This is a genomic window from Rhizobium sp. TRM96647, from assembly GCF_025780115.1.
GTDB lineage: Bacteria > Pseudomonadota > Alphaproteobacteria > Rhizobiales > Rhizobiaceae > Mycoplana.
Map to the genome: position 1 here is coordinate 279,864 of NZ_JAOXHF010000001.1, position 57,671 is coordinate 337,534.

At 66.5% G+C, this 57,671-nt stretch carries 46 protein-coding genes and 1 riboswitch (2 of these 47 cut by a window edge); of the genes, 16 read left to right on the forward strand and 30 right to left on the reverse strand.

Annotation, left to right across the window (positions count from 1 at the left end; genetic code table 11):
- A protein-coding gene (locus OCK02_RS01335; protein ID WP_263811466.1) for an aldo/keto reductase crosses the window boundary here: on the forward strand, window positions 1-379 show its end. 452 nt of this gene lie to the left of the window's left edge; only the last 379 of its 831 coding nucleotides appear in the window; its start codon lies off the left edge, out of view; its stop codon occupies window positions 377-379.
- Between the two features lie 60 nt (window positions 380-439).
- Here the strand turns inward: OCK02_RS01335 and OCK02_RS01340 are convergent, their stop codons facing one another.
- The 5 genes from OCK02_RS01340 to rplS all read right to left on the reverse strand — a co-directional run bounded on the left by OCK02_RS01340 (window position 440) and on the right by rplS (window position 5,203).
- Window positions 440-958, reverse strand: a complete 519-nt coding sequence (locus OCK02_RS01340) for a SixA phosphatase family protein (protein WP_230806124.1) — start codon at window positions 956-958, stop codon at window positions 440-442.
- 167 nt (window positions 959-1,125) lie between these two features.
- Complete coding sequence (leuC, locus tag OCK02_RS01345) at window positions 1,126-2,535, reverse strand: 3-isopropylmalate dehydratase large subunit (RefSeq protein ID WP_263811467.1); 1,410 nt, start codon at window positions 2,533-2,535, stop codon at window positions 1,126-1,128.
- A gap of 240 nt (window positions 2,536-2,775) precedes the next feature.
- Window positions 2,776-3,597, reverse strand: coding sequence for an amino acid ABC transporter permease (locus tag OCK02_RS01350; protein ID WP_263811468.1), 822 nt, complete (start codon window positions 3,595-3,597; stop codon window positions 2,776-2,778).
- A 7-nt stretch (window positions 3,598-3,604) separates the two neighbouring features.
- On the reverse strand, window positions 3,605-4,402 hold the full coding sequence (locus OCK02_RS01355; protein ID WP_263811469.1) for a basic amino acid ABC transporter substrate-binding protein: 798 nt from the start codon (window positions 4,400-4,402) through the stop codon (window positions 3,605-3,607).
- Window positions 4,403-4,666: 264 nt separating this feature from the next.
- Complete coding sequence (rplS, locus tag OCK02_RS01360) at window positions 4,667-5,203, reverse strand: 50S ribosomal protein L19 (RefSeq protein ID WP_263811470.1); 537 nt, start codon at window positions 5,201-5,203, stop codon at window positions 4,667-4,669.
- 311 nt (window positions 5,204-5,514) lie between these two features.
- Between rplS and OCK02_RS01365 the strand changes: the two genes are divergently transcribed.
- Window positions 5,515-6,261: a sulfite exporter TauE/SafE family protein gene (locus OCK02_RS01365; RefSeq protein ID WP_263811471.1), complete on the forward strand. Its 747-nt coding sequence runs from the start codon at window positions 5,515-5,517 to the stop codon at window positions 6,259-6,261.
- On the opposite strand, the gene trmD is transcribed toward OCK02_RS01365, so the two are convergent.
- The 5 genes from trmD to ffh all read right to left on the reverse strand — a co-directional run bounded on the left by trmD (window position 6,243) and on the right by ffh (window position 9,935).
- Window positions 6,243-6,941: a tRNA (guanosine(37)-N1)-methyltransferase TrmD gene (trmD, locus tag OCK02_RS01370; RefSeq protein WP_263811472.1), complete on the reverse strand. Its 699-nt coding sequence runs from the start codon at window positions 6,939-6,941 to the stop codon at window positions 6,243-6,245. The two genes, OCK02_RS01365 and trmD, sit on opposite strands and share 19 nt — an antisense overlap.
- 1 nt (window position 6,942) lies before the next feature.
- A complete protein-coding gene (gene rimM / locus OCK02_RS01375; RefSeq protein WP_263811473.1) occupies window positions 6,943-7,515 on the reverse strand; it encodes a ribosome maturation factor RimM in 573 nt (190 codons plus the stop codon).
- Window positions 7,516-7,614: 99 nt separating this feature from the next.
- A complete protein-coding gene (gene rpsP / locus OCK02_RS01380; RefSeq protein ID WP_263811474.1) occupies window positions 7,615-7,980 on the reverse strand; it encodes a 30S ribosomal protein S16 in 366 nt (121 codons plus the stop codon).
- Between the two features lie 37 nt (window positions 7,981-8,017).
- Entirely contained in the window at window positions 8,018-8,341 is a 324-nt protein-coding gene (locus tag OCK02_RS01385) for a chorismate mutase (RefSeq protein WP_263811475.1), read from the reverse strand.
- Window positions 8,342-8,348: 7 nt separating this feature from the next.
- Entirely contained in the window at window positions 8,349-9,935 is a 1,587-nt protein-coding gene (gene ffh / locus OCK02_RS01390) for a signal recognition particle protein (RefSeq protein ID WP_263811476.1), read from the reverse strand.
- Between the two features lie 334 nt (window positions 9,936-10,269).
- On the opposite strand from ffh, the gene OCK02_RS01395 reads away from it, so the two are divergent.
- The 5 genes from OCK02_RS01395 to OCK02_RS01415 all read left to right on the forward strand — a co-directional run bounded on the left by OCK02_RS01395 (window position 10,270) and on the right by OCK02_RS01415 (window position 15,463).
- The gene (locus tag OCK02_RS01395; protein WP_263811477.1) at window positions 10,270-10,860 is read left to right on the forward strand and encodes a biliverdin-producing heme oxygenase; all 591 of its coding nucleotides are present in this window, start codon (window positions 10,270-10,272) and stop codon (window positions 10,858-10,860) included.
- 93 nt (window positions 10,861-10,953) lie between these two features.
- Window positions 10,954-11,862: a diaminopimelate epimerase gene (dapF, locus tag OCK02_RS01400; RefSeq protein ID WP_263811478.1), complete on the forward strand. Its 909-nt coding sequence runs from the start codon at window positions 10,954-10,956 to the stop codon at window positions 11,860-11,862.
- A complete protein-coding gene (gene mtaB / locus OCK02_RS01405) occupies window positions 11,859-13,136 on the forward strand; it encodes a tRNA (N(6)-L-threonylcarbamoyladenosine(37)-C(2))-methylthiotransferase MtaB (RefSeq protein ID WP_263811479.1) in 1,278 nt (425 codons plus the stop codon). Before dapF ends, mtaB begins: the two co-directional genes overlap by 4 nt.
- Before the next feature lie 12 nt (window positions 13,137-13,148).
- A complete protein-coding gene (ftsY, locus tag OCK02_RS01410; RefSeq protein WP_263811480.1) occupies window positions 13,149-14,813 on the forward strand; it encodes a signal recognition particle-docking protein FtsY in 1,665 nt (554 codons plus the stop codon).
- Window positions 14,810-15,463 (forward strand): septation protein A, encoded by a 654-nt coding sequence (locus tag OCK02_RS01415; protein ID WP_412178739.1) that lies wholly within the window; start codon window positions 14,810-14,812, stop codon window positions 15,461-15,463. The genes ftsY and OCK02_RS01415 overlap by 4 nt, the downstream gene beginning before the upstream one ends.
- Window positions 15,464-15,509: 46 nt before the next feature.
- Here OCK02_RS01415 and OCK02_RS01420 read toward each other — a convergent pair whose 3' ends face one another.
- The 5 genes from OCK02_RS01420 to ccmA all read right to left on the reverse strand — a co-directional run bounded on the left by OCK02_RS01420 (window position 15,510) and on the right by ccmA (window position 18,634).
- Entirely contained in the window at window positions 15,510-16,136 is a 627-nt protein-coding gene (locus OCK02_RS01420; protein WP_230806154.1) for a DsbE family thiol:disulfide interchange protein, read from the reverse strand.
- Window positions 16,133-16,294 (reverse strand): heme exporter protein CcmD, encoded by a 162-nt coding sequence (gene ccmD, locus OCK02_RS01425; RefSeq protein ID WP_230806156.1) that lies wholly within the window; start codon window positions 16,292-16,294, stop codon window positions 16,133-16,135. Before ccmD ends, OCK02_RS01420 begins: the two co-directional genes overlap by 4 nt.
- Window positions 16,291-17,076 carry a heme ABC transporter permease gene (locus OCK02_RS01430; protein WP_263811481.1) on the reverse strand — a complete coding sequence of 262 codons (786 nt, stop codon included), beginning with the start codon at window positions 17,074-17,076 and terminating at the stop codon, window positions 16,291-16,293. Before OCK02_RS01430 ends, ccmD begins: the two co-directional genes overlap by 4 nt.
- A 60-nt stretch (window positions 17,077-17,136) precedes the next feature.
- On the reverse strand, window positions 17,137-17,796 hold the full coding sequence (gene ccmB / locus OCK02_RS01435) for a heme exporter protein CcmB (protein ID WP_230806160.1): 660 nt from the start codon (window positions 17,794-17,796) through the stop codon (window positions 17,137-17,139).
- A 190-nt stretch (window positions 17,797-17,986) separates the two neighbouring features.
- Window positions 17,987-18,634 carry a heme ABC exporter ATP-binding protein CcmA gene (ccmA, locus tag OCK02_RS01440; protein WP_263811482.1) on the reverse strand — a complete coding sequence of 216 codons (648 nt, stop codon included), beginning with the start codon at window positions 18,632-18,634 and terminating at the stop codon, window positions 17,987-17,989.
- Window positions 18,635-18,898: 264 nt separating this feature from the next.
- Between ccmA and acnA the strand changes: the two genes are divergently transcribed.
- The 3 genes from acnA (at window position 18,899) to OCK02_RS01455 (ending at window position 23,538) form a co-directional block, all read left to right on the forward strand.
- A complete protein-coding gene (gene acnA / locus OCK02_RS01445; RefSeq protein ID WP_263811483.1) occupies window positions 18,899-21,592 on the forward strand; it encodes an aconitate hydratase AcnA in 2,694 nt (897 codons plus the stop codon).
- Window positions 21,593-21,747: 155 nt separating this feature from the next.
- A complete protein-coding gene (locus OCK02_RS01450; RefSeq protein WP_412178746.1) occupies window positions 21,748-22,542 on the forward strand; it encodes a DUF1223 domain-containing protein in 795 nt (264 codons plus the stop codon).
- A gap of 600 nt (window positions 22,543-23,142) precedes the next feature.
- Window positions 23,143-23,538, forward strand: coding sequence for a DUF2794 domain-containing protein (locus tag OCK02_RS01455; RefSeq protein ID WP_263811485.1), 396 nt, complete (start codon window positions 23,143-23,145; stop codon window positions 23,536-23,538).
- Between the two features lie 9 nt (window positions 23,539-23,547).
- Here OCK02_RS01455 and OCK02_RS01460 read toward each other — a convergent pair whose 3' ends face one another.
- The 3 genes from OCK02_RS01460 to OCK02_RS01470 form a co-directional block, all read right to left on the reverse strand.
- Window positions 23,548-24,102: a GNAT family N-acetyltransferase gene (locus OCK02_RS01460; RefSeq protein WP_263811486.1), complete on the reverse strand. Its 555-nt coding sequence runs from the start codon at window positions 24,100-24,102 to the stop codon at window positions 23,548-23,550.
- A 190-nt stretch (window positions 24,103-24,292) separates the two neighbouring features.
- On the reverse strand, window positions 24,293-27,748 hold the full coding sequence (pyc, locus tag OCK02_RS01465; RefSeq protein ID WP_263811487.1) for a pyruvate carboxylase: 3,456 nt from the start codon (window positions 27,746-27,748) through the stop codon (window positions 24,293-24,295).
- A gap of 115 nt (window positions 27,749-27,863) precedes the next feature.
- On the reverse strand, window positions 27,864-28,604 hold the full coding sequence (locus OCK02_RS01470; protein WP_263811488.1) for a LuxR family transcriptional regulator: 741 nt from the start codon (window positions 28,602-28,604) through the stop codon (window positions 27,864-27,866).
- A gap of 297 nt (window positions 28,605-28,901) precedes the next feature.
- Between OCK02_RS01470 and OCK02_RS01475 the strand changes: the two genes are divergently transcribed.
- Window positions 28,902-30,659, forward strand: a complete 1,758-nt coding sequence (locus OCK02_RS01475; RefSeq protein ID WP_230806175.1) for a glucan ABC transporter ATP-binding protein/ permease — start codon at window positions 28,902-28,904, stop codon at window positions 30,657-30,659.
- A 140-nt stretch (window positions 30,660-30,799) separates the two neighbouring features.
- Here the strand turns inward: OCK02_RS01475 and OCK02_RS01480 are convergent, their stop codons facing one another.
- Complete coding sequence (locus OCK02_RS01480; RefSeq protein WP_263811489.1) at window positions 30,800-31,939, reverse strand: OpgC family protein; 1,140 nt, start codon at window positions 31,937-31,939, stop codon at window positions 30,800-30,802.
- A gap of 115 nt (window positions 31,940-32,054) precedes the next feature.
- Window positions 32,055-40,544, reverse strand: coding sequence for a GH36-type glycosyl hydrolase domain-containing protein (locus tag OCK02_RS01485; protein WP_263811490.1), 8,490 nt, complete (start codon window positions 40,542-40,544; stop codon window positions 32,055-32,057).
- Between the two features lie 443 nt (window positions 40,545-40,987).
- A riboswitch (cobalamin riboswitch) is annotated at window positions 40,988-41,203 on the forward strand.
- A 100-nt stretch (window positions 41,204-41,303) separates the two neighbouring features.
- Here OCK02_RS01485 and OCK02_RS01490 point away from each other — a divergent pair.
- Both OCK02_RS01490 and metH read left to right on the forward strand, forming a co-directional pair.
- Window positions 41,304-41,519 (forward strand): hypothetical protein, encoded by a 216-nt coding sequence (locus OCK02_RS01490; protein WP_263811491.1) that lies wholly within the window; start codon window positions 41,304-41,306, stop codon window positions 41,517-41,519.
- An 80-nt stretch (window positions 41,520-41,599) separates the two neighbouring features.
- Window positions 41,600-45,388 (forward strand): methionine synthase, encoded by a 3,789-nt coding sequence (gene metH, locus OCK02_RS01495; protein ID WP_263811492.1) that lies wholly within the window; start codon window positions 41,600-41,602, stop codon window positions 45,386-45,388.
- A gap of 5 nt (window positions 45,389-45,393) precedes the next feature.
- Here the strand turns inward: metH and OCK02_RS01500 are convergent, their stop codons facing one another.
- Window positions 45,394-46,419 carry a YeiH family protein gene (locus OCK02_RS01500; RefSeq protein ID WP_263811493.1) on the reverse strand — a complete coding sequence of 342 codons (1,026 nt, stop codon included), beginning with the start codon at window positions 46,417-46,419 and terminating at the stop codon, window positions 45,394-45,396.
- A 71-nt stretch (window positions 46,420-46,490) separates the two neighbouring features.
- Between OCK02_RS01500 and OCK02_RS01505 the strand changes: the two genes are divergently transcribed.
- Window positions 46,491-47,378 carry a LysR substrate-binding domain-containing protein gene (locus tag OCK02_RS01505; protein WP_318530304.1) on the forward strand — a complete coding sequence of 296 codons (888 nt, stop codon included), beginning with the start codon at window positions 46,491-46,493 and terminating at the stop codon, window positions 47,376-47,378.
- A 19-nt stretch (window positions 47,379-47,397) separates the two neighbouring features.
- Here the strand turns inward: OCK02_RS01505 and cobM are convergent, their stop codons facing one another.
- Window positions 47,398-48,159, reverse strand: coding sequence for a precorrin-4 C(11)-methyltransferase (gene cobM, locus OCK02_RS01510; protein WP_263811494.1), 762 nt, complete (start codon window positions 48,157-48,159; stop codon window positions 47,398-47,400).
- Between the two features lie 78 nt (window positions 48,160-48,237).
- A complete protein-coding gene (gene cbiE, locus OCK02_RS01515; protein WP_263811495.1) occupies window positions 48,238-49,497 on the reverse strand; it encodes a precorrin-6y C5,15-methyltransferase (decarboxylating) subunit CbiE in 1,260 nt (419 codons plus the stop codon).
- On the opposite strand from cbiE, the gene OCK02_RS01520 reads away from it, so the two are divergent.
- On the forward strand, window positions 49,481-50,251 hold the full coding sequence (locus OCK02_RS01520) for a cobalt-precorrin-6A reductase (protein WP_263811496.1): 771 nt from the start codon (window positions 49,481-49,483) through the stop codon (window positions 50,249-50,251). The genes cbiE and OCK02_RS01520 overlap by 17 nt on opposite strands.
- Here OCK02_RS01520 and OCK02_RS01525 read toward each other — a convergent pair.
- The 6 genes from OCK02_RS01525 to OCK02_RS01550 all read right to left on the reverse strand — a co-directional run bounded on the left by OCK02_RS01525 (window position 50,215) and on the right by OCK02_RS01550 (window position 55,464).
- Complete coding sequence (locus tag OCK02_RS01525) at window positions 50,215-50,979, reverse strand: precorrin-3B C(17)-methyltransferase (RefSeq protein WP_263811497.1); 765 nt, start codon at window positions 50,977-50,979, stop codon at window positions 50,215-50,217. The genes OCK02_RS01520 and OCK02_RS01525 overlap by 37 nt on opposite strands.
- Entirely contained in the window at window positions 50,976-51,713 is a 738-nt protein-coding gene (locus OCK02_RS01530; protein ID WP_263811498.1) for a precorrin-2 C(20)-methyltransferase, read from the reverse strand. The genes OCK02_RS01525 and OCK02_RS01530 overlap by 4 nt, the downstream gene beginning before the upstream one ends.
- The gene (locus tag OCK02_RS01535; protein ID WP_263811499.1) at window positions 51,710-52,342 is read right to left on the reverse strand and encodes a precorrin-8X methylmutase; all 633 of its coding nucleotides are present in this window, start codon (window positions 52,340-52,342) and stop codon (window positions 51,710-51,712) included. The genes OCK02_RS01530 and OCK02_RS01535 overlap by 4 nt, the downstream gene beginning before the upstream one ends.
- Window positions 52,339-53,727, reverse strand: coding sequence for a precorrin-3B synthase (gene cobG / locus OCK02_RS01540; RefSeq protein ID WP_263811500.1), 1,389 nt, complete (start codon window positions 53,725-53,727; stop codon window positions 52,339-52,341). Before cobG ends, OCK02_RS01535 begins: the two co-directional genes overlap by 4 nt.
- A complete protein-coding gene (cobF, locus tag OCK02_RS01545) occupies window positions 53,724-54,506 on the reverse strand; it encodes a precorrin-6A synthase (deacetylating) (protein WP_263811501.1) in 783 nt (260 codons plus the stop codon). Before cobF ends, cobG begins: the two co-directional genes overlap by 4 nt.
- Before the next feature lie 133 nt (window positions 54,507-54,639).
- A complete protein-coding gene (locus OCK02_RS01550) occupies window positions 54,640-55,464 on the reverse strand; it encodes an AraC family transcriptional regulator (protein ID WP_263811502.1) in 825 nt (274 codons plus the stop codon).
- Between the two features lie 121 nt (window positions 55,465-55,585).
- Here OCK02_RS01550 and OCK02_RS01555 point away from each other — a divergent pair, with 121 nt between their 5' ends.
- On the forward strand, window positions 55,586-56,782 hold the full coding sequence (locus OCK02_RS01555) for an MFS transporter (RefSeq protein ID WP_263811503.1): 1,197 nt from the start codon (window positions 55,586-55,588) through the stop codon (window positions 56,780-56,782).
- Between the two features lie 78 nt (window positions 56,783-56,860).
- Here OCK02_RS01555 and OCK02_RS01560 read toward each other — a convergent pair whose 3' ends face one another.
- Window positions 56,861-57,671, reverse strand: partial view of an NAD(P)/FAD-dependent oxidoreductase gene (locus OCK02_RS01560; RefSeq protein WP_263811504.1) — the 3' portion only. The gene runs 473 nt beyond the window's last position; 811 of the gene's 1,284 nt are visible here — the last part of the coding sequence; its start codon lies beyond the right edge, outside the window; its stop codon occupies window positions 56,861-56,863.

The following is a 57,671-nucleotide window of genomic DNA, read 5'->3' on the forward strand; positions in this document are numbered from 1 at the left end:
CGCCGAGACCGGCGAGGAGCCGGTGATCAACCAGATCGAGCTTCATCCCGACTTCCAGCAGAAGGCGGCGCGTCAGGCCCATGCCCCGCGGCGCATCGTGACCGAAAGCTGGAGCCCGCTCGGCCAGGGCCAGTTGCTGGACGACCCCACGATCGGCGCGGTCGCACGCAAGCACGGCCGCACCCCGGCGCAGACGATCATCCGCTGGCATATCGACAACGGCCTGGTCGTGATCCCGAAATCGGTGACCCCGTCGCGGATCGAGGAGAACTTCCAGGTGTTCGACTTCAAGCTGGACGACGACGACCTGGCCGCGATTGCCGCGCTGGACCGCGCGGACGCCCGCATCGGACCCGATCCGAAGACGGCCGACTTCTGAGCGCGGCGACACGACCTCTTGCCACCGGCGGCCGGGAACCCTTCCGGCCGCCTTCGCCTGTCATTCCAGCGAGCGCGGCGTCACGAAGCGCTCGAGCGTGCCCGTCCCTGCATGCAGGTCGGACCAGAGCGCAAGCGGCAGGTCGATCACCGCCAGTCCCGCCGTCGGAAACTTTTCCTCGAGCCTCCTCAGCGCCCTGCCCTCCCCGGCTCCGATGAGCGCGGCGGCGAAATGCTGCAGGCCAGGATTGTGCCCGATCAGCATGAGGGTGCGAACCGACGCATCGGTCGCGCGAACGATCTCCAGCAGCCGGTTGGCCGGCGCCTCGTAGAGGACGTCGATCTCGCGCCCTTCCGTGCCCTTCGGCAGACGGGGCGCGACCAGTGCCCATGTCTCCACGGTCCTGCGGGCGCTGGAGACGAGGACGAGATCGGGGATGAGCTTCTCGGCCTGAAGATATTCGCCGATGCGCGGGGCCGCCTTCTGCCCCCGCGGCGCGAGCGGCCGCTCGCGGTCGGCAACCCCGTCCGGCCAGGCGGACTTGGCATGGCGCAACAGCAAGAGGCGGCGATCGGTCATGTCCGTTCCTTATCAGTGCGTGGCGCAAGAGCGTGCCGCCGATCTTGCGACAAACGCGTGCATCCACAAAGCCCCGAAGCGTGAAATGCGGCCGTTTCGGCTGTCAAAATGCATGAGGGCCGCCCCGGACGGGACGGCCCTCGCCATCGGATGGCACCGCCAGGCGGTCAATTGAATTCGCGGATGTCCACGAAGTGGCCGGCAACGGCGGCTGCCGCCGCCATGGCCGGCGAGACGAGGTGCGTGCGGCCCTTGAAGCCCTGGCGGCCCTCGAAGTTGCGGTTCGAGGTCGAGGCGCAACGCTCGCCAGGCTTCAGCCGGTCGTCGTTCATCGCCAGGCACATCGAACAGCCGGGCTCGCGCCAGTCGAAACCGGCCTCCTTGAAGATCCTGTCGAGGCCTTCGGCCTCCGCCTGTTCCTTCACCAGACCGGAGCCCGGAACGATCATGGCGGACACGGTCGAAGCGACCTTCTTGCCCTCGACCACCTTGGCGACCGCCCGCAGGTCCTCGATGCGGCCGTTGGTGCAGGAGCCGATGAAGACGCGGTCAACCGCGATGTCGGTGATCTTCGTGCCGGGCTTCAGGCCCATATAGTCGAGCGCGCGCCACTTGGAGGCCCGCTTGGTCTCGTCGGCGATCTCGTCCGGATCGGGAACGCTGCCCTGGACGGAAATGACGTCTTCCGGCGAGGAGCCCCAGGAGACGATCGGCGGCAGGTTGGCCGCATCGAGCACCACGACGCGGTCGTAGTGCGCGCCCTCGTCGGTGTGCAGCGTCTTCCAGTAGTCGAGCGCCATGTCCCAGGCCTTGCCCTTCGGCGCGCGCGGCTTGTCCTTGACGTAGGCGAAGGTCGTCTCGTCCGGCGCGATCAGGCCGGCGCGGGCGCCGCCTTCGATCGTCATGTTGCAGATCGTCATGCGGCCTTCCATCGACAGCGAGCGGATCGCCTCGCCGGCGAACTCGATGACGTAGCCAGTGCCGCCGGCGGTGCCGATCTCGCCGATGATGGCGAGGATGATGTCCTTGGCGGTGACGCCGGGCGGCAGCTGGTTGTCGACGCGCACCAGCATGTTCTTCGCCTTCTTCTGGATCAGCGTCTGCGTGGCGAGCACGTGCTCGACCTCGGACGTGCCGATGCCGTGCGCCAGCGCGCCGAAGGCGCCGTGCGTGGAGGTGTGGCTATCGCCGCAGACGATCGTCATGCCCGGCAGCGTGAAGCCCTGCTCGGGACCGACGATGTGCACGATACCTTGGCGGATATCGTTCTCCGAATAGTACTCGACGCCGAAGTCGGCGGCGTTCTTGGCCAACGCCTCGACCTGGATGCGGCTTTCCTCGTTCTTGATGCCGTTCTTGCGATCCGGCGAAGTCGGCACGTTGTGGTCGACGACGGCGAGCGTCTTTTCCGGATGGCGAACCTTGCGACCGGCCATGCGCAGGCCCTCGAAGGCCTGCGGCGAGGTCACCTCGTGAACGAGGTGCCGGTCGATGTAGAGAAGACAGGTGCCGTCTTCCTGCGTGTTGACGACATGGTCGTCCCAGATCTTGTCATAGAGGGTACGAGGTGCGCTCATGGCTCTTCATCCGAGTGATGCGATGGAAATTGGAATGCAAATGCGGCCGGGCCGCGGATCCGGCGAGGATCAGGCCAGGCGGCTCGTAAGCGCCCCGCATACCCGCGCGAAGAACCGTACCGGCAGGCGCTTGTGGTCCTGCAGTACGAAAATACGCGCGCCAATGCATGCGAATTTGGATTCCATGGCCGGCCTATACCAGTTTTACCGGCAGGCAGCAATATTGCACGGGCAGACGCCTCAGTTCCCGGCGCCCCTGCGCAGCCGCCTTTCCACGCCCCGCAGCGCCAGAGACAGTCCGATCGTCAGGATCAGGTACACATAGGCGACGATCGAATAGGTCTCGAAGAAGCGGAAGGAGCCGGAGGCATAGATCTTCGCCATCTGGGTGATGTCGGAGACGCCGAGCACCGAGACGAGCGAGGAATCCTTCACCATCGCCACGAAGTCGTTGCCGAGCGGCGGCAGGATGACGCGGATCGCCTGCGGCAGCACGACGAGGCGGAAGCGCTGGGTGCGCGACAGGCCGAGCGCCTTGGCTGCCTCGACCTGTCCCTTGTCCACCGATTGGATGCCGGCGCGGAACACTTCGCCGATGAAGGCGGAATAGCCGATCGTCAATGCCAGGATCGCCCGCCACATCAGCGAGACGTCCCGCACCAATAAGGGCTCGACATAGCCGGCGGCGACGAGGGGGCCGATCACGAAGTTCACGAACGCCACGACCGCCGGAGCGCCGACGAAGGCGATATAGAACAAGAGCACCAGGATCGGCACGCCGCGGATGACTTCCGTGTAGAAGCGGGCAGCCTGGCGCAGCGCCACGTGGTCGGAGAGGCCGAGCAGCGCCACGCCGAGCCCGAGAAGGGTGGCCAGCAGAAAGCCGACGACGGTGACGAAGATCGTCACCCACAGGCCCTGCAGGATCACGCCGAAGACCTGCGCATAGATCTCGTTGGCGGCGATCACGACGGCGAGCGCAAGACCGATCGCGACAAGGGCGACCAGCCACCAGGGATAGTCGCCCTTCGTCGTGTCCGAATTCCGGGATGCCGCAGCCATGAAGGGCTTACTGGCCCATCTTGTAGTCGAGGAACCACTTCTTGTTCAAAGCGTCCAGCGTGCCGTCCGCCTTCAATTCGGCGATCGCGGCGTTGACGGGCGCGACGAGTTCCGACCCCTTGGGGAAGATGAAGCCGAAGTCTTCCGTGCCGAGCGGGTCGCCGATCACCTTCAGGGCTCCATCGGACGCGTCGACATAGCCCTTGGCGGCAACGCTGTCGGTCAGCACCAGATCGACGTCGCCCGCCTTCAGCGCCTGCACCGTCGCCCCGAAGGTTTCGAACAGCTTGATGCGCGGGTTCTGTTCGTTGCCGTCGAGGATCTCGTAGACGGCGGCATAGAACGGCGAGGTGCCCGGCTGTGCACCGACGAGCCCGTCGGCGAAGGCGCCGAAGCTCTTGGCGTCGGTGAAGCGGTCTTCGTCGCCGCGGACCAGCATGAACTGCTGCGAACGCATATAGGGATCGGAGAAATCGACCTTCTCCTTGCGGTCGTCCTTGATGGTGATGCCGGTCATGCCGATCTCGTACTGGCCGTCATGAACCGCCTGGATCATCGCGTCCCAACTCGTGTTCTGGTACTCGACCTTGAAATTCAGGCGCTTGGCGATCTCGTTCATCGCGTCGTATTCCCAGCCGATCTGCTCGCCGCTCTTCGGATCGACGAACTGCAGCGGCGGATAGGCGTTCTCGGTGACAACCACCACCGTCTTGCCCCCGAGATCCGGAAGCTCGGCCGCAGAGGCCGTGACAGGCATGAGGGCAAGGGCGGAGAGCCCGGCGAGAACGGTACGGCGCGAAAACATCGGAATGCTCCAGAAAGTGTGGCACGCGAAACGTGTCACAGATCAATCGATACTGGCAAGACGGATCATGCCAAATACGGGGCCTCGGAAGCAAAAGGCGGCCGGCATTCCCCGGAATTTCGGGCAGCACCTGCCGCGCGCCTCACGAATGCGGACGATCAATGGAGGCCCATGCCGACGCCTGCCGCCGGGAGGCAACGAGCAGGCACAAGAAAGCCGCCGGAGTTGCCCCCGGCGGCTTTCTTGAATGAATGAGGCTGAGCCTTATTCCGCTGCAGGTTCCGCAGCGGCTGCGGCTTCTGCCGCTGCCTTGGCTTCCGCTGCCTCGGCTGCTGCCTTCTCGGCGGCGAGCGCCTGTGCGGCTGCGACCTTCTCGGCCTCGAGACGTGCCTTTTCCTCGGCGACGGCAGCGCGCTCGGCGTCGTTCAGCTTGCGGGCGCGGGTGCCGGTGTTCTCGACGATACGAGCCGACTTGCCGCGACGGTCGCGCAGGTAGTAGAGCTTGGCGCGACGGACCTTGCCGCGGCGGACGACTTCGACGCTCTCGACGAGCGGCGAGAAGATCGGGAATACGCGCTCGACGCCTTCGCCGTAGGAGATCTTGCGGACGGTGAAGCTCTCGTTGATGCCGCCGCCGGAGCGGGCGATGCAGACGCCTTCATAGGCCTGCACGCGGGTACGGCTGCCTTCCGTCACGCGGACGTTGACGCGGAGCGTGTCGCCCGGGGAGAATTCCGGAAGGGTGCGCTTGGCGGCGATCTTTGCGGCCTGTTCGGCCTCGAGCTGTTCAATGATGTTCATCGGTCTAACCTTTACGTTCTTCTGAAACAGCCAGAGCGCTCGACCTTGTCCCTTCGGTGAGAACCTCGGGGAAATGCCCGTTGCCGGACAGGAGCGGATTCGCCATTCTTTGCTTTCGGCTTTCCGGGACGATCCCAAAACCGTGCGCGCAATACACCATTCGGCAGCGCTTGTCATCCCTCGCAGCGCGATAAATCATCGGCCCTTCCGGCTTTTGGAGGATTGCGGCCGACGACTGCGGGCGATATCAGCGCTCCAGGAGGAATGGCCGCCTCGCCGAGGCGGCCAGGGGGACACTACAGGGAGATATCATGTCTATCGTCGATGCCGCAATTCTGTTCGTCGCAGGCTTCCTGTCCGGCGTGGTCAACGCGATTGCCGGCGGCGGCACCTTTCTCACCTTCGGCGCCATGACGCTGACCGGCCTGCCGCCGATCGTCGCCAACGCCACCTCTTCCATCACCCAGTTCCCGGGCTACGTCACCTCCGCCCTCGCCTATCGACGCGAGATCCGCGCCGACTGGAAGGAGGCGCGCGTCGTCGGCGCGCTGTCGCTGGTCGGCGGGCTTGCCGGCGCGCTGCTCCTGCTCTCCATGTCCAATCCGGGCTTCCGCGCGCTCGTGCCCTGGCTCCTGCTGGGCGCGACCGCGGTCTTCGCCGCCGGCCCGCTCCTGAAGCCGAAGCATCTGCATGCCGAACAGCCGCTCGGCCCGCTCGGGCTCGCCGGCCAGTTCGCGACCTCGATCTATGGCGGCTTCTTCGGCGCCGGCATGGGCATCATGACGCTCGCCGTGCTCGGTCTCTCCAAGGGCGGAGACTACCACCGGCTGAACGCGCTGAAGAATTTTCTCGCCATGGTGATCGCCGGCGTCGCCATCGTCATCTTCGCAAGCGGCGAAGTGGTCGGCTGGCCGCAGGCGGCCGTGATGATCCCCGCCGGCGCGATCGGCGGCTATTCCGGCGTCTGGGTGGCCCGCCGCGTTCCGCAGACGGTCATCCGCGCCCTCGTCGTCGCGGTCGGCGGGGTCCTGACGGTCTATTATTTCGTCTCGGGCTGAGGGCCGAGCAGGTCCGGGCGGCGCTCCCCGGTCAACCGGCGCGCCTCCGCGATCCGCCATTTCTCGATCTCGCCGTGATGGCCGGAAGTCAGTACCGCCGGTATCTCCCGCCCCTCCCAGACCTGTGGTCGCGTATAGTGCGGATGCTCCAGAAGCCCGCCCTCGAAGCTCTCGTGGACGCCGGACAGCGCATTGCCCATCACGCCGGGCAGGATGCGCACGACCGCGTCGAGCAGGATCATCGCCGCCGGCTCCCCGCCGGAAAGGATGTAGTCGCCGATCGAGACCTCTTCGAGCCCGCGCGCGTCGATCACGCGCTGGTCTACGCCCTCGAACCGGCCGCAGACGATGACCGCGCCCTCCTGCGCCGCAAGGTCGCGGACCCTTTGCTGCGTCAGCGGCCGGCCGCGCGGGCTCATCAGCAGCCGCGGCCGCGTGTCACCCTCCGGCGATGCGTGGTCGATCGCCTCTGCGAGCACGTCGGGCTTGAGCACCATACCGGCGCCGCCGCCGGCCGGCGTATCGTCCACGGTCCGGTGGCGATCGGTGGCGAAATCGCGGATCTGCACCGTCTCCAGCAGCCAGTCGCCGCGCGCAAGCGCCTTGCCGGACAGGGACTGGCCGAGAAAGCCCGGAAACATCTCCGGGTAGAGGGTCAGGACGGTGGCGCGGAAAGCCACGTCATTCCTCCTCGCGCGGCGGGCGCCGCCTGCGGCTGCCCGGCCCCTCCTCGTCGTCGCCCTCGAGGCCGGCGGCGACGGGATCGATCAGCAGCCGGCCGTTTTCGAGATCGATCTCGATCACGGCCGTCTCGGAGAAGGGAATGAGCACCGGCCGCTTGCCGGGCCCCTTCAGTTCCAGGAGATCGCCGGCGCCGAAATCGAAGATGCCGCTGACGGTGCCGTGGCTGCGCCCGGTCGCATCGACCGCTTCCAGTCCTTCGAGATCGGCATAGAAGAACTCGTCGTCGTCCAGTTCCTCGTCCGGCAGCTTGTCGCGCTCGATGTAGAGGTCCAGGCCGCGCAGCGCTTCCGCTGCCGTGCGATCATTCACACCGCGGAAACGGACCACCGCCATCTCCTTGGCCTCGCGGATCTCCAGCACCTCGAAGACCCGGCCGTCCTCGCTGTGGAGGTTTCCGTAGTCGCCGAGCGAAACGGGATCGAGCGTGAAGCTCTTGACGCGGACTTCGCCGCGCAGGCCCTGCGCCGCGCCGATCGTGCCCATGAGCACGGGGTTTTGAAGTTTGTTCATCGATCCGGTCCGCGCTCACACAATTAGACAAGGGTTGGGGCCCAAACGAAAACGGGCGGCATGAGACACGCCGCCCGCTCCAAACTCGCTGTACCCGAATTACTCGGCAGCAGCGGCAGCAGCGGCGTCCTCGGCCTTCTGCTTCTTCTCGGCGACGCGCTCGAGCGCCTTCTTGCCCGGCTTTGCCTTTTCCGGGTTGTTGCGGGCGTCGCGCTTGGCAAGGCCGGCCTCGTTCAGGAAGCGCAGGACACGGTCGGTCGGCTGGGCGCCCTTGGCAAGCCACTCCTTGATGCGGTCGGCGTCGAGTTCGACGCGCTTGGCGTCTTCCTTGCCGAGCATCGGGTTCCAGGAACCGACCTTCTCCAGGAAGCGGCCGTCGCGGGGCGAACGGGCGTCGGCAACGACGATCTGGTAGTAGGGGCGCTTCTTGGAACCACCACGGGCGAGACGGATCTTCAGGGACATTTCATTTCTCCTTGAGCGAATGACTGACCGCTTTTCTCTAAGCGGTATGCTGGTTGTTGGAGCCGCTGTAATCGGCGGCGATGGCTTCATGATGCCGGATCACCTCACGGATGACGAAGTTCAGGAACTTCTCCGCGAAATCCGGGTCCAGATTGGCGTCCTTCGCCAGGCGGCGGAGGCGTTCGATCTGGTATTCCTCGCGCGCCGGGTCCGCCGGCGGCAATTCGTGGGTGGCCTTGAGCACGCCGACCGCCTTGGTGCAGCGGAAGCGCTCGGCCAGGATATGCACCAGGGCGGCGTCGATATTGTCGATCGACTGGCGATACTCGGCCAGTTGCTTCTTGATGTCCGGATCGATCATCGCCCCCTCACTTCTTCTTCGGCAGGCCGGGAAGGCCCGGGAAACCGCCGCCGAGACCGGGCAACTTGCCGGGAAGGCCCGGAAGCCCGCCATTGCCGCCGAGGCCCGGCAAGCCGCCGCCCGGCTTGATGCCGGCGGCTTCCGCCTGCTTCTGCAGCGCTTCCAGTTGCTTCGGATCGAGCTTCGACAGGTCGGGCATCCCGCCCATGCCGCCGCCGAGGCCGCCCATGCCGCCCCCAAGCCCCATCTTGCCGGCAAGGCCGCCCATCATCTGCTTCATCATGCCGCCGCCCTTCTTGCCGCCCATCATCTTCATCATGTCCGCCATCTGACGGTGCATCTTCAGAAGCTTGTTGATGTCGGCCGCATCGGTGCCGGAGCCGGCCGCGATGCGCTTCTTGCGGGAGTGCTTCAAAAGGTCGGGATTGGCGCGCTCGGCCTTGGTCATCGACGAGATGATGGCGATCTGGCGTCCGAACATCTTGTCGTCGAGGCCGGCGGCGGCCATCTTGTCCTTCATGCCGGCCATGCCGGGCATCAGCCCCATGATGCCGCCCATGCCGCCCATCTTCTGCATCTGGCGCAGCTGGTCGGCAAGGTCGTTGAGGTCGAACTTGCCCTTGGCCATCTTGGCGGCCATGGCGGCCGCCTTCTCGGCGTCGATATTTTCCGCCGCCTTCTCGACGAGCGAGACGATGTCGCCCATGCCGAGGATGCGGTCGGCGACGCGGCGAGGGTGGAATTCCTCCAGCTCGCCCATCTTCTCGCCGACGCCGATCAGCTTGATCGGCTTGCCGGTGACGGCGCGCATGGAAAGCGCCGCGCCGCCGCGGCCGTCGCCGTCCATGCGGGTCAGGACGAGGCCGGTGATGCCGACGCGGTCGTCGAAGTTGCGGGCGAGGTTGACGGCGTCCTGGCCGGTCAGCGCGTCGGCGACGAGCAGGATCTCGTGCGGATTGGACTTCCGCTTGATCTCCGCCATCTCGATCATTAGCGGCTCGTCGATATGGGTGCGGCCGGCGGTGTCGAGGATGACGACGTCGTGACCGCCGAGCCTGGCCGCCTGCACGGCGCGGGCGGCGATGTCGGTCGGCGACTGGCCGGCGATGATCGGCAGCGTGTCGATGCCGGTCTGGACGCCGAGCTGGCGCAACTGCTCCTGCGCGGCCGGACGGCGCGTGTCGAGCGAGGCCATCAGGACCTTCTTCTTGTCGCGCGTCTTCAGCCGGTTGGCGATCTTGCCCGAGGTGGTCGTCTTGCCCGAGCCCTGCAGGCCCACCATCATGACGACGACGGGCGCGGCCGCATTGAGGTCGATCGAGACCCCCTCGGAGCCGAGCATCGAGACCAGCTCGTCATGCACGATCTTGACGACCATCTGGCCGGGCTTGATCGACTTCAGGATTTCCGCGCCGACCGCCTTCTCGCGCACCGCATCGGTAAAGGAGCGGACCACTTCCAGCGCCACGTCCGCTTCCAGGAGCGCGCGACGGACCTCGCGCAGCGCCGCCGAGACGTCGGCCTCGGAGAGCGCACCGCGGCCTGTCAGCCCATTCAAGATGGCGCCAAGGCGGTCCTGGAGTGTTTCAAACATTGCGTCGTCCTTCTGGTTTCCGGCTTCCCGGAAACGTCGGTGCACTCTGCGACGAAAACAAGACGCAAAGCCAAAAACCACCCGAGGGCGCATCGCGCTGTCGGGTGTTGACCTCCGGGATCGCTTTATACCTTCTCGGGTCCCGGTCGGCGGCTTCAAGTGTCTGAACTTGTCGCAGATGGCGCGGATAAACAGGAAAGCTGCGCCGAAGTCAAGGATGGAGGCCGAAAATGCGCCGGAACCGGCAGAACAGCATGCGTCCTCGAACTCCCGCCTTGACGAAAGATGCTCACATTTGCTTGATACGCTAATTCATGAGTTTTTGGGGAAAGAAATGCAGACCGAACTGGAAAATCCCGCCGAAGTCACCCGCATCCAGCGTCTGAAGACGATGACGGAAGCAACGCACGACCGTCTCGACAAGCGCATCATGGCCGCCGAGCCCTTCGCGAGCAAGGAACGCTACGCACGGTTTCTGTCCGTACAGCACGGCTTCCATGCCGATGTCGCCCCGCTCTATGCCGCGCCGGACCTGAACCGGCTGCTGCCGGGCCTTGCCGACCGCTGCCGCTTCGAGGCGATCAGGCAGGATATCCGCGACGTCACCGGCAATGAGCCGTCCGACATCGCCGGCCGGAACGGCGCGCTCGACCTGCCGACGGCGCTCGGCTGGGTCTACGTCGCCGAAGGGTCGAACCTCGGCGCCGCCTTCCTCTTGAAGGAAGCGATCAAGCTCGGTCTGTCGGAAGAGGACGGCGCACGGCATCTCGCCGGCCATCCGAGCGGCCGCGGCCTGCACTGGCGCAATTTCGTTTCCGCCTACAACACGCTGCCCCTGTCGGAGGAAGACGAGATCAGGGTGGCCGAGGGCGCCAAGGCGGCCTTCAACCGGGTGCATGCCTTGGTGGAAGAGAGCTTTGCCTGAGGCCGGATAGGCTCGCCTGCCACTGGTAATTTCCCGGCAATTCCGCCATATACGCCGGAAAGCGGGCAATCGGCGCCCGACGGGATGGGCAACATGGCAGACTTTGTCGCATTCGCGAGGATGAACGGGCTTGGCAACAAGATCCTGGTCGTCGACATGCGCGGTCGCACCGACCGGGTGACGCCGGAGGCGGCGGTCGCGCTCACCGCGGACGCCGAGACCGCCTTCGACCAGATCATGGCGATCCACGATCCGAAGGCGGACGGCACCGACGCCTTCATCGATATTCTCAACTGCGACGGCAGCAAGGCGCAGGCCTGCGGCAACGGCACGCGCTGCGTCGTCCAGGCGCTTGCCGCAGAAACCGGCAAGAAGGCCTTCGCTTTCCAGACGGTCGCCGGCATCCTGAATGCGGTGGAGCACGAGGACGGCACGATCTCCGTCGACATGGGCAAGCCCGTCTTCGAGTGGGACAGGATTCCGCTTTCCGAGGAGTTCTTCGACACCCGCCGCATCGAGTTGCAGATCGGCCCGATCGACGATCCCGTGCTGCATTCGCCCTCGGCCATGTCGATGGGCAATCCGCACGCCGTCTTCTGGGTCGATCGCGACGTGATGTCCTTCGATCTCGCCCGCTTCGGCCCGCTGCTCGAAAACCATCCGATCTTCCCCGAGCGCGCCAACATCACGCTCGCCGAGGTCACCTCGCGCTCGTCGATGACGACGCGGACCTGGGAGCGCGGCGCCGGGCTGACGCTCGCCTGCGGTTCCGCCGCCTGCGCCGCCGCCGTCAGCGGCGCCCGGACGGGACGCACCGGGCGCAAGGTCGCCGTCACCGTCGCCAGCAGCCCGAACCGCGGCACGCTCGACATCGAGTGGCGCGAGAGCGACGACCACGTGATCATGACCGGGCCCGCCGAATGGGAGTGGTCCGGCACCGTCGATCCCGCGACCGGGACCTGGCGGCGCGACGAGGCCGAAGGCGGAGCGGCCGCGCTTTGAGCGGCGTCGAGGTCATAACCTTCGGCTGCCGTCTCAACACCTACGAATCGGAAGTGATGCGCGGCGAGGCCGAGAAGGCGGGGCTGAACAACGCCATCCTCGTCAACACCTGCGCCGTCACCGGCGAGGCCGTGCGCCAGGCCCGCCAGGCGATCCGCCGCGCTCGCCGCGACAATCCCCATGCCCGCATCATCGTCACCGGCTGCGCCGCCCAGACGGAGCAGGAAACCTTTGCCGGCATGCCGGAGGTGGATGCCGTGCTCGGCAACGAGGAGAAGCTGCGGAGCGCCTCCTACCGGTCCCTGCCGGATTTCGGTGTCTCGGCGGAAGAGAAGGTCCGCGTTAACGACATCATGGGCGTGACTGAAACCGCGCCGCAGATGGTCAAGGCGATCGACGGCCACGTGCGCGCCTTCATCCAGGTCCAGAACGGCTGCGACCACCGCTGCACCTTCTGCATCATCCCCTATGGTCGCGGCAACTCCCGCTCGGTGCCGATGGGCGCGATCGTCGACCAGGCGCACAGGCTCGTCGACGGCGGCTACCGCGAGATCGTGTTGACCGGCGTCGACGCCACGAGCTACGGCGCCGACCTCCCCTGGCAGCCGAGCCTCGGCCTGCTGGCGAAGACGCTCCTGAAGCAGGTGCCGGATATCCTCCGGCTCAGGCTCTCCTCCATCGACGGGATCGAGGCGGACAGCCATCTCTTCGACCTGATCGCCGACGAGCCGCGCTTCATGCCCCATCTGCACCTGTCCCTCCAGCACGGCGACGACCTGATCCTGAAGCGGATGAAGCGGCGGCATTCTCGCCAGGACGCGATCGATTTCTGTCGCAAGGCGCGCAGCCTTCGGCCGGAGATCAGTTTCGGCGCCGACATGATCGCCGGCTTTCCGACCGAGACGGCGGACATGGCGGAGCGGAGCGCCAGCCTTGCCGAGGCATGCGGCATCGCGCAGTTGCATGTCTTCCCCTATAGCCCCCGGCCCGGCACGCCGGCGGCGCGCATGCCGCAACTCGACCGGGCGCTGGTCAAGGAGCGCGCCGCGCGCCTGCGCGAGACTGGACAAAAACTGCAACTGGCCCATCTCTCCGCCATGGTGGGAAGCCGGCAAACGATCCTTGTCGAAAACAACGGACTGGCGCATACGGAGAACTTCACGCTGGCCGATGCCGCAGGCCTTGTCCCGCGTGAACTTGTTTCGGTGGTCGTCACCGGCCACAATGGCAAGCACCTGACCGTGCGGGCAGACCCCGCATCCGTTCGCAACTAGCGGAAATCATTCATGGCCTTCGGCTTCATCAAGAAAGTCTTCACCTTCGGCAAGGACACAGCCCCTGCGCCACAAACGCATGAGGAGGCCGTAAAGCCCGATCCGGTCCCCCAGGTCGAGGACGCCGGCCTTCCGCAGTCGGCACCGCTCGACGCCGTACCGATGGAGCCTGCCGGCGAGCATGATTTCCTCCTCGAGGAGGCCGAGGCTGCCAATCCCGAGGCGGCACATCATCGCGAGCCGCAGGTCGATATCTACCCGCTCCCGCCCGTCGTCCATCCGCTGCCGGTGGCGCCCGACGAGGTGATCGCGCCGGAGATCGAGACCGCCGGCGGCCCGGCACCGGACCTAGCCGGGCCTGCCGGGGAAGCCGGGGAAGCAGCAGGGGAGCCGGAAACGGCACTGACCCCCGAGGCGGAGGCGATCCGCGCCGCCGAGCTGGTCAATATCGGCCTCGGCGGCGTCGAGCACGCCCATGAGGAGATCGCGGCGGCCGAAGCCGCAGTGAACGCTGCGGCGACCGACGACGATTTCCGGGCGGCCGATGCCGATGCGGAGGCGGCGCTTTCCGAACCCTCGCCCGTGCCCGCCGACGAACCCGTCGCGCCGCCGGCAAAGCCCGTAAAACCTAAGGCAAGAAAGACGAAACCGGCCGAGCCGGACGTCGCCGAAGAAAGCCGCCCCGAACCGGTGCTGCCGAAGGGCTTCTCCACGGCCGACCAGAAGCCGAAGGAACAGCCTGCGGCACCCGCGCCCAGGCTCAGCTGGTTCCAGCGCCTGCGCGCCGGCCTGGCGCGGACCTCCTCGCAGCTGACCGGCCAGATCGCCAGCCTCTTCACCAAGCGCAAGCTCGACGATGCGACGCTGCAGGATCTGGAAGACCTCCTGATCCAGGCCGACCTCGGCGTCGAGACGGCGCTGCGCATCACCGACACGCTCGCCGCCGAGCGCTACGGCAAGGACGTCACCGGCGAGGACGTCGGCCGCATCATGGCCGGCGAGATCACCAAGGTGCTCGAGCCCGTCGCAAAGCCGCTCGAGCTCGACCTTTCGCACAAGCCGCACGTCATCCTCGTCGTCGGCGTCAACGGCACGGGCAAGACCACCACGATCGGCAAGCTTGCAGCCAAGCTCTCGGGCGCCGGCCTGAAGGTGATGATGGCCGCCGGCGACACCTTCCGTGCCGCTGCGATCGAGCAGCTGAAGATCTGGGCCGAGCGCACCGGTTCCGACATCGTCTCCTCCAAGCTCGGCGCCGACGCAGCCGGTCTCGCCTACGAGGCCTATGAGCAGGCCAAGGAAAAGAAGAGCGACGTCCTCATCGTCGACACCGCCGGCCGGCTGCAGAACAAGGCCGAACTGATGGCGGAGCTGGAAAAGATCGTCCGCGTGCTCGGCAAGCTCGATCCGGACGCGCCGCATACCGTGCTGCAGACGCTCGACGCCACGACAGGCCAGAACGCGATGAACCAGGTGGAGATTTTCCGTAACGTCGCCGGCGTCTCAGGCCTGATCATGACAAAATTGGACGGTACGGCACGCGGCGGCATCCTGGTGGCGATTGCCGCCAAACACAAGCTGCCGGTCTATTTCATCGGCGTCGGCGAAGGGATCGACGATCTCGAACCGTTCGAGGCGAAGGATTTTGCGCAGGCGATTGCAGGGGTTGAGGCATGAGCAACGACAGGATCATCGAGACGCTGGACGACGCCGGCAAGCCCAAGATCAGCCCGGCGCTGAAGCTGGTGCTGGAACTTGGGCCCCTCGTCGTCTTCTTCTTCGCCAATTCGCGCGGCGAATGGCTGGCGGGGCATTTCCCCGCCCTTGCCGAGCTCGGCGGCCCGATCTTCATCGCCACCGGCCTGTTCATGGCCGCGACGGCGGCCGCGCTTATCGTCTCCTGGGTGCTAACGCGGACGCTCCCGATGATGCCGCTGGTCTCGGGCATCGTCGTCTTCGTCTTCGGCGCGCTGACGCTCTGGCTGCAGAACGACACCTTCATCAAGATGAAGCCGACCATCGTCAACACGCTGTTCGGCGCGATCCTGCTCGGCGGCCTTGCCTTCGGCAAGCCGCTGCTCGGCTACGTCTTCAACGCCGCCTTCAAGCTCACCGACGAGGGCTGGCGCAAGCTGACGCTGCGCTGGGGCCTGTTCTTCCTGGTGCTCGCTGTGCTGAACGAGGTGGTCTGGCGCCAGTTCTCGACGGATTTCTGGGTGGCCTTCAAGGTCTGGGGCACGATGCCGATCACCATCCTCTTCACGCTCGCCCAGATGCCGCTGATCATGAAGTATTCGGCCGAACCGGCAGAGAGCAAGACGCCCTGAGGACGGCAGGCGGGGCCGACAACGCGGCCAGCCTGCCACCTGACGATCAGCCCGCCTGCGCGGGTGCGCCCAGTGCCTTCTCGATCGCCGGCATCAGGCCGTTCCTCAGGCTGTTCTCGTCGAACGGGCCGACCTTCTTGTAGAGGATCGTGCCGTCGGGGCCGACGAGATAGCTTTCCGGAATGCCGTAGACCCCGAAGTCGATCGCCATCTTGCCGTTCGGGTCCAGCCCGATGGCGGCAAACGGATTGCCGAGCTCGCCGAGGAAGCGCAGCGCGTTCTCGTTGCCGTCCTTGTAGTTGACGCCGACGACGGTCAGGCGCGGATCTTGCGACAGCGCCATGATCGCCGGATGCTCCTGTCGGCAGGGTACGCACCAGGACGCCCAGAAATTGACGAGGGTCAGCTTGCCCTTCGTCGTCTCGGTGCCCAGCGCCGGGATCGCAACGCCGTCGCGCATCGCTCCCGCCAGGGGCTCCAGATCGCGGAACGGCGCCTTCGTGCCGATCAGCGCCGACGGGATCTCCGAGATATCGCGCCCCGAGCGCAGCTGGAAGAAGAAGATCGCCGCCAGCGCCACGAAGATCGCCAGCGGCAACAGCGCCAGCAGCACGCGCGTGCGCGATCCGGACGGCCTTGCTTGCGCCGCCTTTTCGTCTGCCGGTACGCTCATCTCGCCTCTCCGGCAGAGCGGCGACGGATGCCGGCGGCCTCCAGCGCCGCCAGTTCGCGCCGGCGCGCGCGGCCGTCGAGCCAGACCCAGAGGATGAGGGCGGCAACTGTCAGGAAGGCGGCCGCATAGGCGGCGGCGACATAGGTGGCATGGTTCATCGCAGCGTCTCCTCGCGGGCAGCCGCGCCATGCCCGGCGGCGCGTGCGGCCAGCCGCCGCAGGGTCGCCACGCGCCGGCGCAGGATCTCGTTGCGCATCGCAAGGATGTGCAGCGTGAAGAACAGCAGCGTGAAGGCGACCGCCATGACGACGAGCGGGCGCAGGAATTCCGGGTCGATCGTCGGTCCGTCGAGGCGGATGACGCTGGCCGGCTGGTGCAGCGTGTTCCACCAGTCGACCGAGAACTTGATGATCGGGATGTTCACGAAACCGACGAGGATCAGGATGGCGCTCACCCTGGCGGCCCGCGTCGGATCGTCGACCGCGCGGTTCAGCGCGATCAGGCCGAGATACATCAGAAAGAGCACGAACACCGAGGTCAGCCGCGCGTCCCACACCCACCAGGTGCCCCACATCGGCTTGCCCCACAGCGAGCCGGTGATGAGCGCGATGAAGGTGAAACAGGCGCCGATCGGCGCTGCCGTCTTCGCCGAGACGTCGGCGAGCGGATGCCGCCAGACGAGGGTCCCGAGCGCCGAGAGCGCCATCACCGAGTAGCACATCATCGACAGCCAGGCGGCGGGGACGTGGATATACATGATCCGCACCGTCTCGCCCTGCTGGTAGTCGCCGACGGTCGAAAAACAGAGATAGAGGCCGATGGCGAAGAACAGCGCCGTCGCCGCCGCCATCCATGGCCAGACGATCGCGCTCAACGCCAGGAACCGGGTCGGGTTGGCGAGATCGGAAAACTTGCGGATGGCCAGGCTCTGTTCGCTCATGGGCTCTATCTACCGCTTTCGCCCCATCGCTGCAATTGACCGCCATCAATCACATTTGCGTCAATCCGTCGATGCGCGAAGTGCCGCCGCGGCGGCGACCGGGCCGATGACGGCAAAGACGAGCGTCAGCGCCGTCAGGAACAGGAAGGGCGGCAGGAACGGCGCGGGCTCCTGCACGGCGGCATAGACGGCGCTGACGCCGAAGATCAGCACCGGGATGGCGAGCGGCAGCACGAGAATGGAGACGAGCAGCCCGCCGCGCGGCAGCGCCACGGCGACGGCAGCACCCGCGGCCCCGATGAAGGTGATCGCCGGCGTTCCGACAAGAAGCGTCAGCATGGTCGCCGCCATCGCCGGCGCGTCCATGTTCATGAACAGCGCCAGGAGCGGCGAGGCGATCACCAGCGGCAGGCCGGTCGCGATCCAGTGCGCCAGGCACTTGACCAGCACCGTCAGCACCAGCGGCGTCTCCTGCATCAGGATGAGGTCGAGCGAACCGTCCTCGCGTTCGGCCTGGAACAGCCTGTCGAGACCGAGGAGAGCGGCCAGCAATGCGCCGATCCACAGGATCGCCGGACCGATGCGGGCAAGCAGGTTCAGGTCCGGCCCGACGCCGAAGGGGATGACGGCCACCACGGTCATGAAGAACAGGACCCCGATCATCGCCCCGCCCCCGGCGCGCACGGCAAGCTTGAGGTCGCGGACGAGGAGCGCAGTCATGCGAAAGTCCTCCGGCCGGTCGGCGTGCAGCCGCCCCTCATCCGCCTGCCGGCACCTTCTCCCCGCCTGCGGGGAGAAGGACGCGTGCCGCCAACCTCTCCGTCCCCTCTCCCCGCCTGCGGGGAGAGGGGCAGGGTGAGGGGCCATGCGCACCGCATAGGCGAACGTGCATGGAGAACGCAGAGATCCGTCACGCCCATGCCTCCGCAGATGCCCCGGCGAACCCCGCCAGGTGCAACTCCTTCACCGCTCCAAGTCCGAGTGGCTGGTGCGTCGCGGCGATCGCCAGCCCGCCGCGGGAGAGATGCGCCTTCACCAGGCCGGCAAACATCGTCTCGGCGGCCGCATCGAGCGCCGCCGTCGGTTCGTCGAGGATCCAGACCGGCCGCCAGGCGACGAGCAGCTTCGCCATCGCCATCCGTCGCTGCTGGCCGGCCGAGAGGTAGCCGAAGGGCAGGTGCACGATGCCGCCGAGGCCGACGGCATCGGCGGCCGCGTCGATGCCGATGCCGGAGCCGCCGGCCGAATCACCGGCGAAATCCTTCCAGAATCGCAGGTTCTCCTCCACCGTCAGTTCGCGCTTCATCGCGTTGCGGTGGCCGAGATAGTGGCAGGCGGATGCGACCGTCTCGAACGCGTGGTCGCCCTCCCCGGCAAGCCTGACCTTGCCGGTTTCCCGCGGCAGCAGGCCGGCCACGACGCGCAGCAAGGTCGATTTGCCCGACCCGTTCGGCCCTTTCACCACCAGCGCCTCGCCGGCGCCGATGTCGAAGGAGATATCCCGGAAGATCAGGTCTTCGCCCCGTCTTGCACTCAGGCGCTCGGCAACGAGGCGCATCTGTCCACTTTCCCTCTGCGACCTTGGCCGCACTGCAAAAAATTCTTCCGATCCTTACACCGGTCCTCTGGATCGTTCCTTAGAAATTATCTATAAGGCCCGCAACACGCCAGCGGTCGGCGTGAATATCATCCTTGCGCCGAACCCGGAATGATTTCCGCGTACGGACAGCGGAAATGACCGCACCCGCATCCCATTTCGCGCTTCTCAAGCGCACGGGCGTTCGTACGTCAGCTTTTGGCGATCAGACGAGACGGGGTATAAATGTCCAAGTCCCTAGACAGCTTCAACTGTCGTTCGACCCTCACGGTCGACGGCGTCGACTATATTTACTACAGCCTGCCGAAGGCAGAAGCGAACGGCCTTGCCGGCGTCTCGAAGCTTCCCTATTCGATGAAGGTTCTGCTCGAGAACCTGCTGCGCAACGAAGACGGCCGTTCGGTCACGAAGAAGGACATCGAGAGCGTCGCCGCCTGGCTTTCGAACAAGGGCCTCGTCGAAAGCGAGATCGCCTATCGCCCCGCCCGCGTGCTGATGCAGGACTTCACCGGCGTTCCCGCCGTCGTCGACCTCGCAGCCATGCGCGACGGCATCAAGGCGCTCGGCGGCGATCCGGAAAAGATCAACCCGCTCGTGCCCGTCGACCTCGTCATCGACCACTCCGTCATCGTCGATGAATTCGGCACGGCAACCGCCTTTGCCCGCAACGTCGAGCTCGAATACGAGCGCAACGGCGAGCGCTACCGCTTCCTGAAGTGGGGCCAGCAGGCGTTCAAGAACTTCCGCGTCGTCCCCCCCGGCACCGGCATCTGCCACCAGGTCAACCTCGAATACCTCGGCCAGACCGTCTGGACGAAGGAAGAGGACGGCGAGACGATCGCCTACCCGGACACCTGCGTCGGCACCGACAGCCATACGACGATGATCAACGGCCTCGGCGTTCTCGGCTGGGGCGTCGGCGGCATCGAGGCGGAAGCCGCGATGCTCGGCCAGCCGGTTTCCATGCTTCTGCCGGAAGTCATCGGCTTCAAGCTGACCGGCAAGCTGAAGGAAGGCGTGACGGCGACCGACCTCGTGCTCACCGTCGTGCAGATGCTGCGCAAGAAGGGCGTCGTCTCCAAGTTCGTCGAATTCTTCGGCCCCGGCCTCGACAACATGACGCTCGCCGACCGCGCCACCATCGGCAACATGGGCCCGGAATACGGCGCCACCTGTGGCTTCTTCCCGGTCGACGCCGAAACGATCAACTACCTCACCATGTCCGGCCGCGAAGAGCAGCGGATCGCCCTCGTCGAAGCCTATTCGAAAGCACAAGGCATGTGGCGTGACGGCGACGGCTCCGACCTCGTCTTCACCGACACGCTGGAACTGGATCTCGGCGACGTCGTGCCCTCGATGGCCGGCCCGAAGCGCCCCGAAGGCCGCCTGCCACTCGAGACGATCGCGCCGAACTTCGCCACTGCGCTCGAAGACGACTACAAGAAGCCGGGTCAGCTTTCGAACCGCTATGCCGTCGAAGGCACGGACTACGACATCGGCCATGGCGACGTGGCGATCGCCGCCATCACCTCCTGCACCAACACCTCCAACCCGAGCGTGCTGATCGCTGCCGGCCTGCTGGCCCGCAACGCCGTCGCGAAGGGCCTGAAGACCAAGCCCTGGGTGAAGACCTCGCTCGCACCGGGATCGCAGGTGGTCGGCGAGTATCTCGCCAAGTCCGGCCTGCAGAAGGACCTCGACGCGCTCGGCTTCAACCTCGTCGGCTTCGGCTGCACTACCTGCATCGGCAACTCCGGCCCGCTGCCGGCGCCGATCTCCAAGACGATCAACGACAAGGGCCTGATCGCCGCCGGCGTGCTCTCGGGCAACCGCAACTTCGAAGGCCGCATCTCGCCGGACGTCCAGGCCAACTACCTGGCCTCGCCGCCGCTGGTCGTCGCCTATGCGCTGGCCGGCACGGTCCAGAAGGACCTGACCAAGGAGCCGATCGGCGAGGACAAGGACGGCAAGCCGGTCTACCTGAAGGACATCTGGCCCTCGTCGAAGGAGATCCAGGACTTCATCATGAAGTACGTCACCCGCGAACTCTACGCCACCAAGTATGCCGACGTCTTCAAGGGCGATGAAAACTGGCAGGCGGTGCAGGTTCCGGCAGGGCAGACCTATGCCTGGGACGACAAGTCGACCTACGTGCAGAACCCGCCCTATTTCGTCGGCATGGGCAAGAAGGGCGCGGGCATCAAGAACATCAAGGGCGCCCGCGTGCTCGGCCTGTTCGGCGACAAGATCACCACCGACCACATCTCGCCGGCAGGCTCGATCAAGGCCGCTTCGCCGGCCGGTGCCTACCTGATCGAGAATGGCGTCGGCGTCGCCGACTTCAACCAGTACGGCACGCGCCGCGGCAACCATGAGGTGATGATGCGCGGCACCTTTGCCAACATCCGCATCCGCAACCACATGCTCGGCCCGAACGGCAAGGAAGGTGGCTACACCATCCACTATCCGTCCAAGGAAGAGATGTCGATCTACGACGCCGCCATGAAGTACAAGGAAGAGGGCGTTCCGCTCGTCATCTTCGCCGGCGTCGAATACGGCAACGGCTCCTCGCGCGACTGGGCGGCCAAGGGCACGAACCTTCTCGGCGTCAAGGCGGTGATCGCCCAGTCCTTCGAGCGCATCCACCGCTCCAACCTCGTCGGCATGGGCGTCGTTCCCTTCGTCTTCGAGGAAGGCACGACCTGGGCGAGCCTGGACCTGAAGGGCGACGAAATCGTCGAAATCGACGGCCTCGAGGGCGAAATCAAGCCGCGCGAGCGCAAGATCGCCAAGATCACCTATGGCGACGGCTCAGTGAAGGAGGTTCCGCTCCTCTGCCGCATCGATACGCTCGACGAGGTCACCTACATGAACAACGGCGGCATCCTGCAGACGGTTCTGCGCGACCTCGCCGCCTGATCCCGACCGGAATTCCAGTCGATACGATGCCGGGGCGATTGCCCCGGCATTTGTTTTTGGGGCATAGTTCCCGCAAGGGAAGTCTCACTCCATCGTGACTTCCTGTTGACTGTGCAAGCGGGTATGACGATCACCGACGATGGCACCTCGCCTGCATTTCTCCGGAATTCCGTATGTCCAGACCGCTTATCATTGGTTGCATTGCGAGCCTGCTGGCGGTCCTTCCGGCAGGCGGCGGCGCGCGTGCGCAGGAGGCGGCCACGCAGCAGCCGATCGGCGTTGTCGAACTGTTCACCAGCCAGGGATGCTCGTCCTGCCCGAAGGCCGACAAGGCGCTGGAGACCCTGATCCGCGAAGGCAGGGTGGTGGCACTCGCCTATCATGTCGATTACTGGAACTATCTCGGCTGGACCGATACGCTGTCGACCAAGGAGAACACCGAACGCCAGTATGACTATGCCCGCATGTTCGGGCGCGGCAGCGTCTACACCCCGCAGGCCGTCATCAACGGCCGGGCGCATGTCAACGGCGGGGAACTGGGGCAGATCCGCAGCCAGATCGAAACGCTCAACGCACAGGGCCGCGGTCTCTCCGTCGAGGTCTCCGCGGAGATCGTCCAGGACGAGATCCGCATTCGCATCGGCAACGGCCACGGCAAGGCGAACGTCTTCGCCGCCTATTTCGACGATCAGCAGGACGTGGACATCATGGAAGGCGAGAACCGCGGCCGGAGGGTCACCTACTGGCATGCGGTGCGCGACATGGAGACGATCGGCATGTGGGAGGGACAGGAGACCACCCTCGTCCTGCCGGCCAGCATCCTGAGCCAGAAAGGCACGGGCGGTTGCGCCATCCTCGTGCAGCGCATGAAGACGGGCGACACGCCCGGCGCCATTATCGGCGCGACGGTCATCAGGCCGACGCTGCCGCAGACGGCACGCCGACAGTAGAACCTGCCTTCCGGCAGTTCGATGATGTGAGAAGAAAAGGGGGGGTCCGGACCGGGATCTTCGAGGGGCTGGGGCTTGAGGGTTCGAAGACACGCCGGGCCGGACCTTGACGAAGCTTCCGGCAACGGAATACAGGATGAGCTTCGACGCGTGCCCCTGTGGCCGACCGATTTCCCGCACATGCAAAGCGGTTCGGCTGCAGGGCAGCGTCGTGACTTTCCTAGAAAATTTGGGCGCGGATTTGTCTGAAATGGGGCAAGCGCGCATTTTGCCGTGCCGTACTGGTTAACGGACGTCCCGGATCAGGACAGTTCGCCCGCATTCTCAGGCGTTTGGGCAACATATGCGCGTGCAAATCGATGAGCGTTTCTGTGGAAATCCGGCCGCAAGACCGCGTTTCCGGGCCTCCTGTTGCCTCGAATTCGACCCGCAACCGCGCAAATGAGACCTGTCGGTGCCGGCGAAATTTCTGCCTGTTTTTCGTGCCGATGCAGGCTCGCCGGGCAATATCGGCACCGCGCGCCGGCCTCCGGCGCTTGCAATTCCCTTCAGGTGAGGCACACTGTCATCCAACCGTCATTGTCGAAGTGCGGAGAACTGATGACTGATCAACCGGATTTGTCGCCGGGAGAAGCCGTGTCCCAAGGGTCGAGCGTCGTCGTCGACCTGGGGGAATACCGCAACCGCAAAGACCCGCTTCCGGTCACCTTCCATCGCAAGGAACTCGACTCCATCCTCCGGATCTACGGTCGCATGGTCGGAGAGGGAGAATGGCGCGACTATGCGATCGACCATACCCACGAGAAGGCGGTGTTCTCGATCTTCAAGCGCTCCGGCGAGATGCCGCTGTTCCGGGTCGAGAAGAACCCGAAACTGGCATCGAAGCAGGGCGCCTACAGCGTCGTCAACACCCACGGCATGATCCTCAAGCGGGGGCGCGAACTGCAGCAGGTGCTGAAAGTTTTCGACAAGGCCCTGAAGCTGGTCGAGAAGTAGACGGGCGCGTCAGGCGTCCCTGTTTCCCGGGAAAGTGTCGGGCGACGGATCACTCGAGGCGCCCTCGCCGAGCGCGCGCTGCATGATCACCGTATCGAGCCACCGGCCGTGCTTGAATCCGGTCGCCTTCATCAGCCCGCCATGCTCGAAACCGACCGCGCGGTGCACCGCGACCGAGGCGGGGTGTGCGCCGCCGATCACGGCGATCATCTGCCTGAAACCGAGCGTCGTGCAACGTTCCACGAGTTCCACCAGCAGCGCCTTGCCGACGCCGCGCCCGCGCGCGTCCGGCGACAGGTAGATCGAGTCCTCCACCAGCCACCGGTAGGCCGGCCGCGTGCGGAAGGCGGAGGCATAGGCATAGCCGAGAATTGCCCCGTCCACACCCGCGGCGACGATATAGGGATAGCGCGCCGACGTGATGGCGGAAAAGCGGGCGCGCATCTCGTCCAGCGTGGGCGGCTCGATCTCGTAGGAGGCGACGCCGTTAAGGACGGATTCGCGATAGATCCCGGCGACCTCGGCAAGGTCGCCTTCTGCGGCGCTGCGAATGGTGAACGTCATCGATGGCAACCACTGGCTTGATGAAAACGGCCGGACCACTGCGACGGTCGCCCGGCGCGCAAGGCATTCAACGCTTGGACAACCCCGAGGACCGGACGTCACCGCATGGCCGCACACGACCGGGCCTGCAAGCGATCTCCCCACCCGGGAGTTGCCGGACGCCCTTCGGACGCCCGGCGACGCTCCGCGATCAGCCGAACACGATCAGCAGGTCCTTGGCATCGATCTGGTCGCCGGCGCGCACGAGGACCTCGGCGATGGTGCCGTCCTTCTCGGCATGCAGGGCCGTCTCCATCTTCATGGCCTCGATCGAAAGCAGCACGTCGCCGGCCTTGATGGACTGGCCGGCCGCGACGGCCACCGTCGAGACGACGCCCGGCATCGGCGCGCCGAGCTGGGCGGCGTTGCCGGCTTCGGCCTTGCGGCGGATGGCGCCGGAAGCCCCGCGGTTGCGATCGGGGACCTTGATCGGGCGCGGCTGGCCGTTCAGTTCGAAGAACACCTTGACCATGCCCTTCTCGTCGACATCGCCCTGTGTCTGGTTGAGGACGACGAGCGTCTTGCCCTTCTCGATTTCGGCGAAGAGCTCCTCGCCCGAGGCAATCCCGTAGAAGTAGGCATGCGTCGGCAGCACGCTGACCGGCCCGTAGGTCTCGGCCGCCTGCGCGTAGTCGGTGAACACCTTCGGATACATCAGGTAGGAGGCGAACTCGTAGTCGCTGACCTTCCGCTCCAGCTTGGTCTCGATCGCCTTGCGCTCGGCATCGAGATCGGCATCCGGCAAGAGCGAGCCCGGCCGATCCGTATAGGCCGCCTCGCCCTTCAGCACCTTCTCCTGCAGCGCCTTCGGCCACCCGCCGGGCGGCTGGCCAAGATCGCCCTTGAGCATCGAGACGACCGATTCGGGGAAGGAGACGTCCTTGGCGGGATCCTCGACGTCGGCCACCGTCAGATCCTGGCTGACCATCATCAGCGCCATGTCGCCCACCACCTTGGAGGACGGCGTCACCTTGACGATATCGCCGAACATGCGGTTGGCGTCGGCATAGGCCTGCGCCACCTCGTGCCAGCGCGTCTCCAGCCCCAGCGAACGCGCCTGCTCCTTCAGGTTGGTGAACTGGCCGCCCGGCATCTCGTGCAGATAGACCTCCGAGGCGGGCCCCTTGAGATCGCTTTCGAACGCCGCATACTGGTGGCGCACCGCCTCCCAGTAGAAGGAGATGCGGCGGATCCATTCCGGGTCGAGCCCCGGATCGCGCTCCGAACCGCGCAGCGCCTCGACGATCGAGCCGAGGCAGGGCTGCGAGGTATTGCCCGAAAGCGCGTCCATCGCCGCATCCACCACGTCAACGCCGGTCTCGACGGCGGCGAGCACCGTCGCAGCCGCGATCCCCGAGGTATCATGCGTATGGAAGTGGATCGGCAGGTCGGTCGCCTCCCGCAGCGCCTTGAACAGCACGCGCGCGGCCGCCGGCTTCAGCAGGCCCGCCATGTCCTTCAGCGCGATGATGTGCGCACCGGCCCTCTCCAGTTCGGCGGCAAGGGCGGTGTAGTATTTCAGGTCGTATTTCGGCCGGGCCGAGGTCAGGATGTCGCCGGTGTAGCAGATCGCCGCCTCGCAGATTCTGTTCTCCTCAACCACCGCGTCCATCGAGACGCGCATGTTCTCTACCCAATTGAGGCAGTCGAATACGCGGAACACGTCGATGCCGCCCTTCGCCGCCTGGCGGACGAAATACTTCACCACGTTGTCCGGATAGTTCTTGTAGCCGACGCCGTTCGCCCCGCGCAGGAGCATCTGTAGCAGCAGGTTCGGCGCGCCCTCACGAACCATGGCGAGACGCTCCCACGGATCCTCGGTGAGGAAGCGCATGGAGACGTCGAAGGTCGCCCCGCCCCAGCATTCGAGCGAGAACAGCTGCGGCAGCGTGCGCGCATAGGTCTCGGCGATGCGGGCGATGTCGTAGGTGCGCATGCGGGTGGCCAGCAGCGACTGGTGCCCGTCGCGCATGGTCGTGTCGGTCAGAAGCACCTGCTTCTGCGCGCGAACCCATTCGGCGAACTTCCGCGGGCCGAGTTCGTCGAGCTTCTGCTTGGAGCCGGCTGCGATAGTGCCTTCCGAATAGGGCACGACCGGTGCGGCGATGTCGTCGGACGGCATCGGCCGGCCCTTCGCCTCGGGATGCCCGTTGACGCTGACGTCGGCCAGGTAGGTCAGAAGCTTGGTCGCGCGATCCTGGCGCTTCACCTGCGCGAACAGTTCCGGCGTCGAATCGATGAAGCGCGTCGTGTAGCTGTTGTCGCGGAACTTCGGGTGGCCGATGATCGCTTCCAGGAAGGTCAGGTTCGTGGCGACGCCGCGGATGCGGAACTCGCGCAGCGCCCGGTCCATGCGCTGGATCGCCTCCTCCGGCGTCGGCGCCCAGGCGGTCACCTTTTCCAGGAGCGGATCGTAGTAGCGCGTGATCACCGCGCCGGAATAGGCCGTACCGCCATCGAGGCGGATGCCGAAGCCGGTGGCGCCCCGATAGGCGGTGATGCGCCCGTAGTCGGGAATGAAGTTCTGCTCCGGATCCTCGGTGGTGATGCGGCACTGCAGCGCGTTGCCGTTGAGGCGGATGTCCGCCTGCGCCGGAACGCCGGATTCCGGCGTGCCGATGGCGAAGCCGTCGAGGATGTGGATCTGCGCCTTGACGATGTCGATGCCGGTCACCTCCTCGGTGACGGTGTGCTCGACCTGGATGCGCGGATTGACCTCGATGAAGTAGAAATTGCCGGTATCGGCGTCCATCAGGTACTCGACCGTGCCTGCGCCGACATAGTTGGTGGCCCGGGCGATCTTCAGCGAATAGTCCGCAAGCTCCTGCCGCTGCGCCTCGCTCAGGTAAGGTGCTGGCGCGCGCTCAACGACCTTCTGGTTGCGCCGCTGGATCGAGCAGTCGCGCTCGAAGAGATGCACGGCATTGCCATGCGTGTCGCCGAGGACCTGGCTTTCGACGTGGCGGGCCCGCTCGACCAGCTTTTCCAGATAGACCTCGTCCTTTCCGAAGGCCGCCTTCGCCTCGCGCTTGGCCTCGGTGACCTCACGGGCGAGGTCCCTGGGGTCGCGGATCGCGCGCATGCCGCGGCCGCCGCCGCCCCAGGAGGCCTTGAGCATGACGGGATAGCCGATCTCCTCGGCCATGCGGGCGACTTCCGCCATGTCGTCCGGCAGCGGATCGGTCGCGGGCACGACCGGCACGCCGATCGAGATCGCCAGATTGCGCGCGGCCACCTTGTTGCCGAGCTGGCGCATCGTCTCCGGCGTCGGGCCGATGAAGGTGATGCCGGCCGCCGCACAGGCCTCGGCGAATTCCGGGCTTTCCGACAGAAGGCCGTAACCCGGGTGAATGGCGTCCGCCCCGGAAAGCTTGGCGACGCGAATCACCTCCTCGATCGAGAGATAGCTCTCGATCGGGCCGAGATCGCGGGCAAGATGCGGTCCGCGGCCGACCTGGTAGCTCTCGTCCGCCTTGAAGCGGTGCAGCGCAAGTTTGTCCTCTTCGGCCCAGATCGCGACTGTTTTCAGACCGAGCTCATTGGCCGCGCGGAACACGCGGATGGCGATCTCGGAACGGTTGGCGACAAGGATCTTGGATATGGGCAAGTCGGACTCCTCATTGACTTGGGCGCGGGAATGCTGCACCCGCGAAAAGAAACATTAGCGAGTCCCAAACGGAAGTTCAATTTCCGCCTTATGCCGACGCAGACGATTTGCACCGTCAGGAAATCAGCCCGAGCCGGAACGACAGGGCGACCACGTGGTGCCGGTTCTTGGCCTTCAGTTTCTCCTGGATGCCGTTCATGTACCAGTCGACGGTGTGGTTGGAGATCTTCAGCACGCGGGCGATCTCGTGGGAGGTCATGCCGTCGGCGAGATAGTTCAGCGCCTCCATTTCGCGGCGCGTCAGGTGCAGGTTGATCTCCGCCGACAGCGCCGTCGACTTCTGCGGATCGGCATGCTGCAGCAGCTTCCAGAAGAGCTTCTTGGTGACGTTCTCGAACAGCCCGATCTCGGCCGGATGCAGGTCCACCGGCTTGCCGCCGACGGTGATGTTTCCAAGCAGGCCGCGGCGTCCGTGGACCGGGAACGTGTAGCCGTCCTCCAGGCCGTTGTTGCGCGCATCGACCATCATCCGCTCCATCCGCTTGCGATGGGGATTGGCATGCAGCGCCGTCAGGGAATCGCGCCAGCGGAAGGCGGCATGGGCATGGTTGAGATATTGGACCGTCGGATCGATGACGATGTATTTCTTCCGGGCGTAGATATCCGGCCACCCCTCCGGCCAGCGCCCCGCCAGCACCAGGGCCATCACATCCTCGTGAGGCTTCGGCTGGCGCGTCACGACGTAGTAGTCGAAGCCGTATCGGTCGAGCAGCCGCTCGAACTCCGGCAGGAGTTCGCCGGGTGCCGTTAGTTCATCGAGCAGGCCCGTAAACTGGGCCAGAAGATTGATGTTCATAATAAAATCGACCGGACACGCGGCCCCTCCAATACATTTTGTCACTCGAGCGCCCTGCTCGCAAAACGGGCACGACGCGGGAAAAACACCCGCCGCCGATCCGTTTATCAAGTTGCGCCGATTTGGCAACGTACCGTTCAGCGTCCATTCATCGACAAGCAAATAGCATTCAGCCATCGCTGAAGATGCGGCCGACAGAGAGAGCCTCCCGGGGAGGACCGGCCGCAGACCGTGTGCATGCATCCGTCCCAAGGGGCTGTCGCAGTGCACAATACAGGACCGCGAAAGGGTTTCGAAGTGTCGTTGTTTCAGGTTTACACGCGGGCGCTAAGCTATCTATCGGTATACCGGTTCCGCGTGTCGTCAATCGTCGTCGCAAACGTCGTGCTGGCGGTCATCACCATCGCCGAGCCGGTGCTTTTCGGCAAGATCATCGACGCCATCTCGTCGAAGGGTGCCGTCACGCCCATGCTTTTGATGTGGGCCGGCTTCGGCGTGTTCAACACGATCGCCTTCGTCCTGGTAGCCCGCGAGGCCGACCGGCTGGCCCATGGCCGCCGCGCCAGCCTGATCACGGAAGCCTTCGGACGGATCATCTCCATGCCGCTCTCCTGGCACAGCCAGCGCGGCACCTCCAACGCGCTGCACACGCTGCTGCGCGCCTGCGAGACCATGTTCGGCCTCTGGCTCGAATTCATGCGCACCCACCTGGCGACCGCGATCGCGCTCGTCCTGCTGGTCCCGACCGCCTTCGTCATGGATTACCGGCTGTCGCTGGTGCTCGTCGTTCTCGGTGTCGCCTATGTCATCATCGGCAAGGTGGTGATGAACAAGACCCGCGACGGCCAGGCCTCGGTCGAGGGCCACTATCACACCGTCTTCTCGCACGTATCGGACTCCATCAGCAACGTCTCGGTGGTGCACAGCTACAACCGCATCGAGGCCGAGACGAAGCAGCTGAAGCAGTTCGCCCAGCAGCTCATCAATGCCCAGTATCCGGTGCTCGACTGGTGGGCGCTCGCAAGCGCGCTGAACCGCATCGCCTCGACGATCTCCATGATGACGATCCTCGTGATCGGCACGGTCCTCGTCCAGCGCGGCGAGCTGCGCGTCGGCGACGTCATCGCCTTCATCGGCTTCGCGGGCCTTCTCATCGGTCGCCTGGACCAGATGAAGCAGTTTGCCGAGCAGATCTTCGAGGCGCGCGCCAAGCTCGAGGACTTCTTCGTCCTGGAGGATTCCGTCAAGGACCGCGAGGAGCCGGCCGATGCCGGCGAGCTGAGCGATGTCCGCGGCAAGGTCGAGTTTCGCGACGTCAACTTCGACTTCGCCAATGCGACGCAGGGTGTCCGCGACATCTCGTTCACCGCCGAGGCCGGGCAGACGGTCGCGATCGTCGGCCCCACGGGCGCCGGCAAGACCACGCTCGTCAACCTGCTGCAGCGCGTCTACGACCCCAAGAGCGGCCAGATCCTCATCGACGGCGTCGACATCTCCACGGTGACCCGCAAGTCGCTGCGCCGATCGATCGCCACCGTCTTCCAGGACGCTGGCCTGCTCAACCGCTCGATCTCCGATAATATCCGTCTCGGCCGCGAGGGCGCCACGGATGTCGAGATCATGGATGCGGCCGAGGCTGCGGCCGCCGACGACTTCATCCAGTCGCGCCAGGAAGGCTACGACACCCGTGTCGGCGAACGCGGCAATCGCCTCTCCGGCGGCGAGCGCCAGCGCATCGCGATCGCCCGTGCCATCCTCAAGGATGCCCCGATCCTCGTGCTCGACGAGGCGACGAGCGCCCTCGACGTCGAGACCGAGGCCCGCGTCAAGGCGGCGATCGATAACCTGCGCAAGAACCGCACCACCTTCATCATCGCCCACCGCCTGTCGACGGTGCGCGAGGCGGACAAGGTGCTGTTCCTCGACCACGGTCGCATCGCCGAGATGGGCACCTTCCACGAGCTCAGCCAGAGCAACGGCCGTTTCGCAGCGCTGCTGCGGGCAAGCGGCATCCTCACCGACGAGGACGTCCGCAAGAGCCATACCGCCGCCTGAGGCATCCAGCCATCCGACGATCAAGCGCCGCATTCGGTTTCGAGTGCGGCGTTTCCCTTTGTAGCACCAGGCAATCCGCCGGGGCATCTCTCACGCATTCGGAAGAAGGGCGAACCCGCTGCCCGGGTTTCCGGCCTCCGTCAGGCCGGCTGCTTGCCGGCCTTGGCGGCGATCGGCCTCGACAGTCCCGCCAGCCAGTCCAGGTAGCGCGCATAGGCGAACAGGAGGCCGATCCCGACCGTCACGTAGGTCGTGCCGACCAGCACGCTCTTGCCCGAGATGAACACCAGCACCTGGCCGATCATCGCCAGGATCGTCCCGAAGATGAAGATCGCCAGGCCATGGCGGCCGACCGCCGTCAGCGGATGGGCCGCAGGCAGGGCCAGCCAGCCGGACAGTGCGGGGACCATCGCCACGAGATAGGCGAGCGCGAGCACATGCAGGAGCCGCGGCGCCGACAGGAAGGTCTTGTCGAAACCGGTGATCACCGCCGGCAGGCCGAACGACGTATCGATCCACCAGAGCGACAGCACGACCCAGACGAAGGAGACGGCGAGATAGGCGCAGCACAGGGCGATCACCGCCCTGTTCGCCTCGGGCAACGCGCCCTGCCGGGCGCGGCTGCTGGCGGCAAGGCCGATCGCGAACAGGAACTGCCAGGAGAAGGGATTGAGGAACCAGTAGCCGTCGTCCAGGAGATTGGACGGCGCGATGTTCCAGAGGCCCGCGGCAAGCCACAGCAACCCGGACAGCGCCAGCATCAGGGCGGGGTTGCGCGCATGCAGCCAGAGCATGCCGGGCAGCATCAGCAGGATGACGGCATACATCGACAGGATGTTGTTGTAGCCGAACTGATGGCCGAGGAGCACCATGCCGAGCAACCCCTCCTCGGTCCGGTCGACCACCGCGCGCAGGTTGATCTCGGACAGGAGGTCGGGCCGCGAGAACCAGAGCGCCCCGCCGGCAAAGATTGCAAACGTGACCAGGCTCGTCATCACGTGGGCGACATAGAGGCTGAAGGAACGCCGCAGGACCCGCACGCTGACGGCGAGGCGCTTGCCCGGAATGAACGTCGCCACGAAGGCCAGCCCTGCCGAAATGCCCGAGATCAGCACGAAGGCTTCGGCCGAATCGGAAAAGCCGAAGTTCTTGTGCGTCAGGTGTTCGAGCAGGTTGCCCGGAACGTGGTTGATGAAGATCGCGATCAGCGCCAGCGCGCGCAGCACGTCGATCCGCGTGTCGCGCGCCGGCCTTGCCACCGGCATCTCCGCCACGCTCATGGTTTTGTCATTCCGCACCAATGCCTGCCTTCCCGAACAGTCGACGTGAAAAGGGGCACGGCGGCCCCCGCGTCACCCGCTGGAACCGACATGCCCCAATGTCTGAAATCCGAGCCTAGAGCGAATACTCTTCTTGTGGGCTCTTTATGACAGTTTCATTTATCTTCACGTCGATTTTACCGTCGGCTTTGCGTTCCGCACGAATTTCGTGCTTGACGCCGTCAAGCGTGACCGTCGCGGAAAAGCCGGACCAGTGCGAAGGGATCACCGGTTCGACCACCAGACGGCCGTTCTCCTTGCGGATGCCGAGCACGCCCTCGACGGCGGCCCGATAGAGCCAGCCGGCCGATCCCGTGTACCAGGTCCAGCCGCCCCTGCCCTTGCGCTCGCCCTCGCCATAGACGTCGGCTGCGACCACGTAGGGCTCGACGCGGTAGGTCTCGATCGCCTCCGGCGATTGCCCGTGCTTGATCGGGTTCAGCATGTTCAGGCAGTTCCAGGCGTCGTCCGCCCGACCCTGCACGGCCAGCGCCATCACCACCCATGCGGCGGCATGCGTGTACTGGCCGCCGTTCTCACGCACGCCCGGCGGATAGGCCTTGATGTAACCCGGATCCTGCTGGCTGTCTGCGAAGGGCGGTGTGAACAGCTTGATGATCCCCGCCTCGCTGTCGGCGAGCTCGGCCAGCACCGCGTCCATGGCGAGCCGTGCCCGCTCCTCGTCGCCTTCGCCGGAAAGAACGCTCCACGACTGCGCGATCGAATCGATGCGGCACTCGGCGTTGCCCTGCGAACCGAGCGGACTGCCGTCGTCGAAATAGCCGCGCCGATAGTGGGCGCCGTCCCAGCCGGCCGATTCCAGCGCCGCCTTGAGCGTCTCCAGATGCTCGAGCCAGACGCGGGCGCGATGGTTGTCGCCGCGCTCGCGTGCGATCGGCGCGAAAGCACGGAGCGTGCCGGCCAGGAACCAGCCGAGCCAGACGCTCGTGCCCTTGCCGGCCTCGCCGACGCGGTTCATGCCGTCGTTCCAGTCGCCGGCGAGGATCAGCGGCAGGCCGTTTTCGCCCGTCCGCCGGATGGCGAGGTCGAGCGCACGGGCGCAATGCTCGTAGAGTTCCGCCTCTTCCGCCGAACGGCCGGGCTTGAAGAACGAATCGTGCTGCCCCTCGGCAAGCGGCGGCCCTTCGATGAAGGTCAGCTTCTCGCTGAGGATCGCATGGTCGCCGGTAGACCCGCAGTACTGGGTGACCGCATAGGCCAGCCAGACGACGTCGTCCGAAATCATCGTCCGTACGCCCGCTCCCGTTTCCTGCAGCCACCAGTGCTGGACGTCGCCCTCCTGGAACTGCCGCGATGCCGCGTTCAGGATCTGTTTGCGGGCGAGTTCCGGCCGATGCGTCAGGAAAGCCAGCGTGTCCTGCAACTGGTCGCGGAAGCCGAAGGCCCCGCTCGCCTGGTAGAAGGCAGCCCGGGCCAGCACGCGGCAGCCGAGGCTCTGGTAGGGAAGCCAGGTATTGACCATCAGGTTCAGCGCCGGATCGGGCGTCTCGACCTGCAGGGTGCCGGTGAACTCGCCCCAGAAACCGCGCATCTTCGCAAGAGCCGCATCGATCGATGCCGAGACGGCCTCGGTGGCCAGCGCGCTCGCCGCCTCGGCATTGTCGCAGTCGCCGAGCACGAACAGGATTTCCTTCTCCTCGCCGGGCTGCAGCTTAAAGTCCGTCGCGAGCGCCGCGCATGGTGCGCCGTTGCTTTCCATCGTGCCCGACAGGCCGGCACCGGACGAAAGCACCGCCGGCATGACGATGTCTCCCTGCCGGCCGATGAACTCGCGCCGGCTCGCCGTGACGCCGGCGAGCTTGCCGTTCGTGGCGAAGAAGGCGACACGGCCCGTATAGTCGAGGCTGTAGGGGTTCGTCGCAAGGATCGCCCCGCTCGCCTCGTCCTGGCTGCACAGGACGAACGGTGCCGTCTTGGCCGGATTGTTGCCGAGCACCCATTCGACATAACCATAGGCCGACAGGTTGCGCGCCGACTTGCCGGTGTTGCGCACGATCAGGCGCGAATACTTCACCGGACGCTCGGAATCGACCGTCTGCACGAGGTCCAGCTCCAGCCCGCCCGATGCGGACCGGAAGGCGGAATAGCCGAGGCCGTGCCAGGCCGCGAACAGGACGGACGGATCGCGCGACAGGCCGGCGAAGGGAACGTGCACCGCCCCGCTGTCGCGGTCCTTGACGTAAAAGGCCTCGCCCGGGCGGTTGATGACCGGGTCGTTGGTCCACTGGGTGACCTGGTAGTCGCGCGAATTGCGGCTCCAGGTGAAGGCTCCGCCCTCGGCTGCGACGTGGAAGCCGAAGTGCTCGTTGGCGATCACGTTGATCCACGGATGCGGGGTTCCCTCGCCGCCGCGGACCTTGACGACGTATTCGCGCCGCGCCGCATCGAAGCCGCCATAGCCGTTCCAGAAGGCCAGGTCGCCGCCGTCGATCGCCGCGGGTTGCCCCTTGGGCCCTGCAGCGGGGGCGGGCGCGGCATGCCGCGCCTCTTCCGCTGCGGCAACGGCCGGTGTGGCGAAGATCGAGATCGCGCGCTCGATCTGGTCGGACAGAGATCCGTTGCGCGCGTGGAAGACGGCGCGGGCGGTCGCCAGCAGCGCCTGCCAGGTGGATACGTCCATCAGGTCGCGGCGGACCGAGAAGATGTGCTGCCGGATGCCGTCCGACTGGCCGCGCATCCTGAGGTTCTCGCACAGTTGCTCGAGCGTGTGCTGCATGTCCTGCGCGTAGGAGGACGCCTTCTCGTTGAGGATCACGAGATCCGCCAGCACGCCGCGATGGCGCAGGTACTCCTGCGCCCGCAGCGCCTCGCGGGCGATCTCCAGGTCGGCATCGTCGTTGATGCGCAGAACGTAGATCGGGAAATCGCCCGAGATCGCCAGCGGCCACAGCGCCGACTGCGAGGCAAGGCCCGCCTGGACGGTGGCAGCATCCGCGCGCAGGTGCATGTCGGGATAGACGAGATAGCGACCGAGCGCCTGGAAGCTCGCCGCCTCCTGCGAGGTGACGCCGATATGGCGCAGATGGACCTGCGAGCGCGTCCACGCGTGGATGAGTTCGTTGTTGAACGCCTCCGGGTGCCGGTAGCGGTCAATCGCCCGGTCCAGCTCTTCCCGGCTGGGGGCGGCGATCGTCCAGAAGATCACCTTCACCTTCTTGCCGGCCGGCACGCGCACGACGCGGCGCAGCGACACGATCGGATCGAGCGTGAAGCCGTCCGTGCCCGAAAGCTGCGCCCCCGGCTCGAAGGCTGCGGCAGTGGTGAGGCTGCGGCCGCGGCCGATGAAGTTCCGCCGGTCAGTCTCGACCTCCGTCCGGCGCGAGCCGGCATTGTCGACGATCAGGTGCGCCACGCACATATCCGGATCGCCCGGGCTGCGCTTGTTGCGCAATATGCGCACGACGTCACCGCGGCGGCCGATCTCGGTCTTGAGGAACATGCGCGCAAACAGCGGATGCGCCGTGTCGGTATCGTCCGTCGTGACCACCGGCTCCATGTAGGAGGTCACTTCGATGAAGCGGTCCTCGGCGCCGGTGTTCAGCAGCGTCAGGCGCCGCCCCTCGGCGTCGTGCTCGGTGGCGACGATGCACTCCAGTTCGCTCGAAAGCGTTCCGACGGTCTTGATGAATTCCGCCTTGTCGTCGCTGAACTGGGTCTTCGCCTCCTCGCCCTCGGCGCGCTTGGGCTCGACCGTCGTCGACCACCATTCGTTCGTGGCCGTGTCGCGCAGGAAGACGAAGGTGCCCCAGCGGTCTTCCGCCGGATCGGGCTTGAAGCGGGTCACCGACTGGCCGTTCCAGTGCGCATAGCCGGAGCCGGTCGCCGTCAGCATCACCGAATAGTGGCCGTTGGAGAGGAACGCCGCCTCCCGGTCTTCCGACACCGGATCCTTGATGACGCGGACTTCGGGGCGCAGCAGGTCGGCCTGCGTGCTGCCGACCGTTTCCGGCTCGCGCTTGGTGTTGATGATCGGGATCTCGCGCGGCGCCTTCTCCTGCAACAGCAGCTCGGCCGCCTCTATCACCGGGTCGGCATGGAAGCGCGCCCTGAGCGCGCCGTTGAAGGCGACGTTGGCGACGGCTGCGATCGACATGCCGTGGTGGTGGGCCATGTAGTTGTGCACGACCGCGCAGCGCTTGCCCTCGGGCACGCGCGTCGGCGTGAAGTCGACCGCGTCGTGGAAGCCGTAGATGCCGAGTGCGCCGAGCTTGCGTAGCTCGTTCAGGTTGTCGAGAGCGGCCTTCGGCGCATATTGCGTCGCCAGCAGCGAGGCATAGGGCGCGATCACGGCGTTCTGGCCGAGGCCGCGCTTCAGGCCCAGCGTGGGCACGCCGAAGTTGGTGTACTGGTAGTTCATGTCGTGGTCGCGGGCGTTGAACGCCGCTTCCGAAATGCCCCACGGCGTGCCGAGGCGCCGGCCGTGGTTCTGCTGTTCCTTGACGATCAGGTTGTTGGTCTGGTTCAGGATGCCTCCCTGCGGCTCCTGCATGACCAGCGGCGGCATCAGGTATTCGAACATCGAGCCGGACCAGGAGACCAGCGCGCCGCGCGAGCCGATCGGCACGACCGGGCGGCCGAGCTTGTGCCAGTGTTCCGTCGGAAGGTCGCCCTTGGCGATCGCAAACAGGCTGGTCAGGCGCGCTTCGGAGGCGAGCAGGTCGTAGCAGGCCTCGTCGAGCTCGTTGGTCTCGACCCGGTAGCCGATCGACAGCAGCCGCCGTTCGGGCCGGAACAGGAAGCCGAAATCCATCGAGAACGCGATGTCGCGGGTGCGGTCGCGCAGCACGACGAGCCGCTGGCGCAAAGCCTCGATGCTGCCGAGGTCGAACATGCTGTCGGCGATGTGCCCTTCGCAGGTGCCAACGAGAGCGTTCGCCCATTTCACCACTTCCGCGCTCTGCGGGCTCTTGATCTCGTGGTCGAGGTTGGCGATCAGCTTGCCGATGTCGCGGGCCAGCACGCCGAGATTGATCACGCGGATCGAAGCGAACTCGTGCTCGCGCTTGACCGCGGCGAGCGCATTATGGAAACCGGCGATCTGCTCCTCGAGAAGCCGGCGCAGCGGGCGCACGGTCTTGCGGTCGTCGGGCAGTTCGGCCAGCACTTCCGACAGGATCGAGGCTGCGTCGCCGATACCGTCGAGGCTGCCGCGCAGATGCGCCGACGGCGCCTCTGCCCATTCCCGGCAGACCGACGAGACGGCGATCAGGTGACCCGCGAGATTGCCGCTGTCCACCGCCGAGACATAGCGCGGCCCGAGCGTCTCCAGCGTGTTGGTGCGGTACCAGTTGTAGAGGTGGCCGCGGAACTTCGGCATGCTGTCGATCGTCGAGACCGTCTCCTCGAGACGGCGCACCGTCTCCTCGAAGCCGATCCAGCCGAAGTCGCGCGCAGAAACCACCGACAGCAGGTAGACGCCGATGTTCGTCGGCGAGGTACGCTCGGCGAGCATCGGCTGCGGCGTTTCCTGGAAATTGTCGGGCGGCAGGAAGTGCTGCTCGGCGGTGACGAATTCCTCGAAGTAGCGCCAGGTGCGCCTTGCGATCTTGCGAAGCTCGGTCACGACGCCCTCGGGCACGACCAGCTGGTCCTCGGTCTCCGCCGACTGGCTGACGTACCAGGCGATCGCGGGCGAAAGAATCCAGATCGCCGCAAAGGGGACGGCGATGAAGGGCAGGCCGGTCTTGGAGAACAGCGCCAGGCCGACAGCGACCAGGGCCAGTGCCGGCGCCTGCCACATGTCGCGGTAGTATGACCAGATGCCGCCGCCGGACGAGCTGTGCACCTGGGCGGCCGTCCGCCATTCGAGCATGTGCTTGCGGCTGAAGAACATGCGGTAGAGCGAGCGGATCGTGGCGTCCGCCATCATCGCCGCCTGGTGGGCGATGAAGACGATGCGCAGCGCCACCTGCGCATTGGCCGCGCGGATGTCGGAGAGGATCGTCTGCAGGTGGGCGCGGGCGACGATGTCGCTGCGGCGCGGCACGGCGCCGGTGAACAGCGACAGCGTGGGCGCTACGAACAGCAGGAAGATCAGCACGAGCTGCCAGATCAGCGCCTGGCGCGGCTCCATGTAGTACCAGCCCATGACGGAGGCCACGAGCCAGCAGATCGGGATCAAGCAGCGACGGAGATTGTCGTACATCTTCCACCGGCCGAGCATGGAAACCCCGCTGGACGGCTTGAAGATATAGGGCAGCAACTGCCAGTCGCCACGCGCCCAGCGATGCTGGCGCGAGTTCTCGACCTCGTAGCGGATCGGGAAGTCCTCGACGAACTCCACGTCGGTGACGAGCGCGCAGCGCGCATAGGAGCCTTCCAGAAGGTCGTGCGAGAGGATGGAGTTTTCCTCGATTCGGCCCTTCAGCGCCGCCTCGAAGGCATCGACGTGATAGAGGCCCTTGCCGGTAAACGTGCCCTCGTCGGTGAGGTCCTGGTAGACATCGGAGACGGTGAAGACATAGGGGTCCACGCCTCGGTTCGCCGAAAAGATGCGCTGGAACGTCGAGGCCTCGTCGCCCGTCGTCAGCGACGGGGTGACGCGCGGCTGCAGGATGCTGTAGCCGGCGACGACCCGCTGGGTCTGCGGATCGATCAGCGGGCGGTTGATCGGGTGGTGGAGCTTGCCGACGAGATTGGTGGCCGCGTCGCGCATCAGGCGCGTGTCGGAATCAAGCGTCAGGACGTACTGGACGTTTTCCGGCACGACATTGGCGCCGGGCAGGAAACTGGTGTCGCCGTCGCCACGCAGGAGCAGGTTCAGCTCGTGCAGCTTGCCGCGCTTGCGCTCCCAGCCCATCCACACGCCTTCCTGCGGATTGAACTGGCGCCGGCGGTGCAGCAGGTAGAAGCGTGTGCGGCCGTCATAGGCATAGCGTGCCGAAAGCAGTGCGATCTCGCGCTTGGCGTATTCGAGGACCTCGAGATCCTCCGGCGTCTCCTCGGCCTTGCTGTCGACCCAGTCGCTGACGAGCGAGAAATAGATCTCGCCGCGCGGATTGGCGAGGTAGTGGACCTCGAGGTTGCGCACCAGTTCGTCGACATGGTCGCGCTTGGAGATCAGGCAGGGGACCGCGACGAGCGTGCGTGCCTCCTCCGGAATCCCCTCGCGCAGCTCGTAGCCCACCAGCCGCGTCGGCTTCACGCAGAGGGTAACGAGCGTGTTGTAGAGCCCGACGGCGCCCTCCGAGGCGGGCACGGCGAACAGGATCAGCATGATCAGCCAGGCGCCGTTCGGAATGTCCATCTGGTCGAGGAAATAGTAGACCCCGACCATGGCCAGAAGCGTCAGCAGGATCACCGGCCCGGCGATGGCGAACCAGTCGAGCGAGCGGCTGAAGCGCACGATGCGCTGCAGGATGGACGGGCGGTAGCCGATCCGCTTTTCCAGGATGTCGCGCTTCTTGCCGACCAGGTAGCTGCCGACATTGGCCTCGTGCGCACCGGCGACGTTGCCCGCCGCCATGTCCTCGGCGGTCATGGCCAGCGCCAGCTGCGTCACCTCCAGCTCCGTCTTGCCGGAGCGGCGGGCCATCTTCTCGATCGTATCACGGTAAGCGTTGCGCGAGCCGAAATCGAGCTCGGTATAGTCCGAACCCTCGCGCAGCGCCGCATCGAGGCGGCTGACGCTTTCGACCCAGACCGGCCATTCCGTATCGTCGATCGTGCGCAGCCCCTTGATCAGGTTGCTCATCGTGACGTTACCGGAGGAAAGCCGGTTCTGCTCGGCGACGAGGACCTCTTCCAGGTCGGTCCCGCGCGCCTCGATCTGCTTTTCCAGCCACTGGATCGCCGCGCCCGATGCCTGCAGCCCGTCGCGCAGACGATAGAGCAGTTGGGCGACGAAGGTGTTGTCGGCGACGAGATGCTCGATCTCGCGCAGGATCACGACGCTCTTTTCCGGGTCGTTCTGGCGGATCAGCTCGTCGGCCACCTCGTTCGCCTTGCGGCGCATCCCGCGCGAACGCTCGACACGGCTGGAAATGCGCCGCAGGTTCTCGATCAGGATGAAGCGGACGATCGACGGCAGCGCCCAGAGTTCGCCGATCTTGAAGGCCTCGGCCTTCTGGAACCCTTCCACGATCGCCGTCAGGCTCTCGCGCGAGACGCTGCTCTGGGTATGGGCGACGTAGAGCCAGCCGAGCGCGAGCGTCCGCGGGACCTCGACCTCGCCGACCTTCATCGTCGGCAGCTGACGGTAGAAACGGCGCGGGAAGTCGCGGCGCACTTCCTGGATCGCCTCCTCGACGACGTAGTAGTTGTCGAGCAGCCATTCCGCCGCCGGCGTTATCGTCGCGCCGGCTTCGACGTCGCGGGCCGTCGTCTGGTAGACCCGGAGGATTTCCTTCTCGTTTTCCCGGTGGCGGGCGCGGAAGTCGAACGGCGTGAAGCCCGGCAGCGAATTCGCGCCGTTCCGCGCCAGATCCTCACCGCAGGCACTCAGCTCCTCGAGGGTGAAATAGGTATCCCGGATCGAATCATTGTAGTCGATCTGCTTGGATTCCGTCTCGCGCGACGAGGTCTGTGGTCGGTTGTGAAGGGACATCAGCTTTTTTCTGTTTTTCGAGCAGGGTTGGTGGATCCGGCCGCGGCCGGACTTACGTTCGGCAGGCAGGGATCATCCGAGCGGACTTGTGCAACAGGACGGCGTCATGCGTTCCTCCGTACGACCCCGTCAGCGGATTCCATGCGCACGAAAATGCGCCCTCGATCGACGGGCGGCATGTAACGGGCGGCAGGGTCTTCTCCCGCTTCTGCGTGGCGCATGAAAACGGCTTTCTTTAGCCGCAATGGCAGGCTGTTGCAACAGAACTGGAAGGCAGGGGCAAGGCGACTCCAACAATATCAAGGCCATGAGATACCACCCTTGGCCTACGTGACCAGCGGTGAACGGGACCTGAACGCGGCGCATCCGGCAAGGGTTCCATGCCCGTGTCCAATTCCGTCGATAACCCGCCCGCCTGCGTTGACATCGCCGTCGCCTTCGGGCCACCTTGCGGCCATCAGGGTTCTTCCGAATCGTTCGCGACGAGGAAGCGAAGAGGGAAGCCGGTGCGATGGGAAGCCATCCATTCCGGCGCTGCCCCCGCAACTGTAGGCGGCGAGCTGCTGTCCCCCATGCCACTGGCACGTTTCGTGCCGGGAAGGCCGGACAGAGGCAACGACCCGCAAGCCAGGAGACCTGCCCTGATGAACTCGTAACGTCCATGGGCGGGGTGTCCCACGGGTGCGCTTGCTCCGCGTCAAGGCGGATCTTCAGCTTGCGTGCGTCCGGTCATCCCCCAATTCCAGATTGGGGAAAGTCATGCATGTCACCATCGAACAGAACGCCTCGGGCTCCGGAAAGCCGGAATCCGTCTTCATCTCGTGGCTCCTCTGGCAGCCGCGCGGCGCCGATCTTCCGGCAGAGGCCCTGAAGGAACTCGTCAAGCTCGCACCCTACAGGGACCGTGATCCGGACATCGTCCGGCTCCGTTCGCTGTTCGAGCGGCTCGCGGGACGATCAGGCCGGCCGCACTGATTTTCGCATAAAGACATATTGACATAAACATATCTTTATGTGATCTCCGGAGCAGACATGCTGCATCGGAGGGCTTCGCCATGGCATCGGCCGACCTCGACGACCTTTTTGGTCCCGAACTACCACCCCGCAATGGCAAGGACATCGCCGATGCGCTGCGCGCCGCCGCGCGCGAGCGCATCCTCGTCCTCGACGGCGCCATGGGCACCGAGATCCAGACGCTCGGCCTCGTCGAGGACGATTTCCGCGGCAGCCGCTTCGGCGAGTGCGCCTGCCATCAGCAGGGCAACAACGACCTCCTGACGCTGACGCAGCCGGCCGCGATCGAGGACATCCACTATCGCTATGCACTTGCCGGCGCAGACATCCTCGAGACCAACACCTTTTCCTCCACCACGATCGCCCAGGCCGACTACGGCATGGAGGACATGGTCTACGAGCTCAACCGCGACGGTGCCCGCCTCGCCCGCCGCGCCGGCCTGCGCGCGCAGGAGAAGGACGGGCGGCGGCGCTTCGTCGCCGGCGCGCTGGGCCCGACCAACCGCACCGCCTCGATCTCGCCGGACGTCAACAACCCGGGCTACCGCGCCGTCACCTTCGACGACCTCAAGCTCGCCTATGCCGACCAGCTCCGCGGCCTCATCGACGGCGGCGCCGACATCATCCTGATCGAGACGATCTTCGACACGCTGAACGCCAAGGCGGCGATCTTCGCCACCCGCGAGGTCTTCGCCGAAAAGGGCATCGAGCTGCCGGTGATGATCTCCGGAACGATTACCGACCTTTCCGGCCGCACGCTGTCCGGCCAGACCCCGGAAGCCTTCTGGAATTCGGTCCGCCACGCCGACCCCTTCTCGATCGGGCTGAACTGCGCCCTCGGCGCCAACGCCATGCGCGCCCATCTGGACGAGATCTCGTCCGTCGCCGACACCTTCGTCTGCGCCTATCCGAACGCCGGCCTGCCGAACGCCTTCGGCCGCTACGACGAGACGCCCGAGCAGATGGCCGCCCAGATCGAAGGCTTCATGCGCGACGGCCTCGTCAACATCGTCGGCGGCTGCTGCGGTTCGACGCCGGCCCATATCGAGGCGATCGCCAAGGCCGCGGCCCGTCACGCGCCGCGTGCGATCCCGGACATTCCCCGCCACATGCGGCTGTCCGGGCTGGAACCCTTCACGCTCACCAAGGACATCCCCTTCGTCAATGTCGGCGAGCGCACCAACGTCACCGGTTCGGCAAAATTCCGCAAGCTCATCACCGCCGGCGACTATGCGGCCGCCCTCGACGTCGCCCGCGACCAGGTGGCGAACGGCGCGCAGGTGATCGACATCAACATGGACGAGGGCCTGATCGATTCCGAAAAGGCGATGACGGAGTTCCTGAACCTCGTCGCCGCCGAGCCGGACATCGCCCGCGTGCCGGTGATGATCGACAGCTCGAAATGGGAGGTCATCGAAGCGGGCCTGAAATGCACCCAGGGCAAGCCGCTGGTCAATTCGATCTCGCTGAAGGAAGGCGAGGAAGCCTTCCTGCACCATGCGCGGCTCGTGCGCGCCTATGGCGCCGCCGTCGTCGTCATGGCCTTCGACGAGACCGGCCAGGCCGACACGCAGCAGCGCAAGGTCGAGATCTGCACCCGCGCCTACAAGCTGCTCACGGAGGTCGCCGGCCTCGCTCCGGAAGACATCGTCTTCGACCCCAACATCTTCGCCGTCGCCACCGGCATCGAGGAGCATGACAACTACGGCGTCGATTTCATCGAGGCGACGCGGCAGATCGTCGGGACGTTGCCGCATGCGCATGTCTCCGGCGGCGTCTCCAACCTCTCCTTCTCCTTCCGCGGCAACGAGCCAGTGCGCGAGGCGATGCACGCCGTCTTCCTCTACCACGCCATCCAGGCCGGCATGGACATGGGCATCGTCAATGCCGGCCAGCTCGCCGTCTACGACACGATCGATGCGGATCTGCGCGAGGCCTGCGAGGACGTGGTGCTGAACCGGGCCCCCAAGGGTGGCGGTACCGCGACCGAGCGGCTGCTCGAGATTGCCGAGCGCTTCAAGGGCGCAGGCGGCAAGGAAGCGAAGGAGAAGGATCTCGCCTGGCGCGAATGGCCGGTCGAAAAGCGCCTGGAGCACGCCCTCGTCAACGGCATCACCGAATTCATCGAGGCCGACACCGAAGAGGCGCGCCGCGCCGCCGCCCGTCCGCTGCATGTGATCGAAGGGCCGCTGATGGCCGGCATGAACGTCGTCGGCGACCTGTTCGGCGCCGGCAAGATGTTCCTGCCGCAAGTGGTCAAGTCGGCCCGCGTGATGAAGCAGGCCGTCGCCGTGCTGCTGCCCTACATGGAAGAGGAAAAGCGCGCGAACGGCGGTGCTGTGCGCGAGAGCGCCGGCAAGATCCTGATGGCCACGGTCAAGGGTGACGTGCACGACATCGGCAAGAACATCGTCGGCGTCGTTCTGGCCTGCAACAACTACGAGATCGTCGACCTCGGCGTGATGGTGCCGGCAGCGAAGATCCTGGAGACCGCGAAAGCCGAGAACGTCGACATCATCGGGCTTTCCGGCCTCATCACCCCCTCGCTCGACGAGATGGTGCATGTGGCAGCCGAGATGGAGCGCGAGGGCTTCGACATCCCGCTGCTGATCGGCGGCGCGACGACGAGCCGCGTCCACACCGCGGTGAAGATCCACCCGCGCTACGACCGCGGCCAGGCGGTCTATGTCACCGATGCCAGCCGCGCCGTCGGCGTCGTCTCCAGCCTCCTGTCACCGGACGCGCGGCAGGGCTATGTCGAGACGTTGCAGGCGGAGTATCGCAAGGTGGCCGACGCCCATAGACGGGCCGAGGCGGAAAAGCAGCGACTGCCGCTGGCCAGGGCCCGCGACAACGCCTTCAGGCCGGACTGGTCCGCCTACCGCCCGAAGACACCTTCCTTCCTCGGCACCCGCGTGTGGCAGGACTGGGATCTGGCCGAGCTCGCCCGCTACATCGACTGGACGCCGTTCTTCCAGACCTGGGAACTGAAGGGCGTCTATCCGAAGATCCTCGACGACGAGAAGCAGGGCGCGGCCGCCCGCCAGCTCTTTGCCGATGCGCAGGCCATGCTGGAGAAGGTCATCGCCGAGAAATGGTTCACCCCGAAGGCCGTGGTCGGCTTCTGGCCGGCCAATGCCATCGGCGACGATATCCGGCTCTTTCAGGACGACAGCCGCAGCCGGGAACTCGCGACGTTCTTCACCCTACGCCAGCAGCTTTCCAAGCGCGACGGCCGTCCCAACCTGGCGCTTTCGGACTTCGTCGCGCCGGCGGAGAGCGGCATTGCCGACTATGTCGGCGGCTTCGTCGTCACCGCCGGTATCGGCGAGATCGCGATCGCCGAGCGCTTCGAGCGCGCCAACGACGACTATTCCTCGATCCTGGTCAAGGCGCTGGCCGACCGCTTCGCCGAGGCCTTCGCCGAGCGCATGCACGAAGTCGTCCGCAAGGAGCTCTGGGGCTATGCCGCAGGGGAAGCCTTCTCGCCCCAGGAACTCGTCGCCGAACCCTATGCCGGCATCCGGCCCGCCCCCGGCTACCCGGCCCAGCCCGACCACACCGAGAAGACGACGCTGTTCCGCCTGCTCGACGCGGAGAGGGAGATCGGCGTCCAGCTGACGGAGAGCATGGCCATGTGGCCCGGCTCCTCCGTCTCCGGCCTCTACATCGCCTCCCCCGAGAGCTACTATTTCGGCGTCGCCAAGGTCGAGCGCGACCAGGTCGAGGACTATGCCAGGCGCAAGGGCATGCCTGTTGCCGAGGTCGAGCGCTGGCTGGGGCCGGTGTTGAACTATGTCCCGGCGCCGCTCGCAGCCGCCGCCGAGTAGACCCGTCAGGCCGGGCTGACCTGTAGCAGCAGGATCATCGCGTAGCTCGCCGCAAGCAGCGCCAGGAGCGACAGGAGCACGGTGGCGCTCACCCGCATCCCGGCCTGCATCACCTTGCGGATGTCCACGCTAAGCCCGAGGGCGGCCATGGCGATCACCGTCAGGGCACCGGATGCCGTGTTCATGGTGGTGGCCGCCGTCTCACCGATCAGGCCGAAGGAGCGGGCCGCCAGCATCAGCAGGAACCCGACGATGAACCACGGGACGAGCCGGTGCAGCGGCGGTCGGCGGCGATCACCGCCCGACCGGTTCGCCGACACCAGCGACAGCAGCAGCACGACTGGCCCGAGCATCATCACGCGCACGAGCTTGACCAGCATGCCCATCTGCACGCTGACGGCCGAGACCGGGGCCGTCGCCGCGAAGACCTGCGGAACGGCATAGACGGTCATGCCGGCAAGGATGCCGTAATCCACGCCCGAAAGCCGCAGGACGGGCGCCAGCAACGGCAATAGCAGCACGGTCAGCACGCCGAGCACAGCGGTGAAGGCGATCGAGCAGGTCACATCGTCGGGCCGCGCCCGGATGACCGGCGCGGTCGCGGCGATCGCCGAATTGCCGCAGATCGAATTGCCGCAAGCGACGAGCACGGCCAGCCGCTTCGGCAGGCCGAGAAAGCGGCCGATGCCATAGCTGACCGCAAGCATGCAGAACACGACGAATGCGATGCCGCCGAGCATTGCCGGCCCGATAGAGGCCAGCACCGCCGCGCTGATCCCGGAGCCCAGCAGGACGATGGCGATCTCCAGAAAGTACTTGGCGGTGAAATCGATGCCGGGGTCGAAAAGATCTGGACGCCTGAGCAGGAGGCGGGCAACCGCACCGAGGAGGATCGCCAGCACGAGCGCCTCGAGCCAGGCCTCACCTGCAAGCTGCCTCTCGGCGAGATCACCCAGAAGCGCGAGACCGGCGATGGCCAGCGAGAGAAGGACACCGGGGGCATGGGCACGAAATGGAATGACTTTGCTCATACACAGTAAATGATGGAAATTTATTGTGCAATCCATCGGTAAATAGGGTACGTTTCGTTCGATTTTATTGAATGATCGCCATGACACTGGAACAGCTCCGCATCTTCATCGCCGTCGCCGAACGCGAGCATCTCACCCAGGCGGCGCTGTCGCTGCACCTGACCCCATCGGCCGTCAGTTCCGCCATCCGCACGCTCGAGGAACGCTACTCGGTTGCCCTCTTTCATCGGACCGGGCGCCGGATCGAGCTGACCGAAACAGGGCGTGCCTTCCTGGCCGAAGCGAAGGCGACGGTCGCACGCGCACGGGAAGCGGAACTGTTTCTCGCGGAGGTCGGCGATCTGCGGCGGGGTTCGCTGACGCTGGCTGCCAGCCAGACCATCGCCAGCTATTGGCTGCCGCCGGTGGTGATGCGGTTGCACCAACGATATCCGGGTGTGGACCTGCGCGTCAGTGCCGCGAACACCGAGCTTGTCGCCGCGGCCGTCATCGACGGCGCGGCGGAAATCGGTCTCGTGGAAGGTGCGGTGGATAGCCCACTCCTGGCGCAGCGGGTCATCGCCCGCGATCGCCTTGTCGTCGTAGCCCTGCCGGAGCATCCGCTGGCACAACGCCGCGGTGTCGAGCGCGACGACCTTCTGGCCGCCCGCTGGGTGCTGCGCGAGGCGGGATCGGGCACCCGCTCCGTCCTGACCTCCGCCCTGGACGCCAAACCGGGCCAACTGGCGGTGGAACTGACGCTTCCCTCGAATGAAGCAGTCCGCGCCGCCGTGCGGGCGGGCCCGTTTCTTGGAGCCTTGTCGGAACTGATCGTGCAGGCCGACATCGACGCGGGCCGGCTCGTGAAGCTCGACTTCACCCTGCCGGAGCGCCAGTTCCTGATGCTGCGCCATCGCGAGCGCCACCGTTCGAAGGCCTCTCTCGCCTTCGAGGACATGGCGACCGCGCCAGAACGCTGACCGGCCTTACGTCAGCGCCTCAATCGCCCCGCCCGCGAAAACGCCGCTGGTAGGCCGGATCGTAGAGCGAGCTTTCGCGGAAGTCCTCGGCCGCGAGCGTCCGCCCGACGAAGATCAGCGCCGTGCGCTCGATCGGCTCCTCGGCGACCCTGGCGGCGATGTCCGCAAGCGTGCCACGCACGATCCGCTCGTCCGGCCAGGACGCCTTGACCACGATCGCCACGGGGCAATCACCGCCATAGAGCGGCGTCAGGTCCGAAACCACCTCATCCAGCGCATGGATGGCCAGATGGATCGCGAGCGTCGCCCCGGTTGCCCCGAAGCCCTGTAGCGTCTCCCGGTTCGGCATCGGCGAGGCGCGGCCGGAGACGCGGGTCAGCACCAGGCTCTGCGCCACCGCGGGGATCGTCAGTTCGCGCTTCAGCGCCGCCGCCGCCGCTGCAAACGACGGCACGCCGGGCGTCAGCGTATAGTCGATGCCGAGCTTCTCCAGCCGGCGGATCTGTTCGGCGACGGCGCTCCAGACGGAAAGATCGCCCGAATGCAGCCGCGCCACGTCCTCGCCCGCCGCGGCCGCGCGCACATATTCCGCCTCGATCTCGTCGAGCGACATCGGCGCGGTATCGACGATGCGCGCGCCCGGCGGGCAATATTGCAGAAGCTCCGGCGACACGATCGAGCCGGCAAAGAGGCAGACCGGGCAGCGGCCGATCAGGTCGCGTCCGCGGACGGTGATCAGGTCGGCGGCGCCCGGCCCGGCGCCGATGAAATGGACGGTCATTCTGTTTCCTCGATCCCTCTGCCATGCCGATCCGGCCGGATCGCGCGCAGCCTTGTTCAGACGGCCGGTCGCCGTCGGTTAGTCCTTCGCCAGCTTCGTCCAGCTCCATTGCGTCACCGGCATCGCCGGCCGCCAGCCGGTCATCTGACCGACGGGGGCAGCGCGCGCGATGTCGATCCTCGTCAGCGAGCCGCCGAGCCGGGCATGAGCGGACAGGAGCACCGCCTCCATCTCCGTCGTCACCGCATTGGCGACCAGCCGGCCGCCCGGCTTCAATGCCGCAACCGCGGCCTCGAACACCCCGTCCTCGCTGCCGCCGCCGCCGATGAAGATCGCGTCGGGCTCCGGCAGGCCGGCCAGCGCCGCGGGCGCGACCCCTTCGACCACCGACAGGCCCGGCACGCCGAACCGGCCCGCGTTCCGGGCGATCCGCGCCGCCCGCTCGGGCGCAGCCTCGATCGCAACCGCCCGCAACGACGAATCGGCCAGCATCCATTCGATGCCGATCGAGCCGGAGCCCGCGCCGATATCCCACAACAACTCGCCGTGCCGCGGCGCCAGCGCCGAAAGCGTCAGCGCCCGCACCTCGCGCTTGGTGATCTGGCCGTCGTGCTCGAACAGCCCGTCGTCGAGCCCCGCCGTGAAAGGCAGGATACGGGCTTCCGCATCGGCGACCACCTCCACCGCGCAGACGTTCAGCATGTCGATGCCGTCGAGCGCCGCGCCGTCCGCCCCATGCGTACGCACCCGTTCGCGCGGGCCGCCCAGCGCCTCGAGCACCGTCAAGGCCGACCGGCCGAATCCGGCTTCGGATACCAGCCTCGCAAGCGCCTTCGGCCCGTCGCTGTCGGAGGTCAGCGCCAGGATGCAGGCACCGGGATGCAGATGCGGCCGGATGAGGTCGACCGGCCGGCCGTGCAGCGACACGCAGACCGTATCCTGCAGCGCCCAGCCCATGCGCGAGGCGGCGAGGCTGAAGGAGGAGGGCGCCGGCAGTACCGTCATCTCCGCGCGCGGGATCGCGCGCGACAGCGTAACGCCCACACCGAAGAAATAGGGGTCGCCCGAAGCCAGCACCACGACCGGCCGGTTCCGCACGGCCAGCACCGCCTCGACGGAGCGTTCGAACGGGCTCATCCATCCCCGGCGCACCCCGGCGATCGCCGGCGATGCGAGCTCCAGGTGCCGCGCACCGCCGAAGACGATCTCCGCCTTTGCGATTGCCGCCTTGGCCGCGTCGGAAAGACCGGCTAGACCATCCTCGCCGATCCCGACGATGGTGAGCCAGGGGGCTGCGGCAGGCAATGTGGACGGATCAGCCGTGGACAAGAAACGCATCCTCATTCTGGGCGGCACCGCCGAAGCCCGCGAACTTGCCGGCCGGCTGGCCGCGCGCGGCGATCTCGAGGTGACGCTGTCGCTTGCCGGCCGCACCCTCGATCCCGCGCCGCAGCCCGTCCCCGTCCGCACCGGCGGCTTCGGCGGCGCAGAGGGACTGGCCGGCTATCTGGCCGCGCAGCACGTCGATCTCCTGGTGGACGCCACCCATCCGTTCGCGCGGCAGATCTCGGCCAATGCGGAACGCGCGGCCGAACTGGCGGATACGCCGATCCTGCGCCTGCAGCGCCCCGGCTGGCAAAAGGTCGAGGGGGACCGCTGGACGGGCGTGGCGACGCTTCAGGACGCGGTCGCAGCACTCGGCGAGGTGCCGATGCGGGTCTTCCTCGCGATCGGCCGACAGGAGGCGCATCACGTCAACGCCGCCCCGCAGCATGCCTATCTCGTCCGCAGCGTCGATCCCGTCGAGCCGCCGCTGACCGTGCCGCATGCCACCTACCTGCTTGCCCGCGGCCCCTTCACGATCGACGACGAGATCGCGCTGCTGCGCGACCATCGCATCGACGCGCTCGTCTCCAAGAACAGTGGCGGCGCGGCGACCTATGCGAAGATCGCCGCTGCTCGTGCGCTGGGCCTGCCGGTGGTCATGGTCGAGCGCACCGCAAGCCGCGGTGTCGCCACGGCGGAAACGATAGACGGGATCCTGCCGCTGATCGATCATGTCGCCTCCGGCGGCAGGAAGCGCGGCGTATAGACGAGATCGGGCCGGCCCGCGCGGGCGATCACCCGCGTCTGCGCCGATCCGATGATGACGCAGGTGGCCATGTCCGCCCTCCCGGCATCCGCCTCGCCGAGCGGCATCACCAGCATCTCCTCGTCCGGCCGGCCGGCGGCGCGGCCGAACACCACCGGCGTTTCCGCCGGCAGCACCATACGCAGGATCTCGAACGCCTTGCCGAGCTGCCAGGGGCGGGCCTTGCTGATCGGGTTGTAGAGCGCCGTCACCAGCCCGGCCTCGGCCACGAGGCGCAGCCGCGTCTCGATCACCGCCCAGGGCTTGAGGTTGTCCGACAGCGAGATCGCGCAGAAATCATGGCCGAGCGGCGCGCCGATCCGGGCGGCGACGGCCAGCATCGCGGTCACCCCGGGGACGACGACGAGATCGACCTCGCGCCATCCGGCGGGTCCCGCATCGATCGCCTCGCAGACCGCCGCCGCCATGGCGAAGACACCGGGATCGCCGCCGGAAACGACGCAGACGTTCACGCCCGCCGCCGCCCGCTGCAGGGCAGCCTGCGCCCGGTTCAGTTCCTCGCGATTGTCGGAGGCGACCTTCTTCTGGTCCGGCCGCAGCGACAGCCGGTCGATATAGGGGAAATAGCCGAAGAATTCGCTCGAGGCTGCAACCGCCCGCGCCGCCTCTGGCGTCATCTGGTCCGGATTGCCGGGCCCGGTGCCGATCACGTGGAGCGTGCCGCTCATGACCTGCCGCTCCAGCCGGGGACGAGCACCAGCGAGAAATAGGGCGCGCTGTCGTCCAGCTTCTCCGACAGCCGCACCGCCCGGCTTTCCGGCATGGTGCCGCGCTCGACATAGATCGCCTCGACCAGCCGTCCCGAGGCAGTGAGCGCGCGGCGGATCTTCGGCAGGTTGCGCCCGACCTTCATGATGACGGCCGCCTGCGTGTCCGCCAGCCGGCGCGACATCTCGCCTTCGCCCAGGGTTCCGGGCAGCACCGACAGCACGTCGTCGCCCTGCACGATCGGCAGGCCTGAGAGCGACCAGCAGCCCGACATCGCCGTGATCCCGGGGATCACCTCGGTCGGAAAGCGATCCGAAAGACGCACATGCAGGTGCATGTAGGAGCCGTAGAACATCGGATCGCCCTCCGAGAGGATGGCGACCGTGCGGCCGGCCGAAAGATGCTCGGCGACCGCTGCGGCGGAGGCGTCGTAGAAGGCGGTGATCTGGCTCTTGTAGTCGTCGTGCTCCTTGTCGATCTCGACGGTCACCGGATAGTAGAGCGGTAGCTCGATCATGCCGGGCTTCAAGAACCCCTCGACGATCGCCCGGCCGTTGCCGGACCGGCCGGCCTTGGCGAAGAAGGCGAGCACGTCGGCCTCGCCGATCGCGCGCACAGCCTTCAGCGTCAGCAGCTCCGGATCACCCGGCCCCGTTCCCACGCCATAGAGGCGTCCTGTCGCAAGCCGGCTCACAGCCCTGCCCTCGCAAGCGAATTGAGCGCTGCCGCCGTCATCGCGCTGCCGCCCATGCGGCCGCGGACGATGGCGTAGGGCACCCCGTAGGAGTTCTCCGCCAGCGCCGCCTTCGACTCCGCCGCGCCGACGAAGCCGACCGGCATGCCGAGGATCGCAGCCGGCTTCGGCGCGCCGTCGCGCAAGAGTTCGAGCAGGTAGAACAGCGCCGTCGGCGCATTGCCGATGGCAACCACGGAGCCGGCCAGCCGATCCAGCCACAGCCGGATGGCGGCGGCGGAGCGCGAATTGCCGATCTCGCCGGCGATCCCGGGCGTACGCGGGTCGCGCAGCGTGCAGATCACCGCGTTGTCCGCCGGCAGCCGTGCCGCCGTCACCCCGCGGGCAACCATCTCCGCATCGCAGAAGATCGGCGCGCCGTTAACAAGCGTCCTGCGGCCCGCCGCGACGAAGCCGGTCGAGAATTCGATATGCGCTGCGGCCTCGACCAGCCCGCAGGCGTGGATCATCCGCACCGCCACGTCCGTCTCGTCCTCCGAAAACCGGGCGAGGTCGGCCTCGGCGCGGATGATCGCGAAGGATTTCTCGTAGATGGCGTTGCCGTCCTTGATGTAGTCGTAGTCTGTCATTGCCTGCCTTGCCGAACGATGTCGGCGATCGCCCCGGCTCCGAGCCGTTCGATCGCCTGCCGCACCGTCTCTCCCTTCAATCTCCGCTCGCGGACGAGCGCCGCGAGCCTTTCCATGGTCCTGCCGGCCTCTTCAGCCGAAAGCGTCGCCAGTTCCCTGTCCCCGCTCCGGCCGTCGAACACCATCCCGATCCCGTCCGCCCGCCCGCACAGCGCGAGCACGGCCGGCGACGGATGCGCGCAGCCCTTCGCGCATCCGGAAACGTGGACGGTCATCGACCCGTCCAAGAGGTCCGGCACGCGCAAGACAAGTTGGTCGGCAACGGCCTTCGTGTCGAACGTCCCGGAGGCGCAGCCGGCGGCACCGGCACAGACGGCGATCGCATTGCCGGGCGCATCCGCCCGCGTCCAGAAGCCCGCCGCCCCGGCCAGCGCAGCCGCGGCATCCATCCTCGCGGCAGACAGGCCGAGGACCAGCAGCGCCCGGTGCGGCGACAGCCGGATCCCGGTCGCGCCGAGACCGGCAAGTCCGCGCATCAGGCCTTCGAGCGTGACGGCATCCGTCGCGCCATAGGGCAGACCGATGCCCAGCACCGATCGCGCCCCGACCGCGTGACGACCGACCGGCGACGGCGGAAACGCCGGCAGGGCCGGAAAGTCCGCATCGACGGCCATGGCGCCAAACGCATCCCGCAAGGCCCCGGCATCCAGGTCGCGACCGCGCGCTGCCGGCCCCGTCCCATCCAGCGCCCGGAGCACGATGGCAAGTGCCGCAAGCGCATCCCTGTCCGCCACGGCGGCCACCGGCCGCGCCGAGCGCACGTCGCCACCGACCGAAAGCCGCCAGAACAGGTCCCCGCCCCGACGAACGGCGTCGAGGCGGATGTCTCCCACCATGTCGGCAAGGCTCAACCGCCCGCCGCCGTCGACGACGATCGAGAGCTTCGGCGCCAGCCGCAGCCGCGACAGCGGCCCGGCGATCGCCTGCCGGATCGCAGCCGCAAACGGTGTCGCATCGGCAGCCTCGTCCGGATCGAGCCCGGACAGGGCCGGCGTCTCGACCGCGACACCGCGATGAAAATCGATGCCGGCATCGGCAAGCCCTGCCGCAAGCGGCTGGACCGTATCGTCCTTCAGGCCACGAAGCTGCAGGTTGCCGCGGGCGGTGACCTCCAGCAGGCCGTTGCCATGGTCCGCGGCCAGGCGCGCAATCGCAATATAGTCGGCAGGGGCGAGACCCGGGCGCACCGGGCGCAGCCGCACCAAAAGCCCGTCGCCCGTCTGCATCGGGGTCGCGAGCGACGGGCAGGCACCGCGGCGCAGGGAGGGAGCCGGCTGTGCCGCAGACGGCAGGCCATTTTCCGATGGAAGGGACGGCGTCGTCATGGCTCGCCCTCCCCGGCCTCTCCCGGCGACCGGCGGATCAGGTAGGTATCCATGATCCAGCCGTGCTCGGCGCGCGCGCGGCCGCGCATGTCGGAGATCGTCTCGGCCACGTCGCCGAGCCGGCCGGAAACGGTGATCTCCAGCGGCGTGCCGAGATAGGCGCCCCAGTGGATCTCCGCCTCGGGGTCGGCCACCGAACGGAACGCCTCGACGCCGTCGAGCATGACGACGACATCGTCCGCACCATCAGGCCAGCCCTGCGAGAGCCGGCGCCCGGTGGTGATCTCCACCGGCAGGCCGATACGGTTCAGCGCGATCTTGCGGCTGGCGCACAGCGCCTGGATGCTGGTGATGCCGGGGATCACCTCGAGGTCGAAGGCCACGCGGCCGCCGGCGCGCACATGCTCGACGATGCGAATCGTGCTGTCGTAGAGCATCGGGTCGCCCCAGACGAGCAGGCCGATCGTGTCCTCCGGGCCGGATCGCTCGAGGATCAGGTCCTCGTAGATCCGCGCGATCGCATGGTGCCAGTCGTCGACGCCGTCGCCGTAGGGGCCGTCCGTGCGCCGCCTCGGCACGGCGTATTCATGGATGCGGGTATCGGGACTGGTGAGATAGCGCTCGCAGATGTCGCGGCGCATGTCGGCGAGGAAGGCCTTCTCCTCCCCCTTGGTCGGGATCAAAAGCACGTCCGCGCGGTTCAGCGCGTTGATCGCCTGAACGGTCATGTGCTCGGGATTGCCAGCGCCTATCCCGATGATCAGAATTGTCCTCGACACGTCCACTCCCCGTGCGGCCAGCGCTCCCGGTTGCGTCCCGATTTGGGTCCCGCAGATCCTTCCTAATCCCAAAGCGGCGCGAGGAACAGTGCCCTAGGGACGGCGTTGGCCGGTCTTTTTGAGACGCATCGTCTCAGGCAGCCGCCTGGCGGGCGGTGAAATAGGTGCGGGGCGAGGCGCCGAGCATGCGCTTGAACATGGTGATGAAGGCCGCAACGCTCTCATAGCCGGCATCGAGCGCCACCGTCGTCACCGGCTCGCCGCGCGCAAGCCGCGGCATGCAGGCGAAGATGCAGGCCTGTTGCCGCCAGGTGGCGAAGCTGACCCCGGTCTCCTCGCGAAACAGGCGGGTGAACGAGCGCCGGCTCATGTTCAGCCGTCCCGCCCAGTCGTCGATCTTGGCGCCGGGAATCGGGCGGTCGAGAAATTCGCGGCAGAGCGCGGCCAGCCGGTCGCTGGCCGGGAACGGCAGGCCCAGCGGCTGCTCCGGCAGCCGGCCGATCTCGTCGACCAGCAGCGCCATCACCAGATCCTCCCGGCGGCCGTCGTCCTCCTGCCCCTTCAGCCGGATCGCCTCCGCCAGCAGATGATGGGCGAGCGCGGAGACCTCCAGCACCGTCGGTGCCGCGGCTGCGGCCCGGCCGACGGGCGAAAGCACGTAGATCGAGCGCATGCTGACGTCGCTGTACATCTCCACCGAATGCTCCAGCCCCCGCGGGATCAGGAGCGCATGGCCCGGCGGGATCATCCAGCGCCCCCGCTTGGTCGAAACCACCACGACGCCGGCGAAGACGCACAGGACCTGCGTGCGCCTGTGGCTGTGGGGCGGCACGACATAACCGCTTGGAACCTCACTGCTGTGCACCAGCACGTCCGCATTGGACTGTTCCATCGACAGGAGATTGCGGATGTGCGCCTCGTCCAGGACGGACAGCACCGCAGGATCAAGCTTCTGCATCTTTGGCCCACTCGCGAAAGAAATGGACCACAGCACAAAAGCAGGCAGATCGCAACCGCGCTATGGGACGCTTGAGCAAACACGCAACAATCCACTCAACACCAGTATCGATCGAGGTCGTATGTCGACGGCAGTTCCCACCGCGCCGGCGCGCGCCGCACAGACCAGCTTTTCCATCATCGTCGCAGTCAGCGTCTGCCACATGCTGAACGACATCATGCAGTCGCTGCTGACGTCGCTCTATCCGCTCCTGAAGGACAACTATGCCCTGGATTTCGTCCAGATCGGCCTTCTGACGATGGCGTTCCAGGTCACCGCCTCGCTGCTGCAGCCGGTCGTGGGCCTGGTGACGGACCGCTGGCCGATGCCGTTCTCGCTGCCGCTCGGAATGGGCAGCACCTTCTTCGGGCTGTTCTTCCTCGCCTATGCCCATTCCTTCCCGGTCCTGGTGCTGGGCGCCTGCCTGATCGGCTTCGGCTCGGCGGTGTTCCATCCGGAATCCTCGCGCGTCGCACGCGCCGCTTCCGGCGGCCGCCATGGCCTGGCGCAGTCGCTGTTCCAGGTCGGCGGCAATACCGGAACGGCCATCGGCCCGCTGCTCGCCGCCTTCATCGTCCTGCCTTTCGGACAGTCGAGCATCGCCTGGTTCTCGGTGGTCGCCCTGCTCGGCATGGTGATCCTGACCTGGGTCGGCCGCTGGTATGCCGGCGAGCGCATCCGTACGGCCCATCACGGCCCGGCCAGCCGCGCCCTGCCCCTGCCGGGCGGCCGCGTCGCCTGGGCCCTGTTCATCCTGGTGCTGCTGACGACGACGAAGAACGTCTACATGTCCTCGATCAGCAGCTATTTCACCTTCTACACCATCGAGCGCTTCGGCCTGTCGGTGCAGGAAGCGCAGCTGATGCTGTTTCTCTTCCTCGGCGCCTCCGCCGCCGGCGTCTTCCTCGGCGGGCCGATCGGCGACCGCTTCGGCGCCCGCTTCGTCATCTGGTTCTCGATCCTCGGCGTCATCCCGTTCGCCATGTTGCTGCCCTATGCGAACCTGTTCTGGACCGGCGTGCTGACCGTCGTCATCGGCCTGATCTTCTCGTCGGCCTTCTCCGCCATCGTCGTGTTCGCGCAGGAACTCGTCCCCGGCCGCGTCGGCCTGATCGCCGGGGTCTTCTTCGGCTTCGCCTTCGGCGCCGGCGGCCTGGGGGCCGCAGCCCTCGGCGTCTTCGCCGACAGCCACGGCATCGCATTCGTCTACCGGATCTGCTCCTACCTGCCGCTGCTCGGCATCCTCACCGTCTTCCTGCCGCGCATCCCGACACGTTGAGGACAGGAAAACCCTGAACGGAAATGGCCCGCGGTCGAAGGACACGCGGGCTTTTTCGTCCGGAGCGGGAACGCCCGCTCAGATGCGCGCCTGCACCAGATGCGCGAGCTGCGCCCCGACCTCGTAATAGCCTTCGCGGATCGGTCGGAAGGACTGCGCCATCGGTTCGGTGACGGGCAGCGGCAGGTCGCCTTCGACGATCTCGCCGGCGATATGGCGCGCCAGCACCTTGCCGAACACCGTTCCGGGCGCAATGCCGCGGCCGTTATAGCCGGAAAAGCCGATGACGTTGTCCGCCAGCCGGTGGAAACGCGGCAGGTTGTCGACCGTCATCCCGATCATCCCGTACCATTCGGCCTCGAACTCGACGCCGCCGATCTCGGGAAACAGCTTCTTCAGCGATCGCCGGGCCCAGGCCTTGTGGATCGCGGCCCCGGTTCCGCGCAGCGCGCCGACGCTGCCGAAGACGAGGCGGCCGAGCTTGTCGAAGCGGAACGAGGACAGGATCTCCGCCGTGTCCCACGCCCCCTCCCGGCCGGGCAGGATCTTCTTCTGCAGGTCCGGCGACAGCGGCTTCGTGCTGAAATTGAAATAGGGCAGGTGGACGAGTTCGGCGCGGACCTCTGCCCAGGGCGCAACCGTATAGGCATTGGTGGCGACGACCACCCAGTCCGCCGACACCGAGCCCCGCTCGGTCCTGACCGTCCACCGCTTTCCCGTCCGCTCGGCGCCGACGACGGGGCTTGCGGTATGGACCTGCACGCCTGCCGCGATCGCCGCCTTCGCCAGCCCGCGCACATAGGCGAGCGGTTGGATCGTGCCGGCGCGCCTGTCGAGCAGGGCGCCGGCATAGGCGTCGGTGCCGACCCGCCGCGCCGTCTCGGCGGCA

What these genes read in the sequence shown, in the direction of transcription:
- OCK02_RS01340 (WP_230806124.1), bottom strand. Translation starts at nt 958, where the DNA reads ATGACCGATCGCCGCCTCTTGCTGTTGCGCCATGCCAAGTCCGCCTGG.
- leuC (WP_263811467.1), bottom strand. Translation starts at nt 2,535, where the DNA reads ATGAGCGCACCTCGTACCCTCTATGACAAGATCTGGGACGACCATGTC.
- OCK02_RS01350 (WP_263811468.1), bottom strand. Translation starts at nt 3,597, where the DNA reads ATGGCTGCGGCATCCCGGAATTCGGACACGACGAAGGGCGACTATCCC.
- OCK02_RS01355 (WP_263811469.1), bottom strand. Translation starts at nt 4,402, where the DNA reads ATGTTTTCGCGCCGTACCGTTCTCGCCGGGCTCTCCGCCCTTGCCCTC.
- rplS (WP_263811470.1), bottom strand. Translation starts at nt 5,203, where the DNA reads ATGAACATCATTGAACAGCTCGAGGCCGAACAGGCCGCAAAGATCGCC.
- OCK02_RS01365 (WP_263811471.1), top strand. Translation starts at nt 5,515, where the DNA reads ATGTCTATCGTCGATGCCGCAATTCTGTTCGTCGCAGGCTTCCTGTCC.
- rimM (WP_263811473.1), bottom strand. Translation starts at nt 7,515, where the DNA reads ATGAACAAACTTCAAAACCCCGTGCTCATGGGCACGATCGGCGCGGCG.
- rpsP (WP_263811474.1), bottom strand. Translation starts at nt 7,980, where the DNA reads ATGTCCCTGAAGATCCGTCTCGCCCGTGGTGGTTCCAAGAAGCGCCCC.
- OCK02_RS01385 (WP_263811475.1), bottom strand. Translation starts at nt 8,341, where the DNA reads ATGATCGATCCGGACATCAAGAAGCAACTGGCCGAGTATCGCCAGTCG.
- ffh (WP_263811476.1), bottom strand. Translation starts at nt 9,935, where the DNA reads ATGTTTGAAACACTCCAGGACCGCCTTGGCGCCATCTTGAATGGGCTG.
- OCK02_RS01395 (WP_263811477.1), top strand. Translation starts at nt 10,270, where the DNA reads ATGCAGACCGAACTGGAAAATCCCGCCGAAGTCACCCGCATCCAGCGT.
- dapF (WP_263811478.1), top strand. Translation starts at nt 10,954, where the DNA reads ATGGCAGACTTTGTCGCATTCGCGAGGATGAACGGGCTTGGCAACAAG.
- ftsY (WP_263811480.1), top strand. Translation starts at nt 13,149, where the DNA reads ATGGCCTTCGGCTTCATCAAGAAAGTCTTCACCTTCGGCAAGGACACA.
- OCK02_RS01415 (WP_412178739.1), top strand. Translation starts at nt 14,810, where the DNA reads ATGAGCAACGACAGGATCATCGAGACGCTGGACGACGCCGGCAAGCCC.
- OCK02_RS01420 (WP_230806154.1), bottom strand. Translation starts at nt 16,136, where the DNA reads ATGAGCGTACCGGCAGACGAAAAGGCGGCGCAAGCAAGGCCGTCCGGA.
- ccmD (WP_230806156.1), bottom strand. Translation starts at nt 16,294, where the DNA reads ATGAACCATGCCACCTATGTCGCCGCCGCCTATGCGGCCGCCTTCCTG.
- OCK02_RS01430 (WP_263811481.1), bottom strand. Translation starts at nt 17,076, where the DNA reads ATGAGCGAACAGAGCCTGGCCATCCGCAAGTTTTCCGATCTCGCCAAC.
- ccmB (WP_230806160.1), bottom strand. Translation starts at nt 17,796, where the DNA reads ATGACTGCGCTCCTCGTCCGCGACCTCAAGCTTGCCGTGCGCGCCGGG.
- ccmA (WP_263811482.1), bottom strand. Translation starts at nt 18,634, where the DNA reads ATGCGCCTCGTTGCCGAGCGCCTGAGTGCAAGACGGGGCGAAGACCTG.
- acnA (WP_263811483.1), top strand. Translation starts at nt 18,899, where the DNA reads ATGTCCAAGTCCCTAGACAGCTTCAACTGTCGTTCGACCCTCACGGTC.
- OCK02_RS01455 (WP_263811485.1), top strand. Translation starts at nt 23,143, where the DNA reads ATGACTGATCAACCGGATTTGTCGCCGGGAGAAGCCGTGTCCCAAGGG.
- OCK02_RS01460 (WP_263811486.1), bottom strand. Translation starts at nt 24,102, where the DNA reads ATGACGTTCACCATTCGCAGCGCCGCAGAAGGCGACCTTGCCGAGGTC.
- OCK02_RS01470 (WP_263811488.1), bottom strand. Translation starts at nt 28,604, where the DNA reads ATGAACATCAATCTTCTGGCCCAGTTTACGGGCCTGCTCGATGAACTA.
- OCK02_RS01480 (WP_263811489.1), bottom strand. Translation starts at nt 31,939, where the DNA reads ATGAGCGTGGCGGAGATGCCGGTGGCAAGGCCGGCGCGCGACACGCGG.
- OCK02_RS01485 (WP_263811490.1), bottom strand. Translation starts at nt 40,544, where the DNA reads ATGTCCCTTCACAACCGACCACAGACCTCGTCGCGCGAGACGGAATCC.
- OCK02_RS01490 (WP_263811491.1), top strand. Translation starts at nt 41,304, where the DNA reads ATGCATGTCACCATCGAACAGAACGCCTCGGGCTCCGGAAAGCCGGAA.
- metH (WP_263811492.1), top strand. Translation starts at nt 41,600, where the DNA reads ATGGCATCGGCCGACCTCGACGACCTTTTTGGTCCCGAACTACCACCC.
- OCK02_RS01500 (WP_263811493.1), bottom strand. Translation starts at nt 46,419, where the DNA reads ATGAGCAAAGTCATTCCATTTCGTGCCCATGCCCCCGGTGTCCTTCTC.
- OCK02_RS01505 (WP_318530304.1), top strand. Translation starts at nt 46,491, where the DNA reads ATGATCGCCATGACACTGGAACAGCTCCGCATCTTCATCGCCGTCGCC.
- cobM (WP_263811494.1), bottom strand. Translation starts at nt 48,159, where the DNA reads ATGACCGTCCATTTCATCGGCGCCGGGCCGGGCGCCGCCGACCTGATC.
- cbiE (WP_263811495.1), bottom strand. Translation starts at nt 49,497, where the DNA reads ATGCGTTTCTTGTCCACGGCTGATCCGTCCACATTGCCTGCCGCAGCC.
- OCK02_RS01525 (WP_263811497.1), bottom strand. Translation starts at nt 50,979, where the DNA reads ATGAGCGGCACGCTCCACGTGATCGGCACCGGGCCCGGCAATCCGGAC.
- OCK02_RS01535 (WP_263811499.1), bottom strand. Translation starts at nt 52,342, where the DNA reads ATGACAGACTACGACTACATCAAGGACGGCAACGCCATCTACGAGAAA.
- cobG (WP_263811500.1), bottom strand. Translation starts at nt 53,727, where the DNA reads ATGACGACGCCGTCCCTTCCATCGGAAAATGGCCTGCCGTCTGCGGCA.
- OCK02_RS01550 (WP_263811502.1), bottom strand. Translation starts at nt 55,464, where the DNA reads ATGCAGAAGCTTGATCCTGCGGTGCTGTCCGTCCTGGACGAGGCGCAC.
- OCK02_RS01555 (WP_263811503.1), top strand. Translation starts at nt 55,586, where the DNA reads ATGTCGACGGCAGTTCCCACCGCGCCGGCGCGCGCCGCACAGACCAGC.